This is a genomic window from Cryobacterium tagatosivorans, assembly GCF_004402215.1.
GTDB lineage: Bacteria > Actinomycetota > Actinomycetes > Actinomycetales > Microbacteriaceae > Cryobacterium > Cryobacterium tagatosivorans.
The window spans coordinates 1-56612 of the sequence record NZ_SOEZ01000069.1 but is presented as its reverse complement, the minus strand read 5'-3'; the positions used below and the strand labels follow the sequence as shown (position 1 = coordinate 56612).

The 56612-nt window shown below is 68.3% G+C and carries 51 protein-coding genes, 1 tRNA gene and 1 pseudogene; 21 read left to right on the top strand and 32 right to left on the bottom strand.

Translation table 11 applies throughout. From position 1 onward, the window contains the following. The first annotated feature begins 56 nt into the window (after positions 1-56). Positions 57-1130 carry a GNAT family N-acetyltransferase gene (locus E3O23_RS14180; protein WP_134492048.1) on the top strand — a complete coding sequence of 358 codons (1074 nt, stop codon included), beginning with the start codon at positions 57-59 and terminating at the stop codon, positions 1128-1130. A 130-nt stretch (positions 1131-1260) separates the two neighbouring features. Here E3O23_RS14180 and mutM read toward each other — a convergent pair whose 3' ends face one another. The 10 genes from mutM to E3O23_RS14130 all read right to left on the bottom strand — a co-directional run bounded on the left by mutM (position 1261) and on the right by E3O23_RS14130 (position 12127). Then, entirely contained in the window at positions 1261-2172 is a 912-nt protein-coding gene (gene mutM / locus E3O23_RS14175; RefSeq protein ID WP_134492046.1) for a bifunctional DNA-formamidopyrimidine glycosylase/DNA-(apurinic or apyrimidinic site) lyase, read from the bottom strand. 53 nt (positions 2173-2225) lie between these two features. Next, a complete protein-coding gene (rnc, locus tag E3O23_RS14170; protein WP_420897673.1) occupies positions 2226-2933 on the bottom strand; it encodes a ribonuclease III in 708 nt (235 codons plus the stop codon). Positions 2934-2937: 4 nt separating this feature from the next. Beyond that, positions 2938-3141 (bottom strand): 50S ribosomal protein L32, encoded by a 204-nt coding sequence (gene rpmF, locus E3O23_RS14165; protein WP_092323636.1) that lies wholly within the window; start codon positions 3139-3141, stop codon positions 2938-2940. A 2-nt stretch (positions 3142-3143) separates the two neighbouring features. After that, the gene (locus tag E3O23_RS14160) at positions 3144-3716 is read right to left on the bottom strand and encodes a YceD family protein (RefSeq protein WP_134492044.1); all 573 of its coding nucleotides are present in this window, start codon (positions 3714-3716) and stop codon (positions 3144-3146) included. 11 nt (positions 3717-3727) lie between these two features. Then, positions 3728-6115 (bottom strand): transglutaminase TgpA family protein, encoded by a 2388-nt coding sequence (locus E3O23_RS14155; protein ID WP_134492042.1) that lies wholly within the window; start codon positions 6113-6115, stop codon positions 3728-3730. Next, positions 6102-7466 (bottom strand): DUF58 domain-containing protein, encoded by a 1365-nt coding sequence (locus E3O23_RS14150; RefSeq protein ID WP_134492040.1) that lies wholly within the window; start codon positions 7464-7466, stop codon positions 6102-6104. Before E3O23_RS14150 ends, E3O23_RS14155 begins: the two co-directional genes overlap by 14 nt. Before the next feature lie 5 nt (positions 7467-7471). Beyond that, positions 7472-8512 (bottom strand): AAA family ATPase, encoded by a 1041-nt coding sequence (locus tag E3O23_RS14145; protein WP_134492038.1) that lies wholly within the window; start codon positions 8510-8512, stop codon positions 7472-7474. Further along, the gene (gene coaD, locus E3O23_RS14140) at positions 8509-8997 is read right to left on the bottom strand and encodes a pantetheine-phosphate adenylyltransferase (protein WP_134492036.1); all 489 of its coding nucleotides are present in this window, start codon (positions 8995-8997) and stop codon (positions 8509-8511) included. Before coaD ends, E3O23_RS14145 begins: the two co-directional genes overlap by 4 nt. A 65-nt stretch (positions 8998-9062) precedes the next feature. Continuing rightward, entirely contained in the window at positions 9063-11339 is a 2277-nt protein-coding gene (locus E3O23_RS14135) for an ATP-dependent DNA helicase RecG (RefSeq protein ID WP_134492034.1), read from the bottom strand. Further along, positions 11336-12127, bottom strand: a complete 792-nt coding sequence (locus E3O23_RS14130) for a tetratricopeptide repeat protein (RefSeq protein WP_134492032.1) — start codon at positions 12125-12127, stop codon at positions 11336-11338. Before E3O23_RS14130 ends, E3O23_RS14135 begins: the two co-directional genes overlap by 4 nt. 62 nt (positions 12128-12189) lie before the next feature. On the opposite strand from E3O23_RS14130, the gene rsmD reads away from it, so the two are divergent. Beyond that, positions 12190-12762, top strand: a complete 573-nt coding sequence (gene rsmD, locus E3O23_RS14125) for a 16S rRNA (guanine(966)-N(2))-methyltransferase RsmD (RefSeq protein ID WP_134492030.1) — start codon at positions 12190-12192, stop codon at positions 12760-12762. Positions 12763-12769: 7 nt separating this feature from the next. Here rsmD and thiL read toward each other — a convergent pair whose 3' ends face one another. Next, entirely contained in the window at positions 12770-13777 is a 1008-nt protein-coding gene (gene thiL / locus E3O23_RS14120; protein ID WP_134492028.1) for a thiamine-phosphate kinase, read from the bottom strand. 24 nt (positions 13778-13801) lie between these two features. Here thiL and E3O23_RS14115 point away from each other — a divergent pair, with 24 nt between their 5' ends. Further along, complete coding sequence (locus tag E3O23_RS14115) at positions 13802-14296, top strand: DUF3515 family protein (protein ID WP_134492026.1); 495 nt, start codon at positions 13802-13804, stop codon at positions 14294-14296. 82 nt (positions 14297-14378) lie between these two features. On the opposite strand, the gene E3O23_RS14110 is transcribed toward E3O23_RS14115, so the two are convergent. The 8 genes from E3O23_RS14110 to E3O23_RS14075 all read right to left on the bottom strand — a co-directional run bounded on the left by E3O23_RS14110 (position 14379) and on the right by E3O23_RS14075 (position 22951). Beyond that, on the bottom strand, positions 14379-15467 hold the full coding sequence (locus tag E3O23_RS14110) for a D-alanine--D-alanine ligase family protein (protein ID WP_134492024.1): 1089 nt from the start codon (positions 15465-15467) through the stop codon (positions 14379-14381). Continuing rightward, positions 15370-16497, bottom strand: a complete 1128-nt coding sequence (locus E3O23_RS14105; protein WP_134492022.1) for an NAD(P)H-dependent glycerol-3-phosphate dehydrogenase — start codon at positions 16495-16497, stop codon at positions 15370-15372. The genes E3O23_RS14110 and E3O23_RS14105 overlap by 98 nt, the downstream gene beginning before the upstream one ends. Next, a complete protein-coding gene (locus tag E3O23_RS14100) occupies positions 16487-17251 on the bottom strand; it encodes a lysophospholipid acyltransferase family protein (RefSeq protein WP_134492076.1) in 765 nt (254 codons plus the stop codon). Before E3O23_RS14100 ends, E3O23_RS14105 begins: the two co-directional genes overlap by 11 nt. 68 nt (positions 17252-17319) lie before the next feature. Further along, positions 17320-18687 (bottom strand): UDP-N-acetylglucosamine 1-carboxyvinyltransferase, encoded by a 1368-nt coding sequence (gene murA / locus E3O23_RS14095; RefSeq protein ID WP_134492020.1) that lies wholly within the window; start codon positions 18685-18687, stop codon positions 17320-17322. An 11-nt stretch (positions 18688-18698) separates the two neighbouring features. Further along, positions 18699-19316, bottom strand: coding sequence for a 3-isopropylmalate dehydratase small subunit (leuD, locus tag E3O23_RS14090; protein WP_134492018.1), 618 nt, complete (start codon positions 19314-19316; stop codon positions 18699-18701). Positions 19317-19318: 2 nt separating this feature from the next. Then, on the bottom strand, positions 19319-20848 hold the full coding sequence (gene leuC / locus E3O23_RS14085) for a 3-isopropylmalate dehydratase large subunit (protein ID WP_134492016.1): 1530 nt from the start codon (positions 20846-20848) through the stop codon (positions 19319-19321). A gap of 145 nt (positions 20849-20993) precedes the next feature. Further along, complete coding sequence (locus tag E3O23_RS14080; protein WP_241983488.1) at positions 20994-21761, bottom strand: PP2C family protein-serine/threonine phosphatase; 768 nt, start codon at positions 21759-21761, stop codon at positions 20994-20996. A gap of 164 nt (positions 21762-21925) precedes the next feature. Further along, positions 21926-22951, bottom strand: a complete 1026-nt coding sequence (locus tag E3O23_RS14075) for a TerC family protein (RefSeq protein ID WP_134492014.1) — start codon at positions 22949-22951, stop codon at positions 21926-21928. Between the two features lie 357 nt (positions 22952-23308). Here E3O23_RS14075 and tdh point away from each other — a divergent pair, with 357 nt between their 5' ends. Beyond that, a complete protein-coding gene (tdh, locus tag E3O23_RS14070; protein ID WP_134492012.1) occupies positions 23309-24352 on the top strand; it encodes an L-threonine 3-dehydrogenase in 1044 nt (347 codons plus the stop codon). 82 nt (positions 24353-24434) lie between these two features. Further along, a complete protein-coding gene (locus E3O23_RS14065; RefSeq protein WP_134492010.1) occupies positions 24435-25610 on the top strand; it encodes a glycine C-acetyltransferase in 1176 nt (391 codons plus the stop codon). Between the two features lie 152 nt (positions 25611-25762). On the opposite strand, the gene E3O23_RS14060 is transcribed toward E3O23_RS14065, so the two are convergent. Continuing rightward, positions 25763-25838, bottom strand: a tRNA-Glu gene (locus tag E3O23_RS14060). Between the two features lie 56 nt (positions 25839-25894). Continuing rightward, positions 25895-26797 carry a diacylglycerol/lipid kinase family protein gene (locus tag E3O23_RS14055; protein WP_134492008.1) on the bottom strand — a complete coding sequence of 301 codons (903 nt, stop codon included), beginning with the start codon at positions 26795-26797 and terminating at the stop codon, positions 25895-25897. Between the two features lie 87 nt (positions 26798-26884). On the opposite strand from E3O23_RS14055, the gene E3O23_RS14050 reads away from it, so the two are divergent. Beyond that, entirely contained in the window at positions 26885-27523 is a 639-nt protein-coding gene (locus E3O23_RS14050; RefSeq protein ID WP_134492006.1) for an MBL fold metallo-hydrolase, read from the top strand. Positions 27524-27540: 17 nt separating this feature from the next. On the opposite strand, the gene E3O23_RS14045 is transcribed toward E3O23_RS14050, so the two are convergent. The 3 genes from E3O23_RS14045 to ald all read right to left on the bottom strand — a co-directional run bounded on the left by E3O23_RS14045 (position 27541) and on the right by ald (position 33734). Next, positions 27541-29775 (bottom strand): MMPL family transporter, encoded by a 2235-nt coding sequence (locus E3O23_RS14045; protein ID WP_134492004.1) that lies wholly within the window; start codon positions 29773-29775, stop codon positions 27541-27543. A 129-nt stretch (positions 29776-29904) separates the two neighbouring features. Then, positions 29905-32436: an HAD-IC family P-type ATPase gene (locus E3O23_RS14040; RefSeq protein ID WP_134492002.1), complete on the bottom strand. Its 2532-nt coding sequence runs from the start codon at positions 32434-32436 to the stop codon at positions 29905-29907. Positions 32437-32615: 179 nt separating this feature from the next. Further along, positions 32616-33734, bottom strand: a complete 1119-nt coding sequence (gene ald / locus E3O23_RS14035) for an alanine dehydrogenase (protein WP_134492000.1) — start codon at positions 33732-33734, stop codon at positions 32616-32618. 263 nt (positions 33735-33997) lie between these two features. Between ald and E3O23_RS14030 the strand changes: the two genes are divergently transcribed. Continuing rightward, the gene (locus E3O23_RS14030) at positions 33998-35224 is read left to right on the top strand and encodes a PucR family transcriptional regulator (RefSeq protein ID WP_134491998.1); all 1227 of its coding nucleotides are present in this window, start codon (positions 33998-34000) and stop codon (positions 35222-35224) included. A gap of 90 nt (positions 35225-35314) precedes the next feature. Here E3O23_RS14030 and E3O23_RS14025 read toward each other — a convergent pair whose 3' ends face one another. Together E3O23_RS14025 and alr are read right to left on the bottom strand one after the other, a co-directional pair. Further along, positions 35315-36799, bottom strand: a complete 1485-nt coding sequence (locus tag E3O23_RS14025; RefSeq protein ID WP_134491996.1) for an amino acid permease — start codon at positions 36797-36799, stop codon at positions 35315-35317. A gap of 224 nt (positions 36800-37023) precedes the next feature. After that, on the bottom strand, positions 37024-38292 hold the full coding sequence (alr, locus tag E3O23_RS14020) for an alanine racemase (RefSeq protein ID WP_134491994.1): 1269 nt from the start codon (positions 38290-38292) through the stop codon (positions 37024-37026). Between the two features lie 164 nt (positions 38293-38456). Between alr and E3O23_RS14015 the strand changes: the two genes are divergently transcribed. The 11 genes and pseudogenes from E3O23_RS14015 to E3O23_RS13965 all read left to right on the top strand — a co-directional run bounded on the left by E3O23_RS14015 (position 38457) and on the right by E3O23_RS13965 (position 49963). Next, on the top strand, positions 38457-41162 hold the full coding sequence (locus E3O23_RS14015) for a winged helix-turn-helix domain-containing protein (protein WP_134491992.1): 2706 nt from the start codon (positions 38457-38459) through the stop codon (positions 41160-41162). A 141-nt stretch (positions 41163-41303) separates the two neighbouring features. After that, on the top strand, positions 41304-41996 hold the full coding sequence (locus E3O23_RS14010) for a hypothetical protein (RefSeq protein ID WP_134491990.1): 693 nt from the start codon (positions 41304-41306) through the stop codon (positions 41994-41996). A gap of 40 nt (positions 41997-42036) precedes the next feature. Next, positions 42037-42288: a hypothetical protein gene (locus E3O23_RS14005; RefSeq protein WP_198415190.1), complete on the top strand. Its 252-nt coding sequence runs from the start codon at positions 42037-42039 to the stop codon at positions 42286-42288. Continuing rightward, positions 42285-43043: a DUF2306 domain-containing protein gene (locus E3O23_RS14000; protein ID WP_134491988.1), complete on the top strand. Its 759-nt coding sequence runs from the start codon at positions 42285-42287 to the stop codon at positions 43041-43043. The genes E3O23_RS14005 and E3O23_RS14000 overlap by 4 nt, the downstream gene beginning before the upstream one ends. 59 nt (positions 43044-43102) lie before the next feature. Then, positions 43103-44080: an NAD(P)-dependent alcohol dehydrogenase gene (locus tag E3O23_RS13995; protein ID WP_134491986.1), complete on the top strand. Its 978-nt coding sequence runs from the start codon at positions 43103-43105 to the stop codon at positions 44078-44080. A 373-nt stretch (positions 44081-44453) separates the two neighbouring features. Continuing rightward, a pseudogene (locus E3O23_RS18590) lies at positions 44454-44633 on the top strand (signal peptidase II); the annotation flags it as partial. Positions 44634-44832: 199 nt separating this feature from the next. Next, positions 44833-45774: a F510_1955 family glycosylhydrolase gene (locus E3O23_RS13985; protein WP_134491982.1), complete on the top strand. Its 942-nt coding sequence runs from the start codon at positions 44833-44835 to the stop codon at positions 45772-45774. A 102-nt stretch (positions 45775-45876) separates the two neighbouring features. Continuing rightward, positions 45877-46209 (top strand): metal-sensitive transcriptional regulator, encoded by a 333-nt coding sequence (locus E3O23_RS13980; RefSeq protein WP_134492070.1) that lies wholly within the window; start codon positions 45877-45879, stop codon positions 46207-46209. Between the two features lie 494 nt (positions 46210-46703). Further along, positions 46704-47012: a DUF7882 family protein gene (locus E3O23_RS18915; RefSeq protein ID WP_134491981.1), complete on the top strand. Its 309-nt coding sequence runs from the start codon at positions 46704-46706 to the stop codon at positions 47010-47012. A 60-nt stretch (positions 47013-47072) separates the two neighbouring features. Beyond that, complete coding sequence (locus tag E3O23_RS13970) at positions 47073-47294, top strand: hypothetical protein (protein WP_134491979.1); 222 nt, start codon at positions 47073-47075, stop codon at positions 47292-47294. A 1013-nt stretch (positions 47295-48307) separates the two neighbouring features. Further along, the gene (locus E3O23_RS13965) at positions 48308-49963 is read left to right on the top strand and encodes a GAF domain-containing sensor histidine kinase (protein ID WP_241983487.1); all 1656 of its coding nucleotides are present in this window, start codon (positions 48308-48310) and stop codon (positions 49961-49963) included. On the opposite strand, the gene E3O23_RS13960 is transcribed toward E3O23_RS13965, so the two are convergent. Continuing rightward, positions 49960-50649 (bottom strand): response regulator, encoded by a 690-nt coding sequence (locus E3O23_RS13960; protein ID WP_134491977.1) that lies wholly within the window; start codon positions 50647-50649, stop codon positions 49960-49962. The two genes, E3O23_RS13965 and E3O23_RS13960, sit on opposite strands and share 4 nt — an antisense overlap. Before the next feature lie 506 nt (positions 50650-51155). Here E3O23_RS13960 and E3O23_RS13955 point away from each other — a divergent pair. Both E3O23_RS13955 and E3O23_RS13950 read left to right on the top strand, forming a co-directional pair. Next, complete coding sequence (locus E3O23_RS13955; protein WP_134491975.1) at positions 51156-52106, top strand: sigma-70 family RNA polymerase sigma factor; 951 nt, start codon at positions 51156-51158, stop codon at positions 52104-52106. Between the two features lie 767 nt (positions 52107-52873). After that, complete coding sequence (locus tag E3O23_RS13950; RefSeq protein WP_134491973.1) at positions 52874-53059, top strand: hypothetical protein; 186 nt, start codon at positions 52874-52876, stop codon at positions 53057-53059. 130 nt (positions 53060-53189) lie between these two features. On the opposite strand, the gene E3O23_RS13945 is transcribed toward E3O23_RS13950, so the two are convergent. The 3 genes from E3O23_RS13945 to E3O23_RS13935 all read right to left on the bottom strand — a co-directional run bounded on the left by E3O23_RS13945 (position 53190) and on the right by E3O23_RS13935 (position 54631). Then, the gene (locus tag E3O23_RS13945; protein ID WP_134491971.1) at positions 53190-53510 is read right to left on the bottom strand and encodes a hypothetical protein; all 321 of its coding nucleotides are present in this window, start codon (positions 53508-53510) and stop codon (positions 53190-53192) included. A gap of 208 nt (positions 53511-53718) precedes the next feature. Next, positions 53719-54069 carry a hypothetical protein gene (locus E3O23_RS13940; protein ID WP_134491969.1) on the bottom strand — a complete coding sequence of 117 codons (351 nt, stop codon included), beginning with the start codon at positions 54067-54069 and terminating at the stop codon, positions 53719-53721. 277 nt (positions 54070-54346) lie between these two features. Next, a complete protein-coding gene (locus E3O23_RS13935; protein WP_134491967.1) occupies positions 54347-54631 on the bottom strand; it encodes a hypothetical protein in 285 nt (94 codons plus the stop codon). Between the two features lie 131 nt (positions 54632-54762). Here E3O23_RS13935 and E3O23_RS13930 point away from each other — a divergent pair, with 131 nt between their 5' ends. Next, entirely contained in the window at positions 54763-55296 is a 534-nt protein-coding gene (locus E3O23_RS13930) for a transposase (RefSeq protein ID WP_166790514.1), read from the top strand. A 193-nt stretch (positions 55297-55489) separates the two neighbouring features. Here the strand turns inward: E3O23_RS13930 and E3O23_RS18185 are convergent, their stop codons facing one another. Together E3O23_RS18185 and E3O23_RS13925 are read right to left on the bottom strand one after the other, a co-directional pair. Beyond that, on the bottom strand, positions 55490-55654 hold the full coding sequence (locus E3O23_RS18185) for a DUF2207 domain-containing protein (protein WP_166790493.1): 165 nt from the start codon (positions 55652-55654) through the stop codon (positions 55490-55492). Between the two features lie 57 nt (positions 55655-55711). Beyond that, complete coding sequence (locus E3O23_RS13925; RefSeq protein WP_134491963.1) at positions 55712-55885, bottom strand: CsbD family protein; 174 nt, start codon at positions 55883-55885, stop codon at positions 55712-55714. Positions 55886-56612 lie beyond the last annotated feature (727 nt).

Below are 56612 nucleotides of genomic sequence, written 5' to 3'. Positions count from 1 at the left end.
CTAGGCTGGTCGGCTGCGCAGTTCGTGCGGCACTCGCGCACCGGAAGCCGGCCGCCATGACAATTGACCGTTTCACCGTCGATGAACCTGCCCTCCCGGCGGCGCCCGGCGCGGCGGGCTGGGCCCATTTCCGGGCCGCGACCGCCGTGCGCAACGCGGTCGAAGCCGACGCCTACGGCACGGACGAGCTGGGCCTGACGGCAGAGGAACTGCTCCCGTACTGGCTGGACCAGGACTACGCCCCTGCGCGGATGTTCGTCGCCCGCGTCGGCGGGGACATCGTGGCGCGGGGTGTCTACGAGACCCGGCCCGAGGCATCCGCGGCTGTCGCCTGGCTGTCCGTGGAGGTGCTCCCCGCCTTCCGGCGGAGAGGCATCGGGACCGCGCTGGCCGACCGCCTGGAGGCGATCGCCGCGGAGGAGGGGCGCGTGCGGGCACTGGTCTACGCGGCGTCGCGCCAGGCACCGGGCGAGCGGCTGCCGTCGCCGACCGGGTTCGGCTCCGTGCCCCTGGCCAACCCGGAGGTGCGGTTCCTGCTGGCCCGCGGCTACACGCTCGAGCAGGTGGAGCGGGGAAGTCGCCTTCCGCTGCCGGTCGACGAGGGCGACTTGGCCCGGCAGCTGGAGCGCGCCGCGGCGGCGGCCGGCCCCGACTACGCGGTCCATCGCTGGACCGATCGCACTCCCGAACGCTGGCGGGAGGACATGGCGCTCCTGCGCACCCGGATGACGACGGATGCCCCGAGCGCCGGGCTCGAGGAGCCGGAGGACGTGTGGACGGTGCAGCGGCTGGCCCAGGAGGAGGAGGCGTTCGCGGCCGGTCCGCGCACGGCGCTGACGGCCGTCGCGGAGCACCTGCCGAGCGGTCGCCTGGCCGGGTTCACCGAGCTGTCGGTGCCGGCCGAGTCGGGCCGCGCGGTGCACCAGGAGGACACGCTGGTGCTCCGGGAGCACCGCGGCCGCCGGCTCGGGATGCTGCTGAAGATCGCGAACCTGCGGGGGCTGGCGGCGGAGCGGCCGGGGCATCCGTCGGTGATCACGTTCAACGCCGAGGAGAACCGGCACATGCTGGACGTGAACGAGGCTGTCGGCTTCGTCCCGATCGGCTACGAGGGCGCCTGGAAGCGCTGAACCCACGCGCCCCTCCCGCCGAACTGTGAGTTTGGCACCTTCCCGGGGCCCGCGAAGGTGCCAAACTCACGGTTCGGCGAAGGTATGCACGACCGAAAGAGCCGAAGCGCCGAAAGCGCCGAGGGACGGGTCAGAGCGGGCGCAGGCGCTGGCAGCGCGGGCAGAAGTGCGACGAGCGGTTCATGAACTGCGCCCGCACCATGGTGGTTCCGCAGCGCACGCACGGTTTGCCGTGCTGCCCGTAGGCGGTGAGGCTGTGCGAGAAGTATCCCGACTCCCCGTTGACGTTCACGTATTGCGCGTCGAAGCTCGTGCCGCCCTCGGCCAGGGCCCGGTGCAGGATGCCGCGCACCGAGGCCAGCAGTGTGCGCGCCTTCGCCGCGGAGAGGGAGGCGGCCGGCTGGTCGAAGTGGATGCGGGCGTCGAACAGGGCCTCGTCGGCGTAGATGTTGCCGATGCCGCTGATCAGTCGCTGGTCGAGCAGCGCCCGCTTGATCCCGGTGTTCTTGCGGGCCAGGGCGCGGAAGAAGGCCTCCGACGAGAAGGCCGGGTCGAGCGGGTCACGGGCGATGTGCGCCACCTGGGAGGGGACGAGCGTCTCCCACTCGCCCGCCGCCGACCCCTGGAATCCGGCGGGCAGGCCGTCGGAGGTCGGCGCCATCAGGTCGACGGCCATGCTGCCGAAGACGCGCTGGTCGACGAAGTTGAGCCACAGCTCGCCGTGCACCGGATGCTCCAGGTGCAGGCGGATCCGCAGCAGCCGGTCGACGTCGGGGCCGGGCGTGCGCAACAGCACCTGCCCGCTCATGCCGAGGTGGATGACGAGGGCCCGGCCGGACTCCAGCGGGAGCCAGAGGAACTTGCCCCGTCGCACGGCCGCGAGCGCGCGCTGTCCCTCGAGGAGGTCGGCGAACGGGCCGGCCGACCGGTCGTGCCGCCTCAGCGACCGTTCCTCGAAGACCTCCACGGCAGAGACGACGGCGCCGGTGACGGCCGGCTCGATGCCGGACCGAACGACTTCAACCTCGGGCAGCTCCGGCACGTCGGCCTCTCTGGGCCTCTCTGGGCCTCTGGGCCCGGATCAGTGGGCCCGGATCAGTCGGCGGAGAGCACGATCCAGGCCTCGAGCGCGGCAGCCATTTCGGCGTGCTTCTTGCTCGTGCCCTCGCCGCGTGCGGTCACGATGGTGCCGACGATGACCGTGGCGACGAACACCTTCGAGTGATCCGGTCCGCTTTCGGTGACCGAGTAGACCGGCACGCCGGTTCCGCGGCGCGCCGCAGCCTCCTGCAGGCTCGTTTTGGGGTCCATCGAGCCGCCGAAGCGGTCGGGGTCGGACAGGAGCGGCTCGATGAGCCGCATCACGAAGGCGGTCGCCGCATCCGTGCCGGTGTCCAGGTAGACGGCGCCGATGAGCGCCTCGACCGTGTCGGCCAGGATCGACGCCTTTTCGCGGCCGCCGGTGAGGACTTCGCCGCGGCCCAGTCGGATGTAGTCGCCGAGGGAGATGCCGCGGGCGACCTCCGCGAGGGCGGCGCTGGACACCAGGCTCGCCCGGCGCTTGGCCAGGTCACCCTCGCTCAGCTGCGGGTACTCCCGGTACAGCATTACCGTCACCGCCTGCCCGAGGATCGAGTCGCCCAGGAACTCCAGGCGCTCGTTCGTCGGGATGCCGCCGTTTTCGTACGCAAATGACCGGTGGGTCAGGGCCAGCTCAAGCAGACCCTGGTCGATCTGCACGCCCAGGGTTTCCTGCAACGCGGACAGCTCGACCGAACCACCGGTCATCGGTTCACCCGTCATCGAGTTAGACGTCGGCGACCTTGCGGCCCTTGTATTCCATGAACAGTGCCGTGCCGGCGGAGTCGGTGACGACCTTCGCGCGGTGCGGGAGGCTGTAGACGACCTTGCCGTTTTCCATGGTCTTCACCAGGGTGGGGGCTTCGGCCTTCCAGCAGGAACGACGTGAGCGGGTGTTGGAGCGTGATTGCTTGCGCTTCGGGACTGCCATGACTACTTCTCTTCTCTATCCGTTTCAGCATGAGTGTCTTCACCCCTGCTGATGTCTGTGGAAGCCTGGAATTCCAGAAGCGCCGACCACCTCGGGTCAGGCTCTTCGTGTGGCTCCTGATCAGGCATTTCGGCCAGCCGTAACCCGGTCTCTGGGTCGAGACCTGGACAATCCGGCCGGCAAACCGGCTGGAACGGCAGTGACAAAACCACCGCATCCCTGATCAGAGGTTCAAGATCCACATGGTCATCCTGAACTTCAAATTCAAAAGCTTCATCTGAAGAATACGCGAAAAGCTCCTGAAACTCGACTTGGACAGGCAAATCGATGTCAATCAGGCACCGACCGCACATTCCACTGGCCGTTCCGGACACGTCCGCGGTCACCAGAATTCCCTCGTGGATAGCCTCCAGCCGCAGGTCGGCCTCGAGGGTGGAGCCCGCTTTCACGGCCACCAGGCCCTCTCCGAGGTCTTCGGGCACGAGGAGATCGAGCCGGCGTTCGTGCTGGATGCCGGGGCGGTTGATGAGGTCGCGCACATCGACTTTGTACGGTGTCTTTTTGAACTTGGTCACGAGGGGCAATTCTACGCGCCCCGCGGGGTGCGGCTGTCCCTCCGCCCGAGGACGGCCGGCCAGAGCGAGGCGGGCAGCATGGAGGCGCGGATCCGGGTGCGCGTATCGGCGCCGGCCCGGAGGGCGCGGATGACGAGGTCGAGGTCGTGCCACGCCGCCGCCCCGTCGCCCCGTTCCCCGGGTCCCGGGCGGGCGAAGCGCTGCCGCTCGGCCGCGACCAGCAGGCGTTCGAGCGCCGCGGCCGCATCCGGCTCGGCCGCCTCCGCACCGGACAGGCCGGGGAGCAGCGCGAGGCGCCCGGCCAGCTCACGCGGCGTCTCCGTGTCGCGAACCCGCACGTCGTGGTCGACCGCGGTGTCGGCCAGCTCCGCCCACGCCTCTGCCGCACCATCGTTCCAGGAGAGGATCCGCCGCCGCCTGCGCAGGCGACGAAGGAGGCGGGCCACGCCGGGCGCGAGCAGCACCGCGAGGACGAGCGCGACGGACAGCGCGATGCGCAGCAGCGCCGCGGCGGCCTGCTGCTGCTGCACCTGGGCGGCGGGGACCGCGCCGCTGTCCGCAGTGACGCCCCCCTCGTCGCCGCGGGGAGCGGTCGTCGGCGCGGGAGAGGCCGGCACGTCGCCGGGGGTCTCCGCATCCGCCGGGCGGGCGTAGTCGGGCACGGACCCGCGCCCGGGCGTCGGCTCGAACGGCACCCAGCCGACCCCGACGAAGTACAGCTCGGGCCACGCGTGGAGGTCGTGGGAGTCGATGTCATAGCGGTTGGTCTCGTCCCCCGCGCCGGCGGCCGCCGTGCCGGGGAGGTAGCCGACCGCGATGCGCGCCGGCATGCCGAGCGAGCGCGCCATCACGGCCATCGCCGAGGCGAAGTGCACGCAGTAGCCGCGCTTGACCTGGAGGAAGGTGCCGATGACATCCAGGCCCCCGCCGTCGTAGCCGTCGTCGACCGGGGCATCCGTGTCGTAGTCGAAGGCGCTGCCCCGGAGATAGTCCTGCAGGGCCACGGCCGCGTCATAGTCCGAAGCGGTGCCCTCGGTCACCGACCTGGCGGTGTCTTCGATGATGGCCGGGCGCGGGAACGGCAGCTTGAGGTTGGGCGCCACGCTGACCGGGTAGCGTCCGCGCGCGGCGCGCAGCTGCTCCGCGGTCGGCTGGAGTTCGACCGCGGTGACGGTGTATTCCTGCCCCGCCGTGGTGCTGTCGGTGCTCTTGATGGTGTGGGTGAGGTTGTTCCAGAACCAGGAGCCCTCGAGCCCCTGGATGCGGCTCGCCGGGCTGGGCGCGGGCAGCAGGTCCGTCTCCACGCCGTCGATGACGACCTTCGTCGTCGTCTTCGTGGTCTTGATGTCGTCCGCGAGGCCCGGCGGTCTGTCGATGCGGTCGACGGTGTTGCTCGTCGTCGTGGCGTCGGACCGGGAGGTCCAGGTCGTGCCGGCGAACTGGTCGAGCGTCATGAGCTTGAAATACGGCGGCTTCTCGGCCGTCGTCGTGTAGTGCAGCGCGGGCCCGGGGTCCGGGCGGCGAAGGTCCTGGCCGAGGTCGATCATCGGGCTGATGCCGGCGCCGAAGAGCACGCCGTTGGTGCTCGACCCGAACAGACCGCCCTCCGTAATGGTCGGGGTTGCCGAGCTGAGCAGCAGGGCGCTGACGATGCCGATGCTGCCCACCGTGACAGCGCCCCAGACCGGCCTCGGGCCCCGGCGGCGCACCGGCGCGTACACGCGTGGGGCGTCGCGGCCGGACGACGGGGTGTTCGCTTCGGCCACCCGGCGCAGGCGCACGTCCACGCGGAGGAGCAGCAGGTAGGCGGCGGCCGCGGCGATCAGCGCCACCAGGTGGGCGCCCTCGTCGAGGAGGAGCCCCGGGACCGCGACCGGGACGAGCACGGGCAGGCCCGCGAGCGCCGGCCAGCGCAGGGTGAGCGCGAGGGCGTCCATCAGCACGGCCATCAGGCCGGCCCCGGCGGCCAGCAGGAACAGGATGCCCTCGATCGGCTCGGCCGGGATGCTCTGCTGCTCGATCGAGGAGACGCCGGTGTCGACGAGGAGCCCGAACCGTTCGAGCGTGTCCGGCGTCGGGACCAGCCAGAGCAGGCCGGTTCCGAGGCCGAACAACAGGGTCAGGGTCGCCAGGAGCACGCCGAGCCCCGCGACGGGCACGAGCGAGGAAGCGAGGCGGGTACGGCGGAGGAGTCCCGAGGCGACCAGCACGGTCGCCCCCACCAGGGCCATCGGCCACCACCACGAGGAACCGCGCAGCAACGGGCCGAGCACGGCGCAGCCGACCAGGAGCAGCAGCAGCATCGCCAGGGTGAGCGGCCACTGCCCGCTCGGCCGGCGGCCGCTCTTCGCCGCTCGGCCGCTGGTCACGGCACCGGACAGGCGCTCAGGCGAGGTCACGGACGGCACCCCGTTCCTGCCGGGCCTGGTCCCAGGCCGCCGGGATGTCCCGGTGCGTGCGCAGCCCGATGCAGCGCCACCCGGCATCCCGCAGCCGTTCGAGGGCGCCGCGGCCCATGGTGTCGATGACGAAGGCCACCGCCGGCGCGCAGCGGCCGCGGATCGCGGCGAGCTCTGCGGCATCCTGCGCGTCGATGTCGACGAGTACGGCGAAGGTCGGCAGCAGGCCGAGGCCCCGGCTGACGGCGGCGCGCCGCGACCTCGCCCCCTCGGCCGCATTGCCGGCGGCGCGCTGCGCGGGAACGATGCTCGCCAGGCCCTCGAGCAGCAGACGGTCGCCGCCCGGGGCCCGGAAGGAGCCGGGGGCGTCGCCGTGGAGCCCGCCCCGCCCGCCGCCGGCCGCGGGGGCCAGCTGGCTGGGGCCGAGTTCGACCAGCTCGACCCGGAAGCCCGCATCGAGAAGGTGCACGGCCACACAGGCGGTGAGTTCGACGGCGACCTCGAAGGCCTGGTCGTGGCGGCTCGTGCGCGCCGCGGCCTCGGTGGGCGCGTACGCCGGCCGGCCGGCCAGCGTGGTGTCGAGGATGATGCGTGCCGCCGGGTTGCTGCGCTGTTCCTCCTGCCGCACCATGATCTCGCCGTGCCGCGCGGTGGCCGGCCAGTTCACGCGGCGCAGCGGGTCCCCCGGCCGGTATTCGCGGGCGATCAGTTCGTCGGAGCTGGGGCTGATGTGGCGGATCAGCTCGTGGATCGAGCCATCCCCGCTGCGGATATTCAGGGCGTTGCCGGGCAGCGGGGTGATCCGGGGCGTGACGACGAGGTCGTGGGGTTCCCCGACGGGCCGCTCGCTGACCGCGAGGTCGAACGGGTCGCTGCGCCCGAGCATGAGCGGGCCGAGGTCGTACACGCCGCGGCGCAGCGGCGTGAGGGTGTATTCGAGCCTCGCGGTGTCTCCCCCGGTGTCCGGGCCGCCCTCGTAGCGGTCGAGCGTGGGCATTATGACGCCGGCCGGCACGGTGATCCCCGGCGACGCCGTGTCCCGCCAGCGGGTTCCGAAAACGGGACGGGAGGAGAGGTTGCGAACCCGGAGTGCGACGACGGCGTCGCTGCCGGCCGGCACGATCACGGGCCGGATAGCGCGGCTGAGCTGCACCGTGGCCGGCCGGACGGTGACGTAGACGAGCGCGACGACGGGCACGGCCAGGAGCAGGCAGGCGATGAACAGGAGGTCGCGCCGGTCGATCACAAGGGCGTTGAGGAAGAGCGCGCCGCCGACGGCGAGGAACATCCCGCCGCGCCGGGTGAGTCGCGGGAACCAGACCGGGCGGAGGCGCCGTCGCTGCTCGGACATGGGCGTCAGGGTCGGGCCTGCGACCCCACCGGCACCGGGGTCGCGGCGACGATCCGCGCGACGACCTCCTCGATGAGGGGGCCGCTGTCCTGGTGGTGGTGTCCGAGCGCCCTGCTGGTGGGAACCAGCCGGTGGCCGAGCACGGCGACCGCGAGCGAATCGATATCGTCGGGGAGCACGTATTCGCGCCCGTGGAGGGCCGCCTGCGCCTTGGCCGCCCGAATCAGCTGGAGGGTGGCCCGGGGGCTGCCGCCGAGCCGGAGGTCGCGGTCTTCGCGCGTGGCGCGCACGAGGTTGACCGCGTATTCCTTGACCGCGCCGGAGGCGAAGACGCTGCGCGCGGTCGTCATCATGGCCCGCAGTTCCGCCCCGGACACGACGGCCCCGATCAGCGCGAGCGGGCTCGTGGTGTCGCGGGAGTCGAGCATGGCCAGCTCGGAGTCCGTGTCGGGGTAGCCCATGGAGATCCGGGCCATGAAGCGGTCACGCTGCGCCTCCGGGAGCGCGTACGTGCCCTCCATCTCGATCGGGTTCTGGGTCGCCACGACGGTGAACGGGCTGGCCAGCGGGTACGTGGTGCCGTCCACGGTGACCTGGCGCTCCTCCATGCACTCGAGCAGCGCGGACTGGGTCTTGGGGCTGGCTCGGTTGATCTCGTCGCCGATCACGATGTTGGCGAAGACCGCGCCGCGCTTGAATTCGAACCGGCGCTCTGCCTGGTTGAAGACCGATACCCCGGTCACATCGGAGGGCAGCAGGTCGGGAGTGAACTGGATGCGGCTGACCGTGCAGTCCACCGACCTGGCCAGCGCCTTGGCCAGCATGGTCTTGCCGACTCCCGGCACGTCCTCGATCAGCAGGTGCCCCTCGGCCAGGAGCACGGTAAGCGCCGTCTGCACGGCGGAGTGCTTGCCGTCGATGACCATTTCGACGTTGCCGATGATGGCGCGGCCCGCGTTCGCCACGTCCGCGAACGTCACCGTTGCCCCACGCGCGACCGGCGCGACGGCGGAATCCGTCGGCACTCCGGTCGGGAACGCGTTCATACCATCGACCTCTGGAGGTAGGAGGCCACGGCCGGCGGGACGTACGGGGAGATGTCCCCGCCGAGCCCGGCGACCTGGCGGACCAGCGAGCTCGAGACGTGCGCGTGGGCGGGGTCGGGGAGCATGAAGATGGTCTCCACGGCGGCGAGGTTGCGGTTGACGATCGCCATCGGCGTTTCGTAGGCCACGTCGATCTGCGACCGGATGCCCTTGACCAGCACGCTGGCCCCGACCTCGACGCAGTAGTCGACGAGCAGGCCGACGCTCCAGGACGCGACGACGACGTTTCCCGGCAGTCCGGCGTCGCGGATCGACCGTTCGAGCAGGGAGACGCGCTGCGTGATGGGCAGCAGGGCGGTCTTGGCCGGGTTGTGCACGACGAGCACGTGGAGCTCGTCGAAGAGCCCGGCGGCCCGTTCGATCACGTCGAGGTGACCGAGCGTGACGGGGTCGAATGATCCAGGGACGACGGCGATCCTGCGCATACGAATCACCCTAGCGCCACGACGTGCCCGGCGCTGCCGATACCGGCAAGCTCATCGTCGACCTCTCAGCCCTTGCTCAGCGAGGCCCGCTCCGAGTCGTCGAGCCGGCGCCGGACCGCCTCCTGCAGCGGCGGGACGCTGCGGAGGGCGGGGTCGCCGCCGATGAGGCGCTGCGCGTAGGCACGGGCCTCCGCGATCAGGTCGCCGTCGGTGGCGACGCGCAGCAGCCGGAGCGAGGACCGGCCGCCGGACTGGATGCTGCCGAGCACGTCGCCCTCCTGGCGAAGTTCCAGGTCGACCTGGGCCAGTTCGAAGCCGTCGAGGGTGGCCGCGACGGCTTCGACGCGGTCGCGCGCGAGCGACCCGGACTCGGCCGTGGTGACGAGCAGGCAGAGCCCGGGCACCCCGCCGCGGCCCACTCTGCCGCGCAGCTGGTGCAGCTGCGAGACGCCGAACCGGTCGGCATCCATCACCACCATGGCCGAGGCGTTGGCGACGTCGACGCCGACCTCGATGACGGTCGTCGCGACGAGCACGTCGATCTCGCCGGCGGCGAACGCGCGCATGGTCTGGTCCTTCTGCTCGCTCGTCATGCGGCCGTGCAGCGGGGCGATCCGGGCCGACGCGAGGGCCGGCTTGCGCTTGAGCTCCTCGAGCAGGGTCTCGACCGAGGTCGGCGCGGCGGCATCGGCGGGCGTGGCGCCGGCGGGCCTGGCGCCGCCGTCGATCGTCGCCCCCTCGATCGTTTCGCCTTCCTCGGGCTGCTTCGGGGCGATCGCCGGGCAGACGACGAAGGCCTGGCGGCCGAGCGCGAGTTCTTCGGCGAGCCGGTCCCAGACGCGGAGCGCCCAGGTCGGTTTGTCGGCCAGCGGCACGACGAAGCTCTCGATTCCGGCGCGTCCGGCCGGGAGCATGGCGATCGTGCTGACATCCAGGTCACCGAACACGGTCATCGCGATCGTGCGCGGGATCGGGGTGGCGGTGAGCACGAGCACGTGCGGCGGGATGGCGCCCTTGAGGCGCAGGGCCTCGCGCTGGTCGACCCCGAACCGGTGCTGCTCGTCGACGACGACGAGGCCGAGGTCGAAGAAGGAGACGGATTCGCCCAGCAGCGCGTGCGTGCCGATCACGATCCGAGCCTGGCCGGAGACCATCCGGAGCAGGGCCCGGCGGCGGTCGGCGACCGGCAGCTGCCCGGTCAGCAGCACGGGCATGAGGTCCGGGGCGAGGTCCGGTCCGAGGGTGGCCACGATCGAGCGGAGGTGCTGCCCGGCGAGCACCTCGGTCGGGGCGAGGAGGGCGGCCTGTCCGCCGCTGTCGGCGACGGCGAGCATGGCCCGGAGGGCGACCACCGTCTTGCCGGAGCCGACCTCGCCCTGCACGAGCCGGTTCATCGGTGCGGTCTGCGCGATGTCGCGGGCGATCTCGGCGCCGACGGTGTCCTGGTCGGCGGTGAGCCGGAATGAAAGCGCGGCGTCGAAGCGTTCGAGGAAGCCGCCGGGCACGGGGACCCGGGGGGTGGTGCGCCGCTCGCGGAGGACGGTGTGCTGCTGCACGAGCGCGCACTGCAGAACGAACGCCTCGGTGAAGCGGAGGGTGTCCCTGGCCGCGTCCCAGTCCGTGTCGGACTGCGGCCGGTGGATCTTCTCCAGGGCGGCGCTGTGCGCCAGGAGCCCGCGTTCCTCGCGCAGGTCGTCGGGGAGCGGGTCCGGCACGGCGGCCAGGCTGTCCAACAGGATCTCGATCGACTTCTGCACCTGCCAGCTCGCGACCGTCCCGGTGGCGGGGTAGATCGGGATCGGCGCTTCGGCCCAGCGCCTGGCGGCGGTCGCGTCCAGTGGCGCGGCATCCGATTCGGCGTCGAAGAGCTGGTAGTCGGGGTGGGCCAGTTGCAGGTTCCCGCGGTAGTCGGAGACCTTGCCGGCGAAGATGCCGCGTACCCCCGGCGACAGTTCCCGGGAGCGCCAGGCCTGGTTGAAGAAGGTGAGGGTGAGGATGCCCTTGCCGTCGGAGATCTTGACCTCGAGGATGGACCCACGCCGGGCCTTCATGCTGCGTTCGCGCACCTCGAGGACCTCGGCGACGATCGTGACGTTCTCGTCGACGGGCAGCTGGCTCAGCGCGGTGAGCTCGCCGCGGCGGGCGTAGCGGCGCGGGTAGTGGCTGAGCAGGTCGCCGACCGTGGCGACGCCGAACGCCTTCGCGAGCGCGGTGGCGGTGCGCCCGCCGAGCACGTTCTGCAGCTTGCTGTCCAGGGTGACCGGGGCGGAGGCATCCGTGCCGCGCGCAGCGGCACCGTGCGCAGCGGCACCGTGCGCAGCGGCGGCATCCGATCCGGTCATGATTCGATCGTAGGCTGCTCCCCTGACGCCGGTGCGAGTTCGGCGAGTTCGGCGCGCACGAACTCGTCGTCCGGCCGCTCCGCCGCGAGCTCCTGCTGGATGGCGCGGGCCTCGTCCGTGCGGCCGAGGGTGCGCAGGCACCGGGCGACGGCCCAGCGTCCGATGAAGCGTTGCTCGGCGGTGCCGACGGCCGTGGCCGCGGCCAGCGCCGCCTCGAACTCGGTGAGGGCCTCAGCGGGACGCCCGGAGTCGTGCAGGTGCCAGGCGAGGTTGTTGTGCAGGGAGACTCCCCAGCGGCGCGTGCGATCATCCGCGGCCTTCGCCAGCACGAGGAGCCCCTCGGCGGCCCACTCTTCCTCGTGCCCGGCATCGGAGAGCGCGAGCATGTGCAGGGCGTCGAGCGCGAGGAACTGGGCGCCGGCGGCTGCGGCCTCGCGCGCGGCCAGGGTGAAGAAGGGCACGGATTCCTCGGCCTGCCCGGCCGAGCGGAGGAGGCGTCCACGCTCGAGGGCCACCCGGGCCAGCACGTGGGCGGAGGGCCGGTCGGAGGCCCGCTCGGAGGCCGGATCGGAGGCGCCGGCGACCTCGTCGAGCACGGCGTGCCCCTCGTCGAACCTGCCCTGCAGGCCGAGGGCGCGCGCCGCCTGGGTGGCCAGCACGGCCGCCGCCGCATCATCGAGCTCGCCGTCGGCAGCGGCGCTGCGGAATCTCTCGGCGGATGCTGCCGGGTCGGTGAAGTCCCAGAGGGAGTCGAGCACGGTCTGGCTGATCGGCGAGGAGGCAGTCATGACTCCATCCTGACATCCCGGCCGCGCTCCCCGTACCCGCCGGGCGATAGGCTCGAGAAGAGATGACGCGAATTATCGCCGGGTTTGCCGGCTCTCTGACCCTGGCAGTGCCGAAGGCCGGCACCCGGCCCACGAGCGACCGGGTGCGCGAGGCGATCTTCTCCGCGCTCGACGCCCGCGACGCCGTGCGCGGCGCGCGCGTGCTCGACCTCTACGCGGGGTCGGGTGCCCTCGGCCTGGAGGCCGCCAGCCGCGGCGCCCGGGTGGTCACCCTGGTCGAGAAGAACTTCGCGGCGGCACAGCTGTGCAAGAAGAACGTGGCGGCGCTGTTGCGGGCGGCGCCCTCCGGCGGCTCGCTCAAGATCCTCGTCTCCGGCCAGTCGGTGCAGCCGTTCCTGGCCTCGACCGGGGAGGGCTTCGACCTCGTATTCCTCGACCCGCCCTACGACCTTCCCGAGACCGAGCTCGCCGGCAACCTGGCCGCGCTGGCGCCCCTGCTCGACGAGGACGCCGTCGTCGTCGTGGAGCGGGGCTCCCGCTCCCCCGAGCCCGCCTGGGGCCCCGGCCTGCGCCTGGAGCGCCGCAAGGACTACGGCGACACCACCGTCTGGACCGCGTCCCCCGCCGTCCCCTGACACCTCGCTAGCCGGCAGCGCCGTCCCAGCCGCGGTAGGGGTCCCAGCCGTTCTGGGTGTGCGGGGCACCGTCGACGAGGATGGCCCCGGCACCGGCGGTGACCACGCCGAGGGCGCGGAAGCCGTCGGGGAGGACCGTTCCCGGCGGGAAGGTGGCGAGCAGGCCGTGGTCTTCGCCACCGCCGAGGGCCAGTTCGATCCGGTCGCCCAGGGCCGCGGAGTCGAAGTCGATCGCCACGCCGCTGGCCCGGGCCAGGCGTCCGCCGTCGAGGGCCAGTCCGTCGGACACGTCCAGCATCGCCGTCGCCCCGGCACGCGCGGCGGCCGGGCCGCACTCGAGCGGCGGCACGGGGGTGAACTGCGCGGCGAGCTGTTCGGGGTGCGTCTCCCGAAGCGCCGCGGCGAGTTCGGCGTTCGGGTGCCCCTCGGCGTCGACGGCACGCCGGAACAGCAACTCGAGGCCGGCGCCCGCGTCGCCGAGTCCGCCCGCGAGCGCGACGACGTCGCCGGGGCGCGCACCCGACCGCAGCACGGGCGCACGGCCCTCCAGATCGCCGAAGGCGGTCACCGCGATCGTCAGCGTGTCCGAGGCCGACAGGTCGCCGCCGACGACTCCGCAGCCGGGCGCGAGCGCCTCGCAGCAGTCGCGCAGGCCGTCCGCGATGCCCTCGATCACCGTGATCGGCGTGTGCGGCGGCGCGGCGATGGCCACGACCAGGGCGGTCGGCCTGGCGCCCATGGCCGCGACATCCGACAGGTTCGTCGCCGCCGCCTTCCAGCCCAGGTCGTGCGGGGTGGACCAGGCCAGCCGGAAGTCGGGGCCGTGGATCATCATGTCCGTCGTGACGACGTACCGCCCGTCGGGGGCCGCGATGACGGCGGCGTCGTCGCCGGGGCCGACCACGGCGGCATCCGCGGCGGGCAGCCGGGGGAAGATGCGGGCGAGCACCTCACCCTCGCTCAGCCCGGCGAGCGTCTCGGTTGTGGTCGCCTTCGCGCCCGCAGCATTCGTCATGCATCAAACGGTAGCCTGAATGCGATGACTTCCAGATTCCCGGCGCCGCGCGCGGCCGCCGTGCTCGCCCTTCTCGCGGCCACCGTTGCGCTCACCGGCTGCGTCGCGATCGTCCCCCTCGAACCCGCCGCGGATGCCGTGAACCCGGCCTGCGCGGACCTGGTCGTGCACCTACCGGCGGCCGTGGCCGACCTGCCCGAACGCGAGACGAACGCGCAGGCGACCGGCGCGTGGGGCGATCCGGCCGTCGTGCTGCTGCACTGCGGCGTCGAGGTTCCCGGTCCGACGACCCTGCCCTGCATCAGCATCAACGGCGTCGACTGGATCGAGGACGACTCGGACGCGCCGCTCTACCGCTACACGACGTTCGGGCGCGACCCGGCGACCGAACTCGTCGTCGACTCGGAGAAGGTGAGCGGCTCCACGGTCCTGGTGGACCTGACCGGCGCCGTATCGAGCATCCCGGCGACCGGCGAGTGCCTCGGCGCCGAAGACGTCACCCTCCCGCCCGCGCCCTAACCCACCGCGAAAACGCAGTTGTGCGCGCTAAACGGCGCTCATAACGTGCACAACTGCGGTTTCGCGGGGGTCGGCCGGCGGGTCAGCGGCGGGAGAGGGCGACGTCGATGAGTTCGTCGATGAGCTCCGGGTAGGTGTAGCCGCTGGCCAGCCAGCAGCTCGGGAACATCGAGATCGGGGTGAACCCCGGCATCGTGTTGATCTCGTTGATCACCCAGCCGTTCGCGGTGAGGAAGAAGTCCACCCGGGCCAGGCCGGCGCCGTCGATCGCGTCGAACGCCCGGATCGCCAGCTTCCGCATGACGTCCAGCTCGGCCTCGCCGAGCGCCGCCGGGCAGACCAGGTCGATCCCGGGGGCGTCCAGGTACTTAGCGTCGAAGTCGTAGAAGTCACGTCCGCTGACGATGACCTCGCCGGCGACGGATGCCCTGGAAGGCTCCCCCGGACGGCCCTGCAGCACCGCGATTTCGAGTTCGCGGCCCACCAAGGCGGCCTCGATCAGGACCTTGCTGTCCTCGGCCAGGGCCACGGCCATCGCGTCGGCGAGCTGCTCCGACGTGGACACCTTGCTCACGCCGACGCTGGAACCGGCCCGGGCCGGCTTGACGAAGGCGGGGAAGCCGAGCTCCTCGAGCGCGGCGTACGCCATGCCGGGGGCCTCGGCCCAGTCCTCGGCCGTGATCGTGCGCCACGGCGCGACGGGCAGGGAGGCCTGCTGGAAGACGGTCTTGGTGAAGTGCTTGTCCATGCCGAGCGCCGAGGCGAGCACCCCGGAGCCGACGTAGGGCAGGCCGACGAGTTCGAGCATGCCCTGCACGGTGCCGTCCTCGCCGAAGGGGCCGTGCAGGATCGGGAAGACGAGGTCGACCTGGCCCAGGGACCGGGTCCCGTCGGCGTCGGTGACGGTCAGTTCGCGGGTCTTCGTACTGTCCGGCCAGCGCACGCGGGTGCCGTTGTCGGCCACGCGGGGCAGCGCCTCGGCGTTCAGGCGGAACCGGGCCGGGTCGTCGGCCTCGAGCACGAAGGCGCCGTCCGGGGTGATCCCGATCGGGATGACCGTGAACCGGTCGCGGTCAATTGCCGCCAGGACCCCGCCCGCCGTGGCGCAACTGATCGAATGTTCGCTTGAACGCCCCCCAAAGAGCAGCGCCACCGTGAGCTTGTCCGTCATCCGTCGTCCTTTCGCCCTGCGGTTCGTCTGAGTCTGTGGTCAGGTGAGGCGCAAGATCCCGAGGTTTCAGCGTACCGGCCAGCACCTGCCGCACCTGCTCGACGATGGGCATCTCGACGCCCCGGGCGCGGGCCAGCTCGAGGATCGGGCCGACCGAGGCGAGGCCCTCCGTGGTCTGCTGCATCTGCTTGACGACGTCGTTGTAGCTGTAGCCCTGGCCGAGGAGGCGCCCGGCCGTATTGTTGCGGGAGAGCGGCGACTGGCAGGTCGCGATCAGGTCGCCCAGGCCGGCCAGTCCGGCCAGGGTCTCCGGATGCGCCCCGTAGGCGACCGAGAAATCGGTCATCTCGACGAGACCGCGGGTGATGATCGCCGCCTTCGTGTTCTCGCCGTAGCCCACCCCGTCGACGATGCCGATGGCCAGGGCGATGAGGTTCTTCAGCACCCCGCCGAACTCGGTGCCGATGACATCCGTGTTGACGTAGGAACGGAAGTAGCGGGTGGTGGCAAGCACGGCAACGGCCTGGGCGGTTTCGAGGCTGGCCGAGGAGACCACGGCGGCGGTCGGCTGTTCCTTGGCGATCTCGAGGGCCAGGTTCGGGCCGGAAATCGCCGCGATGCGCGCGGGGTCGATCTGCAGGACCTGCTCGATGATGGCGCTCATCCGCATCCCGGAGGAGCGTTCGACGCCCTTCATCAGCGAGACGACGATGGCGTTCTCGGAGATGTAGGGCTGGGCCTGGACCAGGTTTTCCCGCAGCGACTGGCTCGGCACGGAGACGAAGACCTGCTCGGCGCCGAGGAGGGCCAGGTCGAGCCGTGAGGTGGCGCGGAGGCCGACGGGCAGGTTGATTCCGGGCAGGTAGTCGCTGTTGCGGCGGCCCTCCGAGATTTCCCGGGCCAGCTCGGGCCGGCGGGCCCACAGCATGACGTCGGCGCCGCCGTCGGCGAGGATCTTCGCAAAGGTCGTGCCCCAACTTCCGGCACCGAGAACGGCAACACGTTTGCCTGGCTGAACCTTAGGCTTCAAAACGGCCGGTCTCTTTCTGGTCGTGCTCCGACGGGTTCCAGCGCGTGTTCGGCGCCCTCTCCCCGCGGAGGTCTTCGAGCAAACGGGTGATGGCGTCCATGACGATGGCGGTTGCCTCGTTCAGCGACGCGCTGTCGAGGGGGCGGCCGCGGAACCGGTCGAGGTCGACCGGGTCGCCGATCTTGATGTGCACGGTCTTGCGGGGGAAGAGACGGAACTTCTTGGAGTACCGCCCGAGGATCTCCTGCGCGCCCCAGTGGGCGGCCGGGATGATCGGGATGTTGTGCTCGAGGGAGATGCGCACGGCTCCGGTCTTGCCGCGCATGGGCCAGAGGTCAGGGTCCCGGGTGAGCGATCCCTCCGGGTAGACGACGACCATCTGGCCATTGGCGACGAGGCGCTGGGCGGCCTTGACGGGCTCGCTGCCGCGCACCGATCCGCCGCGCTGGACCGGGATCTGGCCGGATTTCCGCAGCAGCCAGCCGACGACGGGGATCGTGAAGACGGATGCCTTGGCCAGGAACCGGGGCATCCGGCCCAGCTTCCAGCACACGACGCCCATCACGACCGGGTCGATCTCGCTGTAATGGTTCGGCGCGAGTACGAACGCCCCCGACCGCGGCAGCTTCTCGCCGTCGACCATCCGGAAGCGCGTCGCCAGGTTCATGACCGGCAGGATGATGGCGGCCAGCAGCCAGAAGAAAGACGGTCGACTCTTCTCCGAACGGGTCCGGGTGTTCTGGTCAGGCGTCATCGGCTGTGGCACGTCCCTATTATCCCTGTCTCCCCCGGCGTCGACGTGCGAATCACTCGACGTGCGAGTCACTCGAGGTCGAAGTCAGCGCCGAGCAATTGGAGCTTGGTGATGAAGTTCTCGTAGCCGCGGCTGATGATCCCCACGTTGCTGACGGTGGAGGTGCCGTCGGCGCTGAGCGCGGCAATCAGGTGGCTGAACCCGCCGCGGAGGTCGGGGACCTCGATGTCGGCGCCGTGCAGCTTCGTCGGGCCCGTGATGACGGCCGAGTGGTTGAAGTTGCGCTGGCCGAAACGGCACGGGTGCCCACCCAGGCACTCCTTGTGGATCTGGATCGTGGCGCCCATCTCGATGAGCGCGTCGACGAAGCCGAACCGCTGCTCATAGACGGTCTCGTGCACGATCGAGGTGCCCTTGGCCTTGGTCAGGGCGATCACGAGCGGCTGCTGCCAGTCGGTCATGAAGCCGGGGTGAACATCCGTTTCGATCACGACGGGCTTGAGGTCGCCGCCCGGGTGGTAGAAACGGATGCCGTCGTCGTGGATGTCGAAGGCGCCGCCGACCTTGCGGAAGACGTTGAGGAAGGTGAGCATTTCCGGCTGTTTGGCGCCGCCGACGAAGATGTCGCCGTCGGTCGCCAGGGCCGCGGCGGCCCAGCTGGCCGCCTCGTTGCGGTCGAACAGCGCCCGGTGGTTGTAACCCTCGAGGTGCTTGACGCCCTCGATCCGGATGACCCGGTCGGTGTCGACCGTGATGATCGCGCCCATTTTCTGCAGGATGTTGATGAGATCCATGATCTCCGGCTCGATGGCCGCACCCTTGAGTTCGGTGATGCCCTCCGCGCGCACGGCGGTCAGGAGAACCTGCTCCGTCGCTCCGACGCTCGGGTAGGGCAGCTCGAGCTTGGCGCCCTTGAGACCGTTCGGGGCGGACATCCGGATGCCGCTCTCCTGCTTCTCGACGACGGCGCCGAATTTGCGCAGGACGTCGAGGTGGAAGTCGATCGGGCGGTCGCCGATGCGGCAGCCGCCGAGGTCGGGGATGAAAGCCTCGCCGAGGCGGTGCAGCAGCGGGCCGCAGAACAGGATAGGGATGCGCGACGAGCCGGCGTGCGCGTCGATGGCGGCGAAGTGCGCGCTCTCGACGTCGATCGGGTCGAGCAGCAACTCGCCCTCTTCCTCGCCCTCGGACACCTTGACGCCGTGCACCTCGAGCAGGCCGCGGACGATGCGCACATCGCTGATGTTGGGCACGTTCTTGAGCACGCTGGGGCTCTCGCCCAGGAGCGCGGCCACCATGGCCTTGGTGACCAGGTTCTTCGCGCCCTTCAGCTCGATGCGGCCGACGAGCGGGATGCCGCCACGGATGGTGATGCGGTCGCCGTTGAGGCCGACGGCTGCGCCGTGGTTCTGCGCGTCCTGGATGAGTGTGCTCACGGATTACCTGCTTACGGGGTGACGTCGGGGGAAGAGAGTGCGGGGAGAGTGCGGGGAAGCCAGGGCTCCCGCGTCGATTCGAATTCCGATATCCGCGCCTCGTCACGCAGGGTCAATCCAATATCGTCGAGGCCTTCGAGCAGCCGCCATCTAGTGTAATCATCGATCTCGAACGAGACTGTGAGGTCGCCGACCCGCACCGTCCTGTCGACCAGGTCGACGGTCAGTTCCAGTCCGGGGTCGGATTCCAGCACGGTCCACAGGGTCTCGGCGTCCGCCTCGGAGATCTCCCCGGCGAGCAGGCCCTGCTTGCCGGAGTTGCCCCGGAAGATGTCGCCGAAGCGCGGGCTCAGCACGACGTCGAAACCGTAGTCGCGGAGCGCCCAGACGGCGTGTTCGCGGGAGGAGCCGGTGCCGAAGTCGGCGCCGGCGACGAGCACGCGGGCCCCGCGGTAGGCCGGCTTGTTCAGCACGAACTCGGGGTCCTGGCGCCAGGCCGCGAAGAGGGCATCCTCGAAGCCGGTCTTCGTCACCCGCTTGAGGTAGACGGCGGGGATGATCTGGTCGGTGTCGACGTTGGAGCGGCGCAGGGGAACGGCGATCCCGGTGACGGCGTGGAATTTCTGCATGGTTACTTCTCTCCGTTCGAGGCCGTGTTCGAGGCCGTGTGCGAGGCCGTGTGCGAGGCCGTGTGCGAGGCCGTGTGCGAGGTAGCGCCCGCGGCCAGGTCGGCGGCGAGGTCCCACGGACTCGACAGGGTGCCCCGGATGGCGGTGGCCGCGGCGACGAGCGGGGAGACCAGGTGGGTGCGTCCGCCCTTGCCCTGCCGGCCCTCGAAGTTGCGGTTGCTGGTGGACGCGCAGCGCTCCCCCGGGGCGAGCTGGTCGGGATTCATGCCGAGGCACATCGAACAGCCGGCGAAGCGCCACTCCGCTCCGAAGTCGGTGAAGATCTTGTCGAGGCCCTCGGCCTCGGCCTCGATGCGCACGCGGGCGGAGCCCGGCACGACGAGCATCCGCACGCCGTCGGCGAGCGTGCGACCCTTGACGATCTCGGCGGCGGCCCGCAGGTCCTCGACCCGGCTGTTCGTGCAGGAGCCGAGGAAGACGGTGTCCACCCGGATCTGCTTCATCGGCGTGCCTGCGGCGAGGTCCATGTACTCGAGGGCGCGCTCGGCGGCGGCCCGCTCATTATCGTCCGTGATGGTTTCGGGGTTCGGCACGGTGTCGCTCAGCGAGACGCCCTGGCCGGGGTTGGTGCCCCAGGTGACGAAGGGCTCGAGGGCATCGGCGTCGAGCACGACCTCGGCGTCGAAGCCGGCCCCCTCGTCGGTCGCGAGGGTTTCCCAGTACGCGACGGCGTCGTCCCAGTCCGCGCCGGAGGGTGCGTGCGCGCGGCCGCGGAGGTACTCGTAGGTGGTGGCGTCGGGGGCGATCATGCCCGCGCGGGCGCCGGCCTCGATCGACATGTTGCAGATCGTCATCCGGCCCTCCATGGAAAGGGAACGGATCGCGCTGCCGCGGAACTCGAGAACGTAGCCCTGCCCGCCGCCGGTGCCGATCTTCGCGATGACCGCGAGGATGATGTCCTTCGCGCTGACCCCGGGGCGCAGCGTCCCCTCGACGGTGATGGCCATCGTCTTGAACGGCTTCAACGGCAGGGTCTGGGTGGCCATGACGTGCTCCACCTCGCTCGTGCCGATGCCGAACGCCATGGCCCCGAAGGCGCCGTGCGTGGACGTGTGCGAGTCGCCACAGACGACGGTGATGCCCGGCTGGGTCAGCCCGAGCTGCGGGCCCACGACGTGCACGATGCCCTGCTCGATGTCGCCGAGCGAGTGCAGCCGGACGCCGAATTCGGCGCAGTTGCTGCGCAGCGTTTCGATCTGGGTGCGGCTGGTGACGTCGGCGATCGGCCGGTCGATGTGCAGCGTCGGGGTGTTGTGGTCTTCCGTCGCAATGGTCAGGTCGGGGCGACGCAGGGGCCGCCCGGCCAGGCGCAGGCCGTCGAAGGCCTGCGGGCTGGTGACCTCGTGCACGAGGTGCAGGTCGATGTAGATGAGGTCGGGCGTGCCGTCTTCGCCCTTGGCGACGAGGTGTTTGTCCCAGACCTTTTCGGCCAGGGTGCGTGGGCGTTCGCCCGTGAGTGCTGCGTTAGTCATGAGTGTGCGTCTTCCTGGGAATGGGGAACAGCCGACAACGGACTCCGCGACGGGCGTGGCCTCAGAACTGGGACCCGTCGCGGCAAGGAAGAAGAAGCAGACCGTTAAGCATCCATTCAGGCTAACACCTCGGCCTGTCGTCCAGTCAGGCGGACGGCGTCCCCTCGCCGGGCAGCGGCTCCGGCCGCGACTCGACGAACACCACGGTCACGTTGTCGCGTCCGCCGCGGGCGATGGCCTCGTCGACGAGGGCGTCCGCGACGCTTCCCCGGCCCTCGGCCTGGTCGGTGTGGGCCAGGAGCACGCGCGTGATGTCATCCGAATCGAGTTCCTTGGTGAGCCCGTCGGAGCAGACCAGGAACGCCTGCCGGTCGGCCGCGGAGAGGAGCCAGACGTCGGTGTCGACGAACTCGTCGGCGCCGATGGCCCTGGTGATCACGTTGCGCTCGGGGTGCTTCTCGGCGTCCGCCGCGGAGATCAGCCCGGCGTCGACCATTTCCTGCACGGCGGAGTGGTCGACGCTCAGTTGCTCGAGCCGAACGCCGTCCCAGGTGTAGATGCGGGAGTCCCCGACGTTGAACGCCATCCAGTGGAAGCCTTCGTCGTCCCCGGCGTCCACGAAGGCGACCCCGGCCAGGGTTGTTCCGGACACGGCCGCGCCGATGTCACCGACGGCGCTGAGGTCGCGGACGGCGTCGTTGGACGAGTGGATGGCGTCGAGGATGCGCTCGGGGGTCGAGGGGACATCCGCTTCGATGTGTTCCTCGAACACCCCGATGACCGTCTGGCTGGCGAGGTCGCCGCGGGCGTGGCCGCCCATCCCGTCGGCGACGAGGAAGACCGGGGACTGCGCCAGGACGCTGTCCTCGTTGACCGCGCGCACGGAGCCGACGTCGGATCGGGCGCTGAACACCAGCCGTACAACCGATGTGGGCAGCAGTAGTGCGCCCTCGCCATTCACAACCACAGCTACCCCAGGTCTTCGTCACGGGTCCTTAGGCCAGGTCCCGCGGCCCCTGACGGGGGCGTGAGCCTCCCACCGTATCAAGAGTTGCGGTCCCCTCCCCTGTCACGGCATTACTCGTCGGCGTAGTGCGGCATCTCTTCGGCGAGGGTGTGGCCGCGCTTCCTGGCGTCGGAGCGGGCCTTGATCACGCTGGCGATGGTCGCCACCGCCATCGAGCCGAGGATGACGCCGAGCGAGGTCCAGGTGTCGATCTCCGGGGCCCAGGCGAAGCCCTCGCCGCCGTTGACGAACGGCAGCTCGTTGGTGTGCAGGGCGTGCAGGACGAGCTTGACGCCGATGAAGAACAGGATGAACGCGATTCCGTACTTGAGGTACTCGAGTCGTTCGAGCAGGCCGCCGAGCAGGAAGTACAGCTGGCGCAGGCCCATCAGCGCGAAGATGTTGGCCGTGAACACGATGAACGGGCTCGTGGTGATGCCGAAGATCGCCGGGATGGAGTCGAGCGCGAAGATCAGGTCGGTCGTGCCGATGGCGAGCAGGACCACCAGCATCGGGGTGAAGATCTTCTTGCCGTCGACCCTGGTGCGCAGCTTCGACCCGTCGAAGTCGGGGGAAATCCGGATGTGCTTGCGCAGGAAGAGGATGATGCCGCTCTCGGATTCCTCGAGGTCCTCTTCCTTCTGGAAGGCCTGGCGCACCGCGGTGTAGAGCAGGAAGGCGCCGAAGATGTAGAAGATCCAGCTGAAGTTCTCGATCAGCTGGGCGCCCAGCAGGATGAAGATACCGCGCAGGACCAGGGCGATGATGATGCCCACCATCAGCGCTTCCTGCTGGTACTTCCGGGGCACGGAGAACCTCGCCATGATGATGACGAAGACGAACAGGTTGTCGATGCTCAGGCTGTACTCGGTGAGCCAGCCGGCGAGGAACTGTCCGGCGTGCTCCGCGTCGCCGAGCACGAGCATCAGCAGCGCGAAGATCAGCGCGAGGCCGACGTAGAAGGCCACCCAGAGGCTCGCCTCCCGGATCGACGGGACGTGCGGCCGTTTGAAGACGATGAGCAGGTCGGCGATGAGGATGGCCGTCAGGACGACGAGCGAGCCGATTTCAAACCAGATGGGGAGAGCGAGATCCACGAGGGCCTTTCACTGTGGTGGGATGCTGCACGGGATGCTGATGACAGCACGGAACCCGAAAGTCTCTCCCGCACCCGAAAAACGGATGCCACCGTGCCCGGGACCCCAGCGTTGCGGCCCGTATTGACGATCACGGCATAGGACCCGAATCGAGTCCAGAGGGATACTCCCCTTCACTCCGGGAAGTCTACCCGAAGCCGGAGGGCCCGGCTCGCAGCCGGCACACTCCCGCACCGGCCTCGCCCTTCGCACTCGCCCTTTACACTCAGTGGAGCGCCACAAGCGCCCACGCTGCCGGACACCGGCAACCGCACCGCGTCGAACCACCAGTTCAACGATGAACGAAAGGCAACATCCGTGCTCGCACTCTTCAAACCCTCCGGAGCTCCCGGACTCGAGCTGGTCGACCGGCCGGAACCTCGGACCGGCGACGACGAGGTGAAGATCCGGGTGTTGCGCACCGGGATTTGCGGCACCGACCTGCACATCGAGTCGTGGGACTCCTGGGCGGCCGGCACCATCAGTCCGCCGATCATCCCTGGCCACGAGTTCTACGGCGAGGTCGTCGAGGTCGGCTCCCAGGTGCGCGACGTGCACGTCGGCGCACGCGTGTCCGGCGAGGGCCACATCGTCTGCGGCAACTGCCGCAACTGCCGCGCCGGCCGCCGGCAGATGTGCATCCGCACCCTGAGTGTCGGCGTCAATCGCGACGGCGCGTTCGCCGAGTACGTGGTCATCCCCGAATCGAACGTCTGGGTTCACCTCGAGGACATCGACCCTGACCTCGGCGCGATCTTCGACCCGTTCGGCAACGCCGTGCACACCGCCCTCAGCTTCCCGCTGGTCGGCGAGGACGTGCTGATCACCGGCGCCGGCCCGATCGGCCTGATGGCCGCCGCCGTCGCCCGCCACGTCGGCGCGCGCTTAGTCGTGGTGACGGATGTCTCCGAGCCCCGGCTGGACCTGGCCCGCCGGATGGGCGCCGACCTCACCGTCAACGTGGCGCAGTCCAGGATCGCCGACGCGCAGCGCACGCTCGGCATGCGGGAGGGCTTCGACGTCGGCTTCGAAATGTCCGGCCACCCGGGGGCGCTGCCGGAGATGATCACCAACCTCAACCACGGCGGCCGCGTCGCGATGCTCGGACTGCCGAGCGCGCCGATCGACGTCGACTGGGCCAAGGTCGTCACGCACATGCTCACGATCAAGGGCATCTACGGCCGCGAGATGTACGAGACCTGGGTGGCCATGAGCGCCATGCTGCAGTCCAGCGAATGGCTCCGCGACGCCCTCTCCTCCGTCATCACCGACCGCTTCCCGGCCGCCCGCTGGCAGGAGGGCTTCGACGCCGCCCGCGCGGGAACCGGCGGCAAGGTCGTGCTCGACTGGAGCGCCGTCTAAGCCGATCCCGGCCGGCCTCCCCGGCCGGCGCCCCGACTGTCTCGAACACCCCGACTACCTCCGACAACCACCAGGGAGATCCATGTACGGCACCATGAAGGCCCAGCTGCAAGGCTCGCTCGACGAGATCCGCGCCGCCGGCCTGTTCAAGAACGAACGCAAGCTCGCCTCCGCCCAGTCCTCGCACATCCGCACCGGCGGCGCCGAGGTGCTCAACTTCTGCGCCAACAACTACCTCGGCCTGGCCAACCACCCCGACATCGTCGCCGCCGCGCAGAACGCCATGGACGACTGGGGCTTCGGCCTGGCCAGCGTGCGCTTCATCTGCGGCACGCAGGAGCTGCACATTGCGCTCGAGGCGCGGGTCTCCGAATTCCTCGGCACCGAGGACACGATCCTGTTCTCCTCCTGCTTCGACGCCAACGGCGGCGTGTTCGAGACGCTGTTCACGGCCGAGGACGCCATCATCTCCGACGAGCTCAACCACGCCTCGATCATCGACGGCATCCGGCTGTGCAAGGCCGCCCGCTACCGCTACAAGAACCGCGACATGGCCGACCTCGAGGCCCAACTGATCGCGGCGAAGGATGCCCGGCAGCGCCTCATCGTCACCGACGGCGTGTTCTCCATGGACGGGTACCTGGCGCCGCTGCAGGAGATCTGCGACCTGGCCGACAAGTACGGCGCACTGGTCATGGTCGACGACTCCCACGCCGTCGGCTTCATCGGCGAGAACGGGCGCGGGACGCCGGAGCTGGCCGGGGTCGAGCGCCGCGTGGACTTCACGACCGGAACCTTCGGCAAGGCCCTCGGCGGGGCATCCGGCGGGTACGTCAGCGGTCACGCCGAGATCATCGCGCTGCTTCGCCAGCGCGCCCGGCCGTACCTCTTCTCGAACACCGTGGCCCCGGCCGTCGTGGCCGGCACCCTGGCCGCGCTCGACCTCATCGACGCCGGCGGGGACCTGCGCGCACGCCTGGGCGAGAACGCGGCCCTGTTCCGCCGCCGGATGAGCGAGGAGGGCTTCGACCTGCTCGAGGGCGAGCACCCGATCATCCCGGTGATGTTCGGCGACGCGGCGCTCGCGGCCCGCGTGGCGGACCGGATGCTCGCCGAGGGCGTCTACGTGACCGCGTTCAGTTACCCGGTGGTGCCGCACGGCAAGGCGCGTATCCGCGTGCAGCTCTCGGCGGCCCACACGAGTGACGACGTCGAGGCCTGCGTCCGCGCCTTCGTCGCGTCCCGCGAGACCGCCTGAAAGAGCGCCCTTTCCCTCGCCGAACTGTGAGTTTGGCACCTTCCCGGGGCCCGGGAAGGTGCCAAACTCACGGTTCGGCGCATGGGGCGGCGACGGATGTCGGGGCGGGAGACGCAAGAAGCCCTCCCGCACGTGGCGGGAGGGCTTCTTTGTGGTGACCCCAGCGGGATTCGAACCCGCGTTACCGCCGTGAGAGGGCGATGTCCTAGGCCGCTAAACGATGGGGCCGTTTTTGCAACTTACCGAGTATGCCACACGAAAAGGTGCCCAACCAAACCGAGCACCTACGCGCAGATCAATAAGGCTCCAGGCTTCACGTCGATCTGCACCGGGAGCGGGCCGACTCGTTCCCCGTCGGCATAGGCGATGACCCCGGGGCCATCGATCCGCACGCTCCGGCAGCGGGTCAGTTCCACCTGCGGCAGGTGCGTATGCGTTCCGGAGAATACCTTCGGGAACACGCGCAGCAGGCCCAGGCGAGACAGCGGCTTCACGATGAACAGGTCGAGCAGCCCGTCGTCGATGACCGCGTCGGGGGCGATCAGCATGCCGCCGCCCATGGACGTGTTGTTGGCGACGGAAATGAGCATCGCGCGGAGTTCGCGGGGCGCGCCGTCGACCGTGACCCGGTAGGGGATCGGCCTGAAGACGGCCAGTTCGAGGAGCATGGCGATCGTGTAGCGGCTCTTTCCCCTCGGGCGGCGCATCCGGTTGGCCCGTTCGTTCACATTGGCGTCGAAGCCCGCGGAGAGCACACCGACGTACCAGGTGTCCAGGTTGCCGTGCCGCACCAGGGCCGCGTCGATCGCGCGGGGCGGCCGGGCGATCGCGTCCAGCAGGTGACCGATGGCCGCGCCGGTGTCCTCGAGGGGGATTCCGAGTCCCCTGGCGAAATCGTTGCCGGTGCCGCAGGGGACGATCGCGATGGGCAGGGTCGTGCCGGCGAGTTCGTTGACGCCGAGGCTCACCATCCCGTCGCCACCGACCACGACGAGGAGGTCGATGCCGTCGGCGATCGTGGCCACGACCTTGCGGCGGAGCAGTTCGATGTTGACCTCTGCCAGCGCGGTCACCTCGTGTCCCTGCCCGAGCAGCGCAGCCACGACCTTCGGGCCCACATCCCGGCGTCGCCCGAAGGACGCGTACGCGTTGATGGCTACGGCGATGCGAAGGACGGGGTGGGGCATGGTTCGAGTTTGGCGGATCCGACGCCCGCTGCCGACGCACCAATGGAGTGTGTTGCGCCGGCCCCGGATTGGGTATTAGCTCAGGGGATGAAGTTGACCAAGCTGGAACACGCCGCGCTCACCCTCGAGGTCTCGGGCCGGAGGCTCTTCATCGATCCCGGCTCGTTCACGACGGCCCTCACCGACACGGCGAATGCTGCCGCCGTCGTGATCACCCATGAGCACGCCGACCACTGGACCCCGGAGCAGCTGGACCGCATCCTCGCGATGAACCCCGACGTGCCGATCTACGGGCCGGCCGGCGTCGCGGCAGCGGCGACCGGGTACAACGTCACGGTCGTCCGCGACGGCGACACGGCGGAGGCCGGCCCCTTCACCCTGCGCTTCTTCGGGGCGAAGCACGCGGTCATCCACGAGTCCATCCCGGTGATCGACAACGTCGGAGTGCTGGTCAATGACGAGCTGTACTACGCCGGAGACGCCTTCACCGTGCCGGAGGGCGTGCAGGTCGGCACGCTCGCCGTGCCGGCCGGCGCCCCGTGGATGAAGATGTCCGAGGCCATGGACTACGTGCTCGCGCTGAAACCCCGGCGCAGCTTCACGACCCACGAGATGCTGCTCTCCCGGGCGGGCAAGGACCTCTCGAACACCCGGATCAGGACCGTCACCGAGCACGGCGGCGGCGAGTTCTTCCCGCTGGAACCGAACGAGTCCCTCGACCTGTAGGCCGCCGGGCACCCCGGCTATTCGCGCAGGCCGAACCGGGCGTGGATGGGATGCATCCAGCGGGGCGCCCACCAGAGCACCTTCTCCAGCGAGGTCATCACCGCCGGAACCAGCACGGTGCGCACGAGCGTGGCATCCAGGAGCACGGCCACGGCCAGGGCGACACCGATCTCCTTCATCTGCATCAGCTCACCGGTGGCGAAACCGGCGAACACGAGCACGATGATCAGGGCGGCCGAGGTGATGATCCGGCCGGAGCTCTGCAGGCCGGTCTCGATCGACAGCCGGGTGCTCTCCCCCTGCTCGAAATGCTCCTTGATGCGCGACAGCAGGAACATCTCGTAGTCCATCGCCAGGCCGAAGCCGAAGGTCAGCACGAGCGTCAGCACGAGGGCGTCGACACCGGCGACGTCGTCGGCGTTGAAGTTCAGCACCCCGGCCAGGTTTCCCTCCTGGAAGCCCCACACGAGGACACCGACGGCGGCCCCCAGCGAGATGACGCTGATCACCAGCGCCGTGATCGGGATGACCACGGAACCGGTCATCAGGAAGAGCAGGATGAAGGTGGCCACCACGATGATCAGGGCCGCCCACGGCGCCCCGCGCAGCAGGGAATCCGTGTAGTCGACGGAGGCGGCATCCGACCCACCCACCCAGTGGTCGAAGTCGGGCCGATCCGCCCGGATCTCGCGGACGACATCGGAGCCCTGATGCTGCCGGACGTCCACCCGGGACACCCAGTACCCGTTGATTTCGGCCGGGGCCGACACGTCGGTGACGTTCGGGACGTCTCTCACCTGCCCGGCCCATGCCTCCGCCCCGGCCTCGTCGGTGTCGGACACGAGCTGCACCGGGGCGGGCGTCGCGAGCGGGAAGTGGTCCTCCAGCGCCGTGAGGAACTCGTACTGCGACGACGACTGGGGGATGACGTCGTCCGAGGTGCTGGCCACCTTCAGGCTCAGCGCCGGGCTTCCGAGCAGCAGCAGGCCCGCGATCCCGGCGACCGAGACCAGCACGGGCCGGCGCTGGATGCCGCGGGTGAGCTTCGAGAAGAAGCCCTCGTGCGGGGCGATATCGCCGAACCGGCTGAGGAGCCCGCCGAGGCCGGGAACGCGCGTCAGGATGCCGGGCTTCAGCAGCCGTTCGCCGAAGTAGCCGAGCAGGGCCGGCACGAGCACGAGGGCCGTGAGGATCGCGATCAGCACCACGGACACGGCGCCAACAGAGATCGCCCGGATGACGTTCGGCTCGAAGACGAGCAGCCCGGCGGTGGCGATCGCGAAGGTCAGGCCGGAGTAGAGCACCGTGCGTCCGGCCGTGTCGACGGTGGCGCCGACGGCCTCCAGCATGAGCTCATGGCGGTCGAGCCTGGCCAGTCGCCGGTCGCCATGCGTGCGGGCCACCAGGGCGCGGAACTCCTCGCGGAAACGGCTCACGATCAGCAGGCCGTAGTCGATGGACAGGCCGAGGCCGATCACCGTGATGACATTCATCGTCGTGATGTCGATGTCCATCACGTAGGTGAACGCGTAGAGCGACCCGAGGGCGCCGATGATCGAGGCGATGGCACCGATCAGCGGGATGCCGGCCGCCAGGAAGCCGCCGAAGATGATCAGCATGACCACCAGCGCGATGGGCAGGGCGATCAGTTCGCCCTTCTGCAGGTCGGACTCGGCCACGCCGACCAGGGATTCGACGACGAGCGGGTTCCCGCCGACCAGGGCCGTGGCATCGGGCTCCTGCCCGCGGATCTCGTCGGCCGCCACGTTGAGGCGGTCCTGAACCTCGCGCAACAGCGTGTCGCTGAGCGCCCCGTCGGTCGTCTCCATCGACACGGTGAGCAGCACGCCCTTGCCGTCCTCGGCGTACAGGGGGGCGGCGGCCGGATTGGGCGATCCGTCGGGCAGGGCGGGAATGGCGAGCGGGTCGACCACCTCGGTGACGCCGTCGATGGCCGCGAGGTCGGCGGCGGTCTCCGCCAGCGTCGCCTGCAGGTCGGGGGACGTCGTGTCGACATCGTAGACGAGCAGCGAGAGCGATTCCGTGGCCGCTCCCTCGGTGCTCTCGATGAGCCGCGCCGCCTCGGCGGCCTCGCCGTCAACCGATGGCCCGGAGGTGCCCAGACGATCGAACAGGCTCTCGCCGGTCACCCCGACCAGGGCCGTCAGGCCGCAGGCGAGCAGCACGACCGCCCACACGATCACGGCGATCAGCCGGTGTCGGGCAACGGCGACGCCGAGGGTGCGCAGCATGTCCAGTCGATCCTTTGGTCGTCGCGAGGTGGCGGTGAGGTGGAGGTGGCGGTGGCGGTGGCGGTGGCGGTGGCGGTGGCGGTGGCGGTGGCGGTGGCGGTGGCGCAGCCAGAATACTCCCGTGGCCGGTCAGCGCTCAGGCCGTTCGCTTTCCCGCTCACTGTCCCGTTCGCCTTCCCTCTCGCTTTCCCTCTCGCGCCGGGTGCGCCGGTGCCGGTTGACCTGGTGCCCCGCCTCGATCAGAAGCGCCCCCAGCGCCGCGGCGACCAGCGCCACGGCCAGCAGCGGAGCCGGGGGAACCGACAGCGCCAGGAAGGCGCCCAGGGGCGGCAGGAACACCACCACGAGCCCGACGTGCATGGCAACGAGCAGCAGCACTTCGAATCCCTTCAGCGGTCGCATGAGCACGTTGAGCACCCACAGTCCCGCGAGGGTCAGCGCGATCACCGAGGCGGACTGGGTCTCGCCGGCGCTGTACCCGCCCTCCACGCGGGTGTAGATGACGACCGTGACCACCACCAGGCTCACCGACAGCCCGAACGGCACGCATGCGGCCGCCGCCCGCCGCAGGAACCCGGGCAAGTACCGGCGCGTGTTCGGCATGAGCGCGAGGAACAACGCCGGGATGCCGATGGTGAGCCCGTCGACGATCGCCAGTTGCCGGGGCAGGAAGGGGAACGGCCACAGCAGGATGCCGAAGACCAGGGCGAAGGTGATGGCGTAGACCGTTTTGGTGAGGAACACCTTCGACAGCAGTTCGATGTTGGCGATGACCTGGCGGCCTTCGGCCAGGACCCGCGGCAGCCGGGCGAACTGTCCGTCGAGCAGGACCAGGCGGGACACCGCCCGCGCGGTCGCGGCGCCGCTGCCCATGGCGATGCCGATGTCGGCCTGCTTGAGCGCCAGCACGTCGTTGATACCGTCCCCGGTCATGGCGACGACGTGTCCGGCGCGCTGCAGCGCGATCACCATGTCCTTCTTGTGGGCGGGGGTCACGCGACCGAACACGCTATGGGTGTCGAGCACCTCGGCGAGCGCGTCGGGGTTGGACGGCAGGTCGCGGGCGTCGAAGGCCGTCCCGGGGAGGCCGACCTCCCGGGCGACCGCCGCGACCGTGCGCGGGTTGTCGCCGGAGAAGACACGCAGGCCCACTCCCTGCTCCCGGAAGAAGTCGAGGGTCTGGGCGGCATCCGGCCTGAGCTTCTCCCGGAACGCGATGATCGCCACGGGTCGGAGGCCCGCGGGCAACGACTCGGCCGCCGCTTCCCCGTCGCTCAGCGGACGGGGGCTGTGCGTGAGCAGCAGGGTGCGGAGTCCCGCGGAGGCGAGTTCGCCGGCCAGCGCCACGGATCCGGCGTCCGGGCTGGTGGCCAGCAGGTCCGGGGCCCCGAGCACCCAGCTTCCCGCCAGGGCTCCCCCGTCGAAACTGGCCGCGCTCCACTTGCGCGCGGAGGAGAAGCCGATGGTCTGCGCGGGCGACATCCCCGGCTCGCCGGTGAAGCGCGTGCCCAGTGCCTTCGCGGTGACGTTCGCGTTCGGGTCGGAGGCGAACCAGCCCAAGGCCCGTCCCCAGCCGGTTTCGCTCTCGCCGTCGAGGGGCACGACCCGGTCGAGCACCAGGCCGCCCTCGCTGAGGGTGCCGGTCTTGTCGAAGCAGAGGATGTCGACGCGGGCCAGGCCCTCGACGGCGGCCAGCTCCTGGACCAGCACCCCCCGCCTCGCCAGCTTCACCGCGGAGACGGCGAAGGCGACGCTGGTCATGAACACGAGCCCCTGGGGGACCGTGCTGACGATGCTGGCCACGGAGCCGAGGATGGCCTCCCGCCAGGCACCGCTCTGGATGGCCGCTTCCCAGCCGCCCGCGGCCTGCATCTGCCCATTGACAACGATCGCGCTGATCGGGATGAGCGCCCAGCTGAGCACCTGCACCACGCGGCTCAGCACGTTCCGCAACTCGGAGTTCACGAGGGTGAACCGCCGGGCCTCCGCGGTGATCCGGTTCGCGTAGGAGTCCGTCCCGACCCGGACCACGCGGGCGGCGCCGTGACCGCCGACCACGAAAGAGCCGGACAGCACCTCCCGGTCGATGGCGACCATGACCGGATCGGCCTCGCCGGTCAGCAGCGACTCGTCAATCTCGAGGGCCTGGCCGCGCAGGATGACCGCGTCGGCCGGCAACTGGTCGCCCGCGCGGAGCAGGAGGTTGTCATCCAGCACGACCTCGCCCCGGGCAATTTCGACCTCGACGCCGCCCCGCAACACGCGGGTGCTCGGACTGCTCAGCAGGGCAAGCCGGTCGAGGGTGCGCTTGGCCCGGTACTCCTGGGTCACGCCGATGAGCGCGTTCGCGATCACGAAGAAGCCGAAGAGGGCATCCTGCCAGTAGCCGAGGAAGACGAGCAGCACGAAGCTTCCCCCCACCACGGCGTTGAACAGGGTCAGCAGGTTGGCCCGCAGAATGAGCCAGAGGCTGCGGCTGGTGTCCAGCGGCACGAGGTTCGTGAGGCCCGCGTTCGTGCGCAGGGCGACCTCGATGGTGCTGAGTCCGGTCGCCGCCAGCCTCTTCGGGTCGACGGGCGGCAGGCTCTCCCGGGCGTCGGCGGGTTCGCCCGCGAGCCCGGCGTGCGCGGTGCGCCTCTGCCGTGGACCCGTGGACCGCATGGCCCACAGTGTATTACGGCGGCACCGGGCAATGCGACGGCACCGGGCATTACGGCGGCACCGGGCATTACGGCGGCGGGGTGCCGCGGCGGCGGAACGACGGAAGCCCCGGCACGCGCGCTGCGCGCGGGTGCCGGGGCTTCACCGATCGTGCCGGGCGGATGCCGCCCGGCCGGGCGTCAGACGGCGACGAGCGTGCGCCAGTCGGCCAGTTCCAGGTCGTGGGCTTCGGACACCGAACGGTTGGTGACGCGGCCGGCGGCGACGTTCAGGCCCAGGGCGAGGGCATCATCCCGCTCGAGGGCGACCTTCACACCGAGGTTGGCCAGGGCCAGCGCGTAGCGGAGCGTGACGTTCGTCAGCGCGTAGGTGGACGTGTTCGGCACGGCTCCGGGCATGTTGGCGACGCAGTAGAAGATCGAGTTGTGCACCGTGTAGGTGGGGTCTTCGTGGGTCGTCGGACGCGTGTCGGCGAAGCAGCCACCCTGGTCGACGGCGATGTCGACGAGCACGGAGCCGGCCTTCATGCGCGACACCAGGTCGTTCGTGACGAGCTTCGGGGCCTTCGCACCGGGGATGAGCACGGAACCGATCACGAGGTCGGCATCCGTGACCGCGAGCTCGATCTCGTAGGAGTTGGACGCGACGGTCTTCAGGCGGCCCTGGTACTGGCCGTCGAGCTGGCGCAGGCGGTCGATGTTGATGTCGAGGATGGTGACATCCGCGCCGAGGCCGAGGGCCATGGCGGCGGAGTTCGTGCCGGCAACGCCGGCGCCGAGCACGACCACCTTAGCGGGGCGGACCCCGGGGACGCCGCCGAGCAGCACACCCTTGCCGCCGGCGGGGGCCATCAGCGACTGCGCGCCGACCTGGACGGCCAGGCGACCGGCCACCTCGCTCATCGGGGCGAGCAGCGGCAGCGCCCGGTTGGCGGTCTGCACGGTCTCGTAGGCGATGGCGGTGACGCCCGCTTCGATCAGGGCCTGGGTGAGTTCCGGCTCTGCGGCGAGGTGGAGGTAGGTGAAGAGGATGAGGCCCTGGCGGAAGCGGGGGTACTCGGACGCCACCGGCTCCTTGACCTTCATCACCATGTCGGCGCGGGCCCACAGCTCGTCGGCGGAGTCGACCAGCTCGGCGCCGGCGACGAGGTATTCCTCGTCGGCGATGTGCGAGCCGATGCCGGCACCCGTCTCGATGAGCACTGTGTGGCCGTTGGCCAGGAACTCGTGCACTCCGGAGGCGGTAATCGCCACGCGGAACTCGTTGTTTTTGATTTCCCTGGGGACACCAATGATCATGGCCGACTCCGTTGTTCGGTGAAGCTGTCTGTGTGGGGGCTGGCAGCCCGGCCGTGACGGCAGGGGTGCAACTGAGGGTCAAGCGTAGAAGGACGATCTGCGCTCCCCCGGGCGCAGACCGGAGCCGGAAGCACCCCGCGCCGGCGAAATCGGCGAAGACGCGCGGAACCCGCCCGCGGGGCACTCGACAAATGTCGAGCCGGCGGGCGCCAATCGTCGCCTCGTGTCCGCTGCGAGCCTCGCCCGGGCCGTAGCATTAGCCCATGAACAGCGCGGATATCGAGGAGCTGGTCGAGTCCCTCGCCACCAGCCTGGACCGCGCACTGTCGCTCGAAGACCTGGGCGGGGTGCTCCTCGCCTACAGCCGCGACCAGCCGCTCGCCGACCGGGTCCGGGTGAACTTCCTGCTCAGCAAGAAGGTCCCCGCGGACGTCAGCGCCTGGCAGCTGCAGCACGGCATCGCCACCGCCGTGCATCCCGTCGTCGTTCCCGCGAACGAGGCGCTCGGCATGCTCGGCCGGGTCTGCGTGCCGCTGATGGTGCGCGGCTTCCGCGTCGGGTACCTCTGGGCACTGCAGGGGTCCAGCGACGAGTCCCCCGCCGCGATCCTCGACGCGCTCCCCGCCGTCCGTCCGCAGCTGGACCGGCTCGCCGAGCTCCTGCTCGACACCAACACCGCCGAATCCGAACACCGGAGGCAGCGCGAGGCCCTGTTCCTGGCGGCGTGCGCCGGGGATGCGGCGGCCGTGGAGGCCATCGCCGGCTGGCCGCAGGTGCACGCCACCGGACCCTGGCACCTCGCCACGCTTATGGAACAACCGGATGCCGGCGGCCAGGTCCGCGAGGCCGCGGCCGACCCCGCGGCCGGGCTCCTGCTGCAGAGGATCTCCGCGCTGCAGGCGACCGTCGGGATCGACGCGGCCCGGTTCAGCGCCGGGACCGAGACCCACGCGGTCGTCCTTCTCCGGGACCAGCCGGGCAAGCTGGTCCACGCCGACATCCTCGGCCGGTACGGCGCCGAGCTGGCCCGGCGGGGCGGCACCGCGCGGCGCCCCGCCCTGATGGGCGTCAGCGAGGTGTTCCACGACCTGCGGAAGCTCCCCGAGGCCTATGCCCAGTCCCGCAAGGCGGTGCAGGCCGCCGCCGTCGACCGGTGGCTGGGCTCCATCGCCGACTACCGGCGGATCGGCGTGTACCAGTTCCTCGCCGCGAGCAGCCGCAACCTCTCCCCCGGGGAATCCGTCTACTTCGCCGAGCTGCAGGACTTCGATGCGAACCAGGAGCTCCTGCCGATGCTGGAGCTGCTCTACGACACGGGCGGCTCCGTGCAGGAGGTCGCCTCCGAGCTGCATCTGCACCGCAGCAGCATCTACAACCGGCTGGCCAGGATCCGCTCGCTGATCGGGGCGGATCCGCTGGCCGGCCAGGTGCGGCTGGAGCTGCACCTGGCGATGAAGGCCCATCGCTGGTCCCGCCGCCCCCGCATCTGAGCGCCTTCCAGCGCGCCGAACCGTGAGTTCGGCACCTTCGCGGGCCCCACGAAGGTGCCAAACTCACGGTTCGGCGATGGGTGGGGTGCTTCAGTTAGCGAGCGCGGCCTTCTCGGCGCGAGCCTCGGCCTTCCACTCCGCGATCCGTGCCTGCTGCAGCGGCGCCTGGCGGTTGAAGTACCAGGCGGCACCGAGTCCGAGGAACCACAGCGGGGCAACGATGAGCGCCAGGCGCGTGTCTTCCGCCTGGCCCAGGGCCCAGAGCATGAAGGCGAAAAAGCCCAGCACGACCCAGGGCATGACCCGGGCGCCGGGCATCTTGTACTTCGATGCGGCGTGCAGCTGCGGGCGACGACGGAGGAAGGCGATGTAGCTGACCATGATGATCGACCAGACGAACATCGTCAGCACGGACGCGACCGAGGTGACGAGCGTGAAGGCGCCCATGAAGGAGTCACCGCTGTAGAGCAGCACCAGCCCGGCCAGCAGGAAGATGCAGGAGAACAGCAGCGCGTTCCGGGGAACCATGCGACTGCTCAGCTTGCCGAACTTCTTCGGGGCGTTGCCGTCCTGGGCGAGGCCGTAGACCATGCGCGAGGTCGAGTAGATGCCCGAGTTGGCGCTGGACGCGGCCGAGGTGAGGACCACCAGGTTGATGACGATCGCCGCAATGCCGAGACCGGCCAGGGTGAACATGCCGATGAACGGGCTGCTGCCCGGGTCGATCGTGCGCCACGGGTTGACGGCCATGATGATGACCAGGGCGCCCACGTAGAAGAGCAGCAGTCGCAGCGGGATCGTGTTGATGGCGCGGGGCAGGTTCGACTCCGGGTCCTTCGTCTCGGCGGCCGCTGTGCCCACGAGCTCGATGCCGGCGAAGGCGAAGATGGCGATCTGGAAGCCGAGCACGAAGCCGGCGACGCCGTGCGGGAACATCCCGCCGTCGTTCCAGATGTTCTCGAAGCCGGCAACGGCTCCGGAGGGGGACGTGAAGTGGGTGGCGATCATGACCAGGCCGGTGGCGATGAGGGCCAGGATGGCGAGGACCTTGACCAGGGCGAACCAGAACTCGGCCTCGCCGAAGGCCTTGACGCTCGGCAGGTTGAGCACGATCAGCACGACCGGTGTGAGCAGGGCGGGGATCCAGAGCGGCGTCCCTGGTGCGAGCACATTGACGTAGCCGGAGATGGCGACGATGTCGGCGACACCGGTGACCACCCAGAAGGCCCAGTAGGACCAGCCGGTGAAGAAGCTCGCCCACGGGCCGAGCAGGTCGCCGGCGAAGTCGCTGAACGACTTGTAGTTGAGGTTGGAGAGCAGGATCTCGCCCATGGCGCGCATCACGAAGAAGAGCATGAAGCCGATGATCATGTAGACGAAGATCACCGACGGCCCGGCGAGCGAGATGGTCTTGCCTGCGCCCATGAAGAGGCCGGTTCCGATGGTGCCGCCGATGGCGAGCATCTGGATGTGGCGGCGGCTGAGCGAGCGGGCCAGGTGGGGCTCTTCGCTGCGGATCTGTGCTGCGGGTGCGGTGCTTGTGGCTCCGGCTGCCGCGGTCGTGCGTTCTGACATGGGGCTTCTTCCTCATCGCGAGTTGAACGAAGCCGCATGCAGACGACGACCATGTCAACCGCGTTGGGGCCATCACGAGTGTGAGGGCCGGTACAACGGTGGTTCTGAAGTAACGAGACTAGGTCAGCGTTTTACCGGCCCGGGAGCCCGGAAGAGGCCCTCGGTTCCTCCGCCCGCCCGGCAAACGCCCGGCATCCGCTCGGCATCCGCCCGTTACCTGCCCGTTATGCGGGTCGCGCCGCGCGAGCGGTCGGCCCGTCCTCGACAGCTGTCGAGGATTCGAGCGTCATCTGTCGCCGGATGTCCCCCGCGCCCGGGAATGCATTCAGATACCGGCGCTGCACCCGCGGGCTGACCCGGGTGACGATCTCGTAGTTGTTCGTCCCGGCCGCGGCGGCCCACTCGTCGACGGAGGGTTCGCCGTCGTCGCCAGGGCCGAACAGCACGGCCTCGGCGCCGGTCGCCGATCGTCCGGACGCCACGAGGCCGGCCTCGCCGAGGTCGATGACCATCTGGTCCATCGCGATCCGCCCCACGACCGGGTAGGTCACCCCGTTCACGCGCACCGGGCCGCCCGTCGCGATCCGCGGGATCCCGTCCGCGTAGCCGAGCGGGATGAGGCCCAGCGCGCTCGGGCCCATGGTGCGATAGCTGAGCCCGTAGGACACGCCCTGCCCGGCCGGGACGTCCTTGCACTGGGCGACCAGGCTGGTGAGGGTCATCGCCGGCCGCAGGCCCAGGGCCGACGGCGCCGTGCCGGCGAACGGAGACAAACCATACAGCCCGAGGCCCACCCGCACGAGGTCGAAGTGGGTGTCGGGGCGGGTCAGCGTCGCCGGGGTGTTCGCGAGGTGGCGGACCTCGACCGCCGCCCCGGCCCGTTCGGCCAGCGCGACGAACTCGCGGAAGGCCGCGAGCTGCTCGTCGGTCTCCGGACGGTCCGGTTCATCCGCAACGGCCAGGTGCGAGAAGACTCCCACGACCCGGATGCGCCCGGCGGCCTGGTGCGCCATCGCCGCGGAGAGCAGGGCGTCCCAGTCGGCGGCCGGGCTGCCGTTCCGGCCCAGGCCGGTGTCGATTTTCAGGTGCACGCGGGCGACCTGCCCCTGCTCCACCGCCACTGCCGCGATCGGGCCGAGTTCCCAGCCGGCGCTGCCGAGGTCGATGCCGGCGGCGATCGCCCCGGCGAAGTCGCTCTGCGGGGTGTGCAGCCAGGCCAGCAACGGGGCGTCGATCCCGGCGGCGCGCAAGGCCAGGGCCTCCTCGATGTGGGCGACCCCCAGCCACGATGCCCCGGCCTCCAGCGCGGCCGTGGCGACGGGAACGGCGCCGTGCCCGTAGGCATCCGCCTTGACCACGGCCATCAGCCGGGCCGGAGCGGCGACCCGCACGAAGCGTCGGACGTTGCTCCGGATGGCGTCGAGGTCGACCACGGCCACCCGTTCGGGCGGACGGAGGCGGTCGGCGGCTGGTGCGGTGCCTGGTGCGATCACCGTTTCAGGCTACCCAGCCGGGCGGGGGCATCCGGGTGGGAGGCGACACGATCCTTGCCGGGCGAAATCCGCCGGCGGGAGTGAGGTAGGAACGCCTGGATCCACGCCGGCGGCGGCGCGGGAATAAGTCCGCCCAGCCGGCCGTCAGTCCCTAGGATGAGGTCATGGCGATGCCGGTTCTGGCCACCAAGCTCTTCATCCCGGTCCTTCGGCCCAGAGCAGTTCCTCGACCGCGCCTTGTCGAGCGTTTGCGTGAGGGGCTCCACTCCGGCCGAAAGCTCACGCTCATCTCCGCCCCGGCCGGCTTCGGCAAGACCACGCTGCTCAGCGAGTGGATTGCGGATGCCCGGCGACGGGACCCGCAGGTGCGGGTCGGCTGGCTGTCGCTCGACGAGGGTGACAACGATCCTTCCCGCTTCCTCACCTACCTCGTCAGCGCCCTGCAGCGGGCCGATCCCGCGCTCGGCTTAGAGGCGCTCGCCCTCCCGGGGACCTCGTTCGACCCGGCGCTGACGACCCTGATCAACGACGTCGCGCAGAGCTCCTCTGCGATCATCCTGGTGCTCGACGACTTCCAGCTGATCGAGGACGAATCGATCCGCGACGCCGTCGTCTTCCTGCTCGATCACCTCCCGTCGAACCTGCACCTGGCCATCGCGAGCCGCTCCGATCCGCTTCTGCCCGTTGCGCGCCTGCGTGCCGGCGGTGAGCTCACCGAGTTGCGGGCCGCCGATCTCCGCTTCACGCCGGACGAAGCCGCGGTCTTCCTGGGCAAGATGGTGGACCTGGATCTCTCGGCCGCCGACGTCGCCGCTCTCGACGCGCGCACGGAGGGCTGGATCGCGGGCCTCCAGCTGGCGGCCCTGTCAATGCGGGACCGCTCCGATGTCTCCGGTTTCATCGAGGGCTTCACCGGGAGCAACCGCTTCGTGCTCGACTATCTGGCCGAAGAGGTGCTGCAGCGTCAGCCTGATGAGGTTCGCGAATTCCTGCTGCACACGTCGGTCCTGAACAGGCTCAGCGGGCCCCTCTGTGACGCCGTCACCGGGCAGGCCGGGAGCAGCGAGATGCTGGAATCGCTCGAGCGCGACAACTTGTTCGTCGTGCCGCTGGATGATCGGCGCCGGTGGTATCGCTATCACCACCTGTTCGCGGATGTTCTTCGCGCGCGGTTGCTGCGGGACCGGCCCGATCGCGTTTCGGAACTCCACGTTCTCGCCAGCGAGTGGTACGAACGCAATGACCTCCCCGAGGACGCCGTCACGCATGCTTTGGCGGCCGCGGATTTCGGCCGGGCGGCGAGAGTGATCGAGGCGGCCATTCCCGTGGTTCGCAAGAGCCGACAGGATGCCACGCTGCTGCGCTGGTTGACGCTCCTGCCGGATGAGGTCATCGATCGCCGGCCCGTGCTCGGCGTCTACTGCGCGTGGTCGTCGCTCGTCGCCGGTGATGTGGAGGCCGTTGAACCCCGATTGCGGGTCGCCGAGAGGGCTCTGGCCACCACGGCCGATGACGGCACCCCCACACACGACTCGGCGGCCGGCGAGGAACTGCGGATGCTCCCGGTGATGATTGCCGTGTATCGGGCAGCCGTTGCGCAGGCGCGCGGGAATGTGGCCGAAATACGGGTACACGCCGAGCGCGCCCTGGAGCTCGTAGAACCCGCCGATCATCTCGGGCGAGGCGCGGCGGCCGGCTTCCTCGGGCTGGCAGCGTGGGCGACCGGCGACCTCGAGGGCGGCGTCAGGGCCTTCCGCGAGGTCAGAACCAGCCTGCTCCTGGCCGGCAACGTGGCGGATGCGCTGGGGACCACGATCGTGCTGGCCGACATGCTCATTCCGCTGGGTCGGTTGCGGGAAGCGCAGCGGTCATACGAGCAGGCTCTGCTGCAGGCGGCAGAGCAGGGCGAGCCTCCGCCGCAGTCAACGGCCGACCTGCACGTCGGGCTCAGCGAGTTGCTGCGTGAGCGCGGCGAACTGGCTGCCGCTGCGGAGCACCTGGCGACCAGCGAGGCCCTGGGCGAACACGCCTCGTTGCACGAGAATCGGCATCGATGGTTCGTTGCGATGGCGAGTCTCCGGGAGGCCGAGGGACAACTCGACGCCGCCCTCGAATTGCTCACCACGGCTGTGGGTCTGCACCGGCGGGGGTTCTTCCCCGAGGTGCGCCCGATCTCCGCGATGAAGGCACGGATCTGGATTGCGCACGGGAGGCTCGCCGACGCCGAGGCCTGGGTCAGCGGGCGGGGCCTGTCTGCCGCGGATGACCTGAGCTACCTGCGCGAGTTCGAACACATCACCCTGGCGAGGCTGCTGATCGCGCAGCACAGGGCCGATCCGCGGGACCGGGCAATCGAGGCGGCCGCCGGCCTGCTGGACCGACTTCTCGCGGCCGCGGAGGCAGGCGGTCGCACCGGAAGCGCGATCGAGATCCTCGTCCTGCGGGCGCTGGCGTTGGGGGCGCAGGGTCGCACTGCCCTGGCGCTCCAACCGCTGCAGCGAGCGCTCGCCCTGGCCGAGCCGGAAGGCTACCTGCGGATCTTCGCCGACGAGGGTGAGCCCCTGACGGCGCTGCTCGGTGCGACCGCCGACGCAGGTATCCTCCCGGACTATGTTCGGCGGCTCCGTCAGGCCATGCGGCAAACCACCGGCGACGGGGTCAGCCTCGGCGGCATCCCGGACCCCCTGAGCGAACGCGAACTGCACGTGCTCCGGCTGCTGGCGACCGAGCTCAGCGGCCCCCAAATCGCCCGGGAACTGTACGTGTCGCTGAACACCCTGCGCACCCACACCAGGCACATCTTCGGCAAGCTCGACGTCAACAGCCGCCCGGCGGCCGTCGGCCGGGCCACCGAGCTGGGTTTGATCTAGCGTCTCGTTTGATTCAGGCTCCCGGGCGCACAATCACCACATCGATCACCACACAGGGTGATGCCTCGTCACCACATGTCTCCGTAGATTCGGGTCGTTCTCAGGTATCCGCCTGGGGCAACTCAGAACATCGGAGCCACAATGCGCATCACGACTTCCACCCTCACGCGAGCGGCCGCCATCGCCGCCGCTCTCTCAGGGCTGATCTACATCGTCATCCAGTTCATCCATCCCGCCGACGAGGTCGGCTCCCTCACGACCCAGGCCTGGGTGAGCGTGCACAGCCTCAGCTTCGGCATGGCTGTGCTCGGCATGATCGGCATCACGGGCATCTACCTTCGCCAGGTGCGACAGTTCGGGCTGCTCGGCCTGGTCGGCTACGCGCTGTTCGGACTCTTCTTCATCCTGCAGTCGGCCTTCGTCTTCGCCGAGGCGTTCATCGCGCCGTTGATTGCCGTTGACGCACCGCAGCTCGCCGAGGACTTCGTCGGCCTGTTCGGCCGGCACCCGGCCGAGACCGACCTCGGCCCCCTCGCCGCGCTCCCCCTCGTCGGAGCCGGGGTCTACGTCGTCGGCGCCATCCTGTTCGGTATCGCCATCCTCCGCGCCCGCGTCCTGTCCCGCAGAGCCGGCATCCTCCTCATCGCCGCCGCGGCGGTGACGCCCGTTGCCGGTGCGCTGCTTCCGCACACCCTCGAACGGATGGCCGCCATCCCCATGGGCCTGGCCTTGATCTGGCTCGGCTACTCCCTGTGGTCGGACCAGCGCAAGAACGCAGCAGAGGCGACATCCGACCAGCAGTCCTCCCGCCTCGACCGGACGCCGGCGATCTGACCACGACGGATGTCCCTGGCGACGCGAGAGGAGGAGCGCGATGAGTGAACGACACCCGATGCCACGAGGGCACGACGGACAGGGCCGGTACGAGATTCGCCTCCAGGGGCAGCTCGATGACAGTTGGAGCGACTGGTTCGAGGGCTTCACCCTTGCCAACGAGAGCGATGGGACGACCACCCTCACGGGCCCGGTCATCGACCAAGCCGCGCTGCACGGGCTGCTGCGACGTGTCGGCAACCTGGGCGTGACATTGATTTCGGTAAACGTCTTGAGGAGCAGACAACCATGACGAAAGACCGCTCGACCGCCGGGCTTTCCCGCGGCAATCGAAGCAGGGGTCCTCGAGGGCAGTGGCTGGCGCCCACCGGCTTGATCCTCCTCGCCCTCATCCCGGTGCTCGCCGGGGCGGCGCGACTCACCGAGCTGACCGGCGGGGCCGTCGCCACCCCGCAGAACTCCCGGTTCCTCGACTCCCCCGTGCCCGTCGTGACGCACATCGTGAGCGTGACCGTGTACAGTCTGCTCGGGGCGTTCCAATTCGTCCCGGCCCTGCGTCGCCGCAGGGCCGGCTGGCACCGCCTCGCCGGACGCCTCCTCATTCCCGCCGGCCTGCTCGCCGCGCTCTCCGGCATGTGGATGGCGGTCTTCTACCCGCACCCGCCCGGAGACGGCGAGATCCTCGTGGTCCTTCGGGTGATCTTCGGATCCGCCATGGTGGCGAGCATCGGCCTGGGGATTCGCGGGATTGTGCGCCGGGACTTCGCCCGGCACAGCGAGTGGATGACCCGCGGCTACGCGATCGGAGTGGGGGCCGGCACCCAGGCCCTGGTGCTCATCCCCCAATCGATCATCTTCGGCTCGTCCGACGAGCTCTCCCGAGCCGTGTTCATGGGGGCCGCCTGGGTGATCAATCTCGCGGTAGCCGAGTACGTCATCCGTCGGCGCGCCAAGCCGGCACGCCGCCCGTCCGGCCGGTCGGAGGCGGCCGGGACAGGCCGCGCGCTCAGCCCATCAACAACCACACCACTCACAACCACACCCTAAGTAAAGGAGTCACCATGAACATGCAGCCGGAAACTCGTACCCAGGCTCAGGATGTCCGAATGAAAGCCGCCGTCTATCGCCGGTTCGGCGCACCGGAGGTGGTGCTCATTGAAGAGCTGCCCAAGCCCGCGCCGGGGCCGGACGAGGTGCTCGTCAGGGTTTGCGCGAGCACTGTGAGCGCTGCCGACCATCGGTCCCGGGGGCGCACGGTCCCGGCGGGGCTGGGCCTCCTGGCCGCACTCTCGCTCGGGGTTTTCCGCCCTCGCAAGCGGATCCTGGGCATGGACGTCGCCGGCGTCGTGGAGGCCGTGGGCGCGAACGTCACGTTGTTCGCCCCCGGCGACGAGGTGATCGCGATGCTCGGCAGCGCCTTCGGCGGCCACGCCGAGTACGTCTGCATTCCGCAGGGCGGCGCGATCACGGCGAAGCCGCGGAACATGTGTTTCGAGGAGGCCGTGGCGCTCGTGTTCGGGGGAATCACCGCGCATGGATTCCTCAGCCAGACCGCCATCAGACCGGGCGACACCGTGCTCGTCAACGGCGCATCCGGCGCGGTGGGAACCGCGGCGGTGCAACTGGCCAGGGAGCTGGGTGCGCACGTCACTGGCGTGTGCAGCGGCGCCAACCGGGACCTGGTCACCGCGCTCGGCGCAGACCGGGTGATCGACTACACCACGGAGGACTTCCTCACCGAGGGGCGGTCCTACGACGCCATCATGGATTGCGTTGGCACTGCTCCGTTCGAGCGGGCTGCGGCGTGCATCAACCCCGGCGGAGCGCTGTTGCTCGTCATCTCCGACCTGAAGGGAATCCTGCTGGCCTCCCGGCACGGCAAGAGGAGCGGAAAGCTGGTCACGGCGGGCAACGTCGCGTACACGGCCGAGGCGCTGGCCTTCCTGGTCGGGCTCGCCGAGGCTGGTCGGCTCCAGGCGGTCATCGACCGGACCTACGACCTGGCCGACATCGTGGAGGCCCACCGCTTCGTCGACACGGGGCGCAAGAAGGGGAGCGTCGTCCTGCGCATCGCGAACGGCTGAGCGGCCCAGCCGCGGTCCTAATGAGCGCGGCCGTCGGCCGTGCGCTTCGCCCCCCACGATCTCGAAGGAAAGTGGGGGGTGTTGCTTGAGGCCAGGAGCTGAACTCCTTTAACACGAATGGCCCCCTCGCGGGAGCCAACTTGCTGGGGTACCTGGACTCGAACCAAGAACAACTGATAGTCGTCTCGGCGGTACTGCCCACCCGCAACTGGGGCGGAATTCCGCGGATTTCCGCGGTTTTCATGGAGACAGTCTACGCGCTGGCACGGACGACTACGGGCCGATTCTGGTCACGCCAACGGGTTTTCGGTGCGTTTCTGGTCACATCTTCGAGCGTGCCGTACACGGAGTGATAGACGCTCATAGACCGAAGCTGCTGCTCGGCGGAGCCGCCGGTAACTTCATCGACCGGATCGACGGGCACGGCGTGGTGGACTACATGCACACCGGATGGTTTGCCACCTTCAACCTCGCCGATGTTTTCGTCACCACCGGAGTCGCGGTCCGCATCCTCGGAACCATCCTCTCCCCGCGGTCCCGGAACGGCGACTGACCGGCGGCGGGAGCCGACCCGATCACGATTGCCGCTTCGTGATTACCGGGTTCGCCATCAAGGCGGGCATGGAATCATGGAAGGGCGACATCTGCGCCGTGCCGGTCAGCGCTCTGACAGGCGAACGGGCGCTCGACGCGGACACTTCCTGCTAAGTATCAGCTGGGCCCCTCACCGCTCTACGCCGACAAGGAACACAATGGTCACCGCCAGCAACGAAAAAATCACACGCAACACACCGAGGTCCTGGGCGGCTGTGTTTACGTCAGTTGCGGTGGCGACCACAATCACTGGATGCTCTGTCCCGACTGATGGCGGGCAGGAACCTGCGGCCGGCAGCGCTCATGCGTTCGGCCACGTCCACGGGATTGGCATCAACCCGGCCACCGGCGCCGCATTCGCCGCAACCCATGCGGGGGTCTTCGAACTCCCAGCCCTGGATGCCGACACGGTGCGCGCCAGCGACCTCGAGGGTCCCATCGCCGGGCGAGCACAGGACACGATGGGTTTCACGATGAGCGGGGACACGATGTTCGGGTCCGGGCATCCGGACCCGGCCGAAGAACCGGCTTTGAGCCCACCAAATCTCGGACTGATCACCAGCACCGACAACGCCGCCACCTGGGAAACGATCTCTTTGCGCGGGCAAACCGACTTCCACGACCTTGCCCTGACCCAGGACGGCAACACAACCCGCATCTATGGGTACGACGAGTCAGCCGGCACCGTCTCGATCAGCCAGGACGGCGGAAGCACATGGGCCGCCGGTGCCAGCCTCGCCCTGCGAGATCTGAGCGCCGACCCGACGACGCCGAGCACCGTCTACGCCACCACCGCCGACGGATTGGCGGTCAGCACCGACAGCGCTCACACATTCACCCTTGTCCCGGGCGCGCCGCCCCTGTACCTGCTGGATTCGCTCGACCACACGGCCGGCGGGCTGATCGGAGTAACTGTCGACGGAACCGTTTGGGTCCAATCGGGTACCGAGCCGTGGACATCCACCGGCACCATTGAGGGGGAGACCGAAGCTCTCACTTACGCCGCAACGCCAACGTCTCGACTCCTTGTGGCCAACGGTCGAGGGATCATGGCCAGCCATGACCTCGGCAAGACGTGGCGCGACCTGGTGCTGAACTGATGACCCGGATGAGGGTGGAGATCCTGCATATCGAGGACTGCGCGAACTGGGAGGAAGCCTCCCTCCGCTTGCGTACCGCCCTGGCAGCCACCGGGCACGATGATGCCACCATCATCACCACAACGCTTCGAACCCAGGAAGACGCATGTCGGCCCGCACGGGTACATCTCGAATAAGGATGATTACCTCAAGCGCCTGCGCCGCATCGAGGGGCAGGCCCGGGGTCTGCAGGGCATGGTGTCTGATGAGAAGTACTGCATCGACATCCTGACCCAGATCTCCGCGATGACCAGTGCCCTCCAGTCGGTGGCTCTGGGGGTGCTCGACGAGCACCTGAACCACTGCGTCGTGAATGCGGCCGCGGCCGGCGGTTACGAGGCGGACTTGAAGATGCGCGAGGCCTCGGCCGCTGTCGCGCGGCTGGTGCGGTCCTAGTCGCACCGTTCTGAGTGTGAACGCGCAGACAAGGATGCGAAGTGAACGGGAGGCGCGCATGAAAGCGGAGATTCTGCATATCGACGATTGCCCCAGCTGGGAAGAGGCGGGTCGTCTCCTCCGAGAGGCATTGGACTCCACCGGTCATCAGGACACCGTCATCACATACACGCTCGTCATTTCAGCGGCTGCGGCGGCGCAGGTACCCGTTCCCGAGGGATCGTCCGAGGAGGGCTCACGTGTCGAGCCGGCCTCTGTTTGATGTCAGCGCGCCGGGCGAGCGGGTGTGGCCGCGGCGTTCGGGTGATGGCCTGGCCAATCACCATGAGGCCCGGTTCTACGTCGTCGCCGGTGTGGTCTCCCCCACGAGTCGGTGGCTGCCGGCTGAAGCGTCGGTGGGTCGTTTGGGTACGGGGGTAGACTAAAGGTTTGTTTTGCTGCTCTGGGGGAGATTTTCAGCGCCGCCTATTGTTTCATGAGGGAGACGCTGCCTGGTGGGCTCTTTGACGTACGACAAGTTTACGATCGAGTTCGATGACCGGATGTTGGCGCATCTGCAAATCGTGATTGTGCAGAAGTTGCGGCGTGGGGAGAGTTTCGTTTTTTCCTGGCGGAACGCGCCGGAGGCTGGGGATGGTCGATCTGCGATTTGGTTGCATGAGGCGATCCCGTTGTATTTCCGGTTCTCCGGTAGCAGGTCGCCGGAGATCAATGTCCAGTGGGTGGCTGCACTGACTCGGACAGCGAACGGTTCGCAAGGTTTGCTGGCCATCGGTGAGAGTGATGTCCGGACTCTAGGATGAGCCGGGCTGCCTGACCTGCCGAGCCCTTTTCAAAGGCGCTGTGGGTGGGTGGTGTGGGCTTTGGCTTCGCGTCAGGCCGCACTGCGCCCCTTCTCGGAACCCGGCGGGTGCATCAACTTCATGGACGCCGACGTGCTGGGTCGGATCACCGGCAAGCACGGCGCCAACTGCGCGCGCCTCGCCGTCGTGATGGCCTCTGGATACCTGTTCCACGTCAATCAGAACATCAAGCAGGCCGATGGGCCTCCGATGCTCAGTAGCTTCCAGGACGACAGCGGATAGCCGCTGTATTCACGGCAACTGGGGTGCCGTGATGATTGAGGGATATGTTAGGTGGAGCCGGGAGCGGCATCGGAGCCGGTCGAGGCAGCGCCGGTCCGTATTGCTCACCACGAAGGAGATTCAGTGTCGAATCAGTGTCATGAACCGTGCGCAGCGGCAGATCTCGAGGTCCGCAATCTGTCCGATCATGAGTGGCGTGTGGGCGATCGCCGGCGGAATGAAAGGTCGCCCGAGAAGGTGCTCGGTTACATTGAGAAACGTGGTCCTGTTTTTGAAGTCATGAACATGGAGGCGCCACGACGGCATCTCATGTTTGATCGTTTCGAGTCCGCGGTCGCATCGTTTGCGTCAGTCTTCCCGACTTAGATTTTGTCCACGGCGTTGACGCCAACTTCTCAATTCACTCAGCTCCGGGGCGGCGTGAGATTAACGTGTTGACGCTTGGGGGCTCCGTACGAAGCAGGAGCGCGCCGGTCCGAGCTCCTTTATACGATCGAGCGGACAGGCCAGCGGAAGCGCTGGTAGCGCCGATCGGCAAGCTCGCGCCGATTGAGTTTGAGACAAGAAACGTGGCCTTCAAGAGCGGCTTGGAACTACTCACCCGTTGAGGCCATTGAACTTGGGGTAGTCCCTCTTGGTGTCATCCGGATGTGCGTTTCTCGACTGGTAATGCCAGCCAGGGACAGGACGTACCGGGCTGATCGGGCTGTGGATTTACCGTCACGCCGAATGTTTCCGAGTTGCGTTCGTCTCGGGGACAACTTGACGGAGGCGAGAGTCAGGCGCTGATGTGGAATGTTTCAGATGGTGTGTGTCAAATCACCCAAAAGTGCCGCAAGGTTCTGGCTCGCACATGAGAGGGTTGCGGGGAGAGCAAGCCAGACCGTGGCCGCCGTGCATAAGCGCTGGTCGAAGCGATAACGAGCATGCGGAGCCAGAGCATGATGGATCGGCATCACGATCAGACTGTGCCGGGTACGCGTGTCCTGGGGAGTGAGGGTCTCCTGCCTGGGGTGGCGACTCCTGCTGAGGAGCTCGCAGCGGTCGTTGACCGCATGCGCGGTCTAGTTGGAGCTCTGTCCATCGTTGCCGAGGGCCTGAGCCTGGAGGTCGTGCTGGAACGTTTGGTCAGGATGGCCTGCCAGCTCGTGGATGCAGAGTTTGGGGCGCTGGGTGTGATTGGCGATGACGGTTCCCTGGACCAGTTCATCACGGTCGGTTTCGACGCTGAAACGACGAAGCTCGTTGGGCCGCTTCCGACCGGGCACGGGGTTCTGGGCTTACTCATCCGCGAGCCACGACCGCTCCGCTTGCACGACTTGGGTAAGCATCCCGCGGCAGCGGGGTTTCCGCCGAACCACCCACCGATGGTGTCGTTTCTGGGTGTTCCCGTCCGCGTTCGGGATGTTGTGTTCGGGAATTTGTACCTCACCGCAAAGCGTGGCGGGGGCGATTTCACTTCGGAGGACGAGGAACTGGTGGTCGCGCTGGCCGCAGCGGCGGGCGTCGCCATCGAGAACGCGCGTCTTTTCGAGAAGTCCGAACTGCGCAGGAAGCAACTCGAGGCCGGCGTGGACGTGGCCAGAGGGATCCTGGACTCTGTCGATAACGAAAACCAGGAGGGCCTCGATCTCGTAGCCCGGCGGGCCATGCTCGAAACCGGGGCGGACTTCGCTTTCCTGGGTTTCCCGACGGAGGAGAACAGCCAGATGTCGTGCGTAGCGGCTGCGGGGCCAGGCGCGGCGGCTCTCGTTGGCCGCGTGGCGGCTATCCGTGCCTCCGCTCTGGCCGAACTGGAAATCCGGGGGGCAGCGATGGCGTTGCGGGAGTCTCCACTCGTTTTCAGTCGGATGGGCGTCGGTGCCGGCGACGAGGGGCCGGCGATGGGCCCAACGCTGATGGCGGCGGTCCACCGTCGCGGCGGACGAGGTGGGGTGTTGGTGCTCTCCCGGCGCGCCGGATCCTCAGGATTCGGTCCGACCGACGTCGAGATGGGCGCCGTGTTCGGCGCGCATGTGGCGATGGCGCTCGAACTGACCCAGATCAACCGGGCGAGAGAGCAGCAGGCCGTTTTCGGCGACCGTGACCGGATCGCCCGCGACCTGCACGACGTCGTTATTCAGCGGATCTTTGCGGCCGGTCTGAGCCTGCAGGGCATCCGTCATTTCACAAGCGACGTCAGAGCCCTCGAGCGAATCGAGACGGTCACAGAAGAATTGGATGGAACCATTCGCGAAGTGAGACGCACCATTCACTCACTCAGCGGAATCTCCCCCACAACAGAGACCTTGAATAGCCGAATCCTGAGTGCCATCAAGGACAAGACGGACTGGCTTCCTTTCTCTCCGCGCGTGCTTCTCTCAGGACCTCTCAGCGAGGATATCGGAGTCCTCCTGTCGGAGAACCTGCTGGCCGTCATTTCCGAAGGACTCAGCAATGCCGCGCGCCACTCCGGGGCAACCTCGATCGACGTTTCCGTGAAGGTCGGGCAAGGCCGGGTGAAGCTCCTCATCTCCGACAACGGACACGGCTTCTCGGGAACAGTCAAGCGCAGCGGCCTCGACAACCTCAAACATCGAGCAAAAGCCTGCGGCGGGCGTATGGCCGTGTCGAGCGTCCCGGGCGAAGGAACCCGCCTCGTGTGGTCCGCGCCAATCCGCAGGGTTTAGCGTCGCGGCTTGTCCCCGCCGCTCGCGACGAAGACCGCCGCCTGAGTGCGGCGGTGGAATCCCATCTTCGCCAGCATCGACGACACATAGTTCTTGACCGTTTTCTCGGTCAGGAACATCGCATTGCTGATCTCCCGGTTCGTGAGCCCCTCACCGATCAGGCTGAGTACCCTCCGTTCCTGATCGGTCAGCGGCGCCGACCGCGGATCCCGCAGATTCGGGTCCGCGAGGTTCTCAATGATCCGCGCCCTGACCTCAGGGTCGAAAAGAGTCTCATGGGCCGCGGCCCGGCGTATCTTGTCGAGCAGGTCGGCACTGTGAATCTCTTTGAGCACGTAGCCCGCGGCGCCGGCCAGGACAGCACCGCTCCGCGCCTGGTCATCGTCGTAACTCGTCAGGATGAGGCACTGGACCGCTGATGCGCTTGACCGCACATTGCGGCACACCTCAACACCGGTGCCGTCCGGGAGCCGACCATCCAGAATTGCCACGTCCGGACGAAGAACCAGAATCCTTTCGGTTGCCTCTTGTGCCGAGCCCGTGTCCCCGACAACCTCGAAGCCCTCCTCCGCCAGTAGCTCCCTCAGCCCGCGCCTCACCAGCTCATGGTCGTCAAGGATGAACACTCGGATCGGGGATCCAGGGTTTCGCGCTTCACCAGACAATGACGTTGATGCCTCATCCATGTTTCTCCTTCACCACGTCCGCGAGTACGTCGCTGCCCACAGAAGCGAATGCGATTGGCCCCGGCAACGGGTTCGCCCGTTCAGACCATTGTCGCGCGCCGGGACGCAGCCGAACTAGAGCATAAAGACCAGTGTGTTCGAGATGGGTGTAGTCCCCGGCCTCCCTTCTGGGCTGTGGGGCGCCGGAGAGACAGACGTCGCTTCCGGCGTGGCAAGCACACCCGAGGAGAGCGAAACCGAGGACTTAGTGCTCTACGGCTCACACGGATCGGGTCCGTATCTTGATAAATGTCAGCGTGATCGGGTGAAGAACGAAACAGAGACTCGGAAGCCTGGCGCCACATCTCGCGCGGTAGCACCACTTGAATGACTATCAGCTGGGGGAAATCAACTGTGAATACGCTGCTTCGTTATGGTTCGGTCCGGACCGCTGGACAGGCCCGGCTGTCTCCGGTCTCATCGCGGGGCTTACTCGCCTCGATTCGGGATGCGCGGAAGGCCCTCTCATGAGCGCGGCTCTGCAAGCATCCTCGACTTCGTCCTCACGCGCCCGATATAACTCAGGATCGACGGATCCGTTCGGTGACTACCTGCGCAGGATCGGCAAGGAATCGCTGCTCACCGCTGAGGACGAGGTCGACCTCGCCCGGCGAATCGAGGTGGGCCTGTTCGCGGCCGAGAAACTGAACCAAAGCGTGTCCGACACGGCTCACCAGCGCGAATTGGCGTGGCTCGCCCATGATGGGCAGCGCGCGAAGAAGCGTTTCATCGAGGCCAATCTGAGGCTCGTGGTCAGCATCGCCAAACACTATTCCGGTCGTGGCGCTCCCATCATGGATCTGGTCCAGGACGGCAACCTCGGCCTGATGCGTGCGGTGGAGAAGTTCAACTACATGGCTGGCTTCAAGTTCTCGACTTATGCGACGTGGTGGATCCGCCAGTCCATCCACCGCGGCATGGCAGACAAGGTGAGAATGATTCGCGTCCCGGTGCACACGGCCGAGAAACTCAACAAGATTAAACGGATCCGCCGGGACCTCACCAACACGCTTGAGCGTGAGCCGACCGTCGAGGAGATCGCGGAGACCAGCGATATTCTGCCCCACGACGTGTCGAGACTGCTGAAGTACGATCAGGAACCGATTTCTTTGTCTGCGCCGGTTGGCGACGGGACCGGTGACATTTCGGAGTTGATCGTAGACGATGACTCAATGCAACCCGACGAGTACGGGATGCTCGCCCTGCGAACGACGGATATTTCCTTCTACCTCACTGCGCTGCCGGAACGGGAACAGTCGATCCTGCGCGCCCGCTTCGGCCTGAACGGCGATGGACCCCGGACCCTGGAGCAGGTGGCCGTAGTCGAGGGCGTGACCCGCGAACGAGTCCGACAGATCGAGAAACGCGCGTTGGCGCTGCTGGCCGTTCCGCGCTTGCGATCGTACTTAATCGATTAGGACGTGCGCGGAGCGGCCACGCTAGGCAACCCTCCTCCCCGATCTTCACGGCTCCACCGAAAACCCCTGACCCTTCGCCCCATCTTCGAATGCTCGCTGAGCGGGAAGTATATTCAATGAGACTCACGTGCCCCTACTGCCGCTCACACGCGCGGCTAACACCAAACCCAGCCCATGCCGAGAGAGACACACTTCCTCGCTACGTGTTGAAATGCTCAGGATGTGACCACACGACAGTGGGACGCGAACCAGTTCGGGTGCCCCTGGGCGCCTCAACCGGGCATTTGGGATTCGCACGGTGAAGGCTGGCATCGAGAGCGGCGGCTACACGATGAAGTCGGGGGTCAACGTCGTGCCACAGGTCAACCTACCCGCACCACCAGCCCCTTGTCATTGCTATTCGAGACGCCACCTTCAATCAGTGGTTGACGGTGCTCTGCGTTCGGACCGGTTCTGCCTCGATGGTGTTCTGCCGCAGGGTCGCATTGTTCGTCAGTTCGCTTTCATGGCTGCGCCGAGACCTACGGGATGCCCACGACAGCGCTCTGGCTGGCGTCGATCGAGAACGTTGCTCTCGCACAGAAAATCGACTCAGCCCCCCACGCCGGAACGACGGCAGATGCGTGCTTCTGGTCGCTATGTCCCGCATCCTTCGTCAACGGCGCGATCACCCTCCTTGATGAATGCGACAGTGGATCCTGGGTCAATGCCCCGGGATCATGGCCTCGGCTCGAGTTCTCTGGCCCTGACCACGCCATACTCAAGCCATGCAGTCTGATGCCTCCGCACCGACACTGAAGGAACTCGGGGCAGCACGCGCTGACCTTGACCGTTGGGAGCACTACTCCGACCACCCTGGCTTCATCGTCAAGGCCGGCGGTCAGGAAGCCTACGACGCAGAACTTGGACGGCGTTTCCAACGAGTCACTGCGCTGGAATCCCGTTCGAACTAATCAGCGCACTCCCCTGCGGGCAGGTTTCCGATTGTGCTGGGCAAGGCTCAGTTGGAGCAGTCGGAGAGCGCGGTTGAGGTGCTGGGAAAAGCATCAGAGCTCTTGTCCGCGCTGGCCAAGAGCTCACAAATCAGGACCCCGCCGCTGCCGGATCAGCAAGCGACCCCGGCCGCGTTCCGCAAACCCCAGTCCAGCGAGTAGCGTTCCAGACGGTCGGCGATTTGACCTGCATGGGTATGCCGAGAATCGCGTTCTCCTCCTGCAACCGCAGAAATTCGATCCGTTCCTGTTTCGTCAACACATACCTATATTGCCGTCGATCGGTCTCGACCAGCAGCCCGTTTCGTTTCACGCAAACAAATTCGACAACGTTCCAGGAGAGAATCCGGCGCGACGACAGAACGCAGATTTCGCGCCGATCTCCGCGCCGGTCGCGGCGTACTTCTCCCACTCGGCCAGAATCGCGATGCGCTCATTCGACGTGAAACGGTGCCTCGTCGTGAGTCATTTTGGGAACTCTGAAATGTCCATCCGGACGTCCCTTTCCCAAACCTGAGCCAGCCTGCAATGAAACGATGAACTGTCTCACCACAGGCTGACACTCAGGGGAAACCGCCCAAGTCTTGCGATGTTGCCAACAGTTCGCTGAGGCCCCTGCGTCAGCCCCGGCTGTGCAAGAGGCCGAGTTGCCCACGCGCCCACAGTGGCAGCACGCGTTCGAGGCGTTCGTCGAGGGATCGCGGTTCTCGTGTCGGCTGACGTTTTACGAAATCACCAGCTGGCGGGGCGAATACGGATTCTGCTTCTGCCACGGAGCCGACGAAGAAGGTTCGCATGGGATCACCGAACTCCAGCACCTCGTACTGGTCTGCGTTCAGACTGATGAAACCGATGAGTGAGAAAGGACTGTCCCAGGGCACCCGTCCGTCGCTCACTCTCCATTCGCCGTCGGAGATCTGGGTGAGCTGCACATCGTCTGGCGTCCTCACTTCGCGCTCATCGGTTCTCATCGCGAATTCTCTTCTCTTGTCTGGCTGCGGACCGAAACTAGTTGCAGTGCCCGCAAGCGCCCGTGTTGAATGACCTGAGTGGCCGTGAAGCGGTGAGTTCAGCCTCGTGGAATCAGTGTGATACACGGACTTCTCAGCTCACAGGGCCAAAGGTCCCGAGGTTGCGACATGTAGTACTAGGTGTCGAGCCACTGGACGATGTCGGCCCGAACGTCGCCGCGGCTGCACGGTCGCATCGCACACAGGGCGCCAACCTAGGCCGAGTTGTCGTGATGGCCTATTCGCCTTGTCTGGCGATGAAATCGGCCATGCCGGGCACGGTGACTGCGACGAAACCGCGTTCGGGCGTGTAGATGTGACCGCTCCGAATCAGGTCCCGGCGATTGACGGAGAGATCCGTGGTGCGCTCCTTCCCCAACCGGGTCACCAATTCGGCCATCGAAGAGGGGGCGTCGTTGTCAATGGCCATCGCTGACATGAAGGCCCACTGCGTGGGGGTGGCCCGCTCCCATCTCGATTGGTAGAGCCCTTGCTCGACTTCGGTTCGCGCTGAATCGATCACAACCTGCTCCGGGCTCGCGCAACGCCACCAGGCGCTGACGGCAGATATTGCCCATATCGACCACCAACTCGGCCTACTGGCCAGCCGTCAAAACCCGGCCCTTATGGCCGCAAGCGGTGTCGGCCCCCTTTGTGGCCGCGCACCTGCTCGCCGCGGCCGGCGATATTCCAGATCGCATCGCCACCAAATCTCAGTTCGCGGCACTCTGTGGTGTTGCCCCCATACCGGCATCCTCTGGAACACGGCAGCGCTTCCGCCTCGCGCGCGGTGGTGACCGGCAAGCCAATGCAGCCTTGCACCGCATCGTGCTGCTGCGCAAACGCCACAAGGATCCCGGAACCATGGCCTACATCGCCCGACGCACCGCCGAAGGTCTCTCCGACCGCGGCATCGTCCGCTGCCTCAAACGCCACGTCGCCAACGAAATCTTCGTGTTACTCACCCAAAACCCTGCGGTCGCGCTGCCCATCGGACCCCGGATCCGGCAACGCCGCCAAACCCTCGGCATCGTCCTAACCGAGGCGACCAAACAGCTCGAGGTCCCCTACCAGCGCCTACGCCGACTCGAGATAGGACAACGCGCTGACACCAACTCGGAAACCGCCTACGGCGCATGGCTCGACGACAAAACCCGACAACCTCATCCGGCACAAGAAGTTGCTTGACATTAAATAGGAGCATCCACTCAGCCGGGACGTGACCCGAGACAGCTCAATCCCACCGCATTGGCAGACTCCCTCGGTTACAGCAACCAGATAATCCACCAGCATGCCGCGGCAGCTGCCGCGCCAATGTCCGACTACATCGACCTCAAGGCCTCACAACTGCATCGTGGCTTCGGCTGGGTTCACGCGCCTGTTACGCGCCTCGACGACCAGACATCGAGCGCACCAAGAACGCAATCACCGCTATCACCAGCAGGATCACACCCACCCACAATAGGAAGTTCAGGGACTGCACAAAACCGCCCGTCAGCAAGAGGACGATCGCGATGATGGCCACGACGATGAGCAGCATGTTCATGGTGTTCCTTTCCATTGTTCCCGGAAGGTCCGGGCAATCGAGTACCGGGTGCGTTCGCTATTTCTTGCACACGTCTTTCACATGTTCGCCAGCCTGCTTCAGACTCGCCTTGGCTTGGTCGGTCTTGCCTTCAGCCTCGAGCGACTTGTCCCCCGCGATCTTGCCCGCGCTCTCCTTGAGCCTTCCCACGGCCTTTTGAGCCGCGTTCTTGATCTTGTCAGCCTCACTCATAGTTTCCACCTCTCATCAGTCGAAGATAGTGACGCCGCGCCGGCTGATCGGATATACAGCGTTCTGGACGAGCCCATTTCCTGCCACGATACCCTCGCGTGAGGGGTTCCTGGGGGTTGTTAGACCGGAGCTGACGCCAGATTTCCTTCGGGAAGCCGGCGAACGTGTTCACGGATGGGCCGGACACGGCCCGCACTGGACGGACTCGTGCTTGGTCCAGGGACTTCCCCTGCGGAGCAACCGGGTGCGCCCGCAGGACCGGCCATGTTCGAGCTCCCGGCCACGGGACACGGGATACGATGCGCCATTCCGCCATTCGGCAGCTTGATCGAGTGCTGGATGGTCACCGCCGGTGGTCATCGCCATCGCCTGCCGGCGAACTCCGGCGTGCGCTCCTTCCTTGGTGTCGGCCGTCGCTGCCAGGCGATGCAGGGCACCACTGTCGTCACGGCTGGTCGCGCGGGCCCGGTACCGGCCACTCGGGAGGAGTTTCACGTCAATCTTGCCCAGCTCACCGGCTGGGATCTGTGGCCTAGCCATGCCGGTGCTCCTGGACCCATTCGAGCGCGTCGTGAACGTCGTAGCGCACGTGCCGGCCGAGCTTCAGATACGGCGGGCCCGAGTGGGTTAGGGCGTGTCTCCTAATTCGTGTAACCAGATGGTGATGGCGCGGAGGACGACTCCTCCGCGGTAGGTCAGGGCAAGTTTGTCGTAGCGGGTGGCGAGG

Excerpts from the sequence above, each read along its gene's own strand:
- E3O23_RS14025 (WP_134491996.1), bottom strand. The coding sequence starts at position 36,799 with ATGTCAGAACGCACGACCGCGGCAGCCGGAGCCACAAGCACCGCACCC.
- E3O23_RS14100 (WP_134492076.1), bottom strand. The coding sequence starts at position 17,251 with ATGACGCCTGACCAGAACACCCGGACCCGTTCGGAGAAGAGTCGACCG.
- E3O23_RS14145 (WP_134492038.1), bottom strand. The coding sequence starts at position 8,512 with ATGAACGCGTTCCCGACCGGAGTGCCGACGGATTCCGCCGTCGCGCCG.
- E3O23_RS14030 (WP_134491998.1), top strand. The coding sequence starts at position 33,998 with ATGAACAGCGCGGATATCGAGGAGCTGGTCGAGTCCCTCGCCACCAGC.
- E3O23_RS14005 (WP_198415190.1), top strand. The coding sequence starts at position 42,037 with ATGAGTGAACGACACCCGATGCCACGAGGGCACGACGGACAGGGCCGG.
- E3O23_RS14010 (WP_134491990.1), top strand. The coding sequence starts at position 41,304 with ATGCGCATCACGACTTCCACCCTCACGCGAGCGGCCGCCATCGCCGCC.
- E3O23_RS14115 (WP_134492026.1), top strand. The coding sequence starts at position 13,802 with ATGACTTCCAGATTCCCGGCGCCGCGCGCGGCCGCCGTGCTCGCCCTT.
- rnc (WP_420897673.1), bottom strand. The coding sequence starts at position 2,933 with ATGACGGGTGAACCGATGACCGGTGGTTCGGTCGAGCTGTCCGCGTTG.
- E3O23_RS13980 (WP_134492070.1), top strand. The coding sequence starts at position 45,877 with ATGCCACCATCATCACCACAACGCTTCGAACCCAGGAAGACGCATGTC.
- E3O23_RS14135 (WP_134492034.1), bottom strand. The coding sequence starts at position 11,339 with ATGACCGGATCGGATGCCGCCGCTGCGCACGGTGCCGCTGCGCACGGT.
- E3O23_RS18185 (WP_166790493.1), bottom strand. The coding sequence starts at position 55,654 with ATGAACATGCTGCTCATCGTCGTGGCCATCATCGCGATCGTCCTCTTG.
- E3O23_RS13960 (WP_134491977.1), bottom strand. The coding sequence starts at position 50,649 with ATGGATGAGGCATCAACGTCATTGTCTGGTGAAGCGCGAAACCCTGGA.
- E3O23_RS14045 (WP_134492004.1), bottom strand. The coding sequence starts at position 29,775 with ATGCTGCGCACCCTCGGCGTCGCCGTTGCCCGACACCGGCTGATCGCC.
- E3O23_RS13995 (WP_134491986.1), top strand. The coding sequence starts at position 43,103 with ATGAAAGCCGCCGTCTATCGCCGGTTCGGCGCACCGGAGGTGGTGCTC.
- E3O23_RS14000 (WP_134491988.1), top strand. The coding sequence starts at position 42,285 with ATGACGAAAGACCGCTCGACCGCCGGGCTTTCCCGCGGCAATCGAAGC.
- E3O23_RS14015 (WP_134491992.1), top strand. The coding sequence starts at position 38,457 with ATGGCGATGCCGGTTCTGGCCACCAAGCTCTTCATCCCGGTCCTTCGG.
- E3O23_RS13940 (WP_134491969.1), bottom strand. The coding sequence starts at position 54,069 with ATGAGAACCGATGAGCGCGAAGTGAGGACGCCAGACGATGTGCAGCTC.
- leuC (WP_134492016.1), bottom strand. The coding sequence starts at position 20,848 with ATGACTAACGCAGCACTCACGGGCGAACGCCCACGCACCCTGGCCGAA.
- ald (WP_134492000.1), bottom strand. The coding sequence starts at position 33,734 with ATGATCATTGGTGTCCCCAGGGAAATCAAAAACAACGAGTTCCGCGTG.
- E3O23_RS13925 (WP_134491963.1), bottom strand. The coding sequence starts at position 55,885 with ATGAGTGAGGCTGACAAGATCAAGAACGCGGCTCAAAAGGCCGTGGGA.
- E3O23_RS14040 (WP_134492002.1), bottom strand. The coding sequence starts at position 32,436 with ATGCGGTCCACGGGTCCACGGCAGAGGCGCACCGCGCACGCCGGGCTC.
- E3O23_RS13955 (WP_134491975.1), top strand. The coding sequence starts at position 51,156 with ATGAGCGCGGCTCTGCAAGCATCCTCGACTTCGTCCTCACGCGCCCGA.
- coaD (WP_134492036.1), bottom strand. The coding sequence starts at position 8,997 with ATGCGCAGGATCGCCGTCGTCCCTGGATCATTCGACCCCGTCACGCTC.
- E3O23_RS14180 (WP_134492048.1), top strand. The coding sequence starts at position 57 with ATGACAATTGACCGTTTCACCGTCGATGAACCTGCCCTCCCGGCGGCG.
- E3O23_RS14055 (WP_134492008.1), bottom strand. The coding sequence starts at position 26,797 with ATGCCCCACCCCGTCCTTCGCATCGCCGTAGCCATCAACGCGTACGCG.
- rpmF (WP_092323636.1), bottom strand. The coding sequence starts at position 3,141 with ATGGCAGTCCCGAAGCGCAAGCAATCACGCTCCAACACCCGCTCACGT.
- E3O23_RS13950 (WP_134491973.1), top strand. The coding sequence starts at position 52,874 with ATGCAGTCTGATGCCTCCGCACCGACACTGAAGGAACTCGGGGCAGCA.
- leuD (WP_134492018.1), bottom strand. The coding sequence starts at position 19,316 with ATGCAGAAATTCCACGCCGTCACCGGGATCGCCGTTCCCCTGCGCCGC.
- thiL (WP_134492028.1), bottom strand. The coding sequence starts at position 13,777 with ATGACGAATGCTGCGGGCGCGAAGGCGACCACAACCGAGACGCTCGCC.
- E3O23_RS14150 (WP_134492040.1), bottom strand. The coding sequence starts at position 7,466 with ATGTCCGAGCAGCGACGGCGCCTCCGCCCGGTCTGGTTCCCGCGACTC.
- E3O23_RS14130 (WP_134492032.1), bottom strand. The coding sequence starts at position 12,127 with ATGACTGCCTCCTCGCCGATCAGCCAGACCGTGCTCGACTCCCTCTGG.
- rsmD (WP_134492030.1), top strand. The coding sequence starts at position 12,190 with ATGACGCGAATTATCGCCGGGTTTGCCGGCTCTCTGACCCTGGCAGTG.
- E3O23_RS14110 (WP_134492024.1), bottom strand. The coding sequence starts at position 15,467 with ATGACGGACAAGCTCACGGTGGCGCTGCTCTTTGGGGGGCGTTCAAGC.
- E3O23_RS14050 (WP_134492006.1), top strand. The coding sequence starts at position 26,885 with ATGAAGTTGACCAAGCTGGAACACGCCGCGCTCACCCTCGAGGTCTCG.
- E3O23_RS14065 (WP_134492010.1), top strand. The coding sequence starts at position 24,435 with ATGTACGGCACCATGAAGGCCCAGCTGCAAGGCTCGCTCGACGAGATC.
- E3O23_RS13985 (WP_134491982.1), top strand. The coding sequence starts at position 44,833 with ATGGTCACCGCCAGCAACGAAAAAATCACACGCAACACACCGAGGTCC.